We start from the raw sequence: 57,671 nt of genomic DNA, 5'->3' as shown, positions 1-57,671 counted from the left end.
AGCACCGAAACAAGACTTGGTGGATTACCTGATGGCGGAGCTGAACTGATGGATCAGATTTTGCGCATCGAGCAGGAGCTCGACGGTTTTAAAGACACGCTGAGTTTGTATCGCCAGCAACTTGCCGGCTTTTTGAGTCGGAATGCGGACAGGGTCAGCAGGGCTGCGGACATGCCGTCGCTGATGGACATGGAGCGGCTTGTAAAACTCGGCAACACCACGACGGCGGTGAGCAGTGCTGACGATGATTTTTTCTCCAGTGTTGCGCAGTGTCCGGCAAATGGAATTCTGGAGATCGAGAGCAAGTTTGAATCGGTCTATGACATTCCACTGGGGAATATTTCGGTTGATGTGATTGCCGTTGATGGCGGTGAAAGCAAGCCTGTCAGGCTCGATAAAAATGGTAAAGGACAGTTCGAAGGCACGCCGGGCAAGTTCTATCGCGTCCATGTTCAGAGCGAAGTGACCCCGGCACAAATCAAGGATCTCTTTGCCTCTTACGATGGCCTGACCTCAGAGCTGGAAGGTTGGCTGCGCACGGAGTGGGAGGGGTTCAAGCCGCAATGGTCGCAGTCGGCGTTTGCTGCCGCTGGTAACGGAATACTCGCGGGAAGTTGGGCTGCTGTCATTGGCGTGTGGGACAGCATCAGCCTGCTGTCGGACATTCTTCAGGATCCTGGCAAGTTCGTTGGTCGCTTGGGTAGCGGTGCTGCCCAACTGTCCGAGCTGGCAGAGAAATTCCCGGCAACGATGGAAAAGGTCCAACTGCTGGTCAGTGATGAAGCAGCCCTTTGCCTGTTGCTGCGTACGGCCAGCCTTTGGTTGGAAATGCTGCCCCCCAGCGAAATTGCCGGCAAAACGGCCGAAGCGGTTTCAACCGTCGTAGTGCAACTACTCATCGATATTCTGATCGGGGTAGTTCTGACTTTTGCGGGTGCAGGTGCAGGCATTGCCTATTTGGGTATGCGCCTTGCCAACTATGGCGCCCGAATCGTCGACGCTGTTGTGGGTTTCGTCAAAGCCATCTTCAACATCGTCAACAGCTTCATTACTTACGTGGATCGCTACAAAAAAGTGGCCGCACGCGGTGTGGCGGCGGGTCTGAAAAAAGGTCGCATGCAATTGCGTTGGGATGCCAAACGCAACACCACGCTCAAGCAAAACGAACACCACGACGACGCCTCAAAGCAGGCCACAAACCCCAACGGCGACAGCGCCGATTCCGTCGATAAAACCGCCACCAACAAATGTCCGGTATCGATGGTCACCGGCGAAGAACTGCTGACCCTCACCGACGGTTCGCTGGACGGCATCCTGCCGTTCGATTTCACCCGGCTCTATCGCACCAGCGCCGCCGAGATCGATGCCGGCCTCGGATTCGGCTGGAGCCATTCGTTATCTCATCGGCTGGAAATCGACGACGACACCGTCATCTGGATCGACCACGAAAACCGTCGCACCGCTTTCCCGTTACCGAGCAGCGAGCGTCCGGCGATCCACAACAGCCTCTCGCGCGCCGCGATTTACCTCGGCAATGAACCCGAAGAACTGATCCTCGCCCAGGCCGGCGACGAGGCACGGTTCTACCACTTTCATAACGGTTTTCTTACAACGATCAGCGACGCTTACGATAACCGACTGCGCATCGCCCGCGACCGCCAGGACCGCATCCAGCGCCTCGACAACGGCGCTGGCCGCGCCTTGCTGCTGCGCTATGAGCGCAGTCATCTGGTCGCCGTCGACTATCAGGTTTTCGTTCCGGCTCAAACCCTCGAAGAAGCCTGGCAGACCGAGCAAACACTGGTCTGTTACCGCTACGACGAACGCGCCCGACTCATCGAAGCCACCAACGCCGCTGGCGAAAGTGAGCGTTACGACTACGACGATCGGCACGTCATTCTCCAGCGACAACTGGCCGGTGGGGCGAGTTTCTTCTGGGCGTGGGAACGGTCCGGCATAGCGGCGCGCTGCGTCCGCCATTGGGCGTCGTTTGCGCAGATGGATGCGTGCTACGTCTGGGATGATGCCGGCAGTGTCACCGTGCACAACCTCGACGGCAGCAAAGAGGTTTACGTCCACGACGAGCGGGCGCGGCTGGTGCGCAAGGTCGAACTGGACGGCGGTGAACAGCTCAAGGCCTACGACGATGAAGGCCGGCTGATTGCCGAGCAGAACCCGCTCGGCGCCGTCACTGAATACCGTTACGACGAAGTCGGACGGCTTGTGGCGCTGATTCCGCCTGAAGGCGAACCAACGTCCTACGAGTACCGCAACGGTTTCCTGCACGCGCGCTATCGCGGCAAAGCCGTCTGGAAGTTTCAGCGCAATGCCCAGGGCGACATCACCGAAGCGAGCGACCCCGACGGCCAAATCACCCACTATCACTACGACGAAAAAGGTCAGCTGCTGTCGATCCGTTACCCGGACAGCAGTCGGCATGTGTTCGTCTGGAATGGTTTGGGGCAACTGGTCGAAGAGACGCTGCCTGACGGTGGAGTACGGCGGTTTTCCTACGATGCGCTGGGGCGGCAGATCACCCGCCAGGACGAACATGGTGCGGTCACCAAGTCGCAATGGGATGCCGTTGGCCGACTGATCCAGACGACGCTGCCGAACGGAGCCGTTCGCGGTTACAGCTACAACGCCTACGGAAAAATCACCGCCGAACGCGATGAGCTGGGCCGCGTTACGCGCTACGAATACCTCGACGATCTGCACCTGGTCAGTCGCCGCCTCAATGCCGACGGCACCCAGCTGAAGTATCGCTACGACAGCGCGCAGCTGCTTCTTACCGAGATCGAAAATGAATCCGGCGAAAAATATCGCCTGGACTACACGCCCGGCGGATTGATCCGACAGGAAACCGGCTTCGACGGCCAGCGCACCGCGTACGCCTACGACCTCAACGGTCATCTGCTGGAAAAAACCGAGTTCGGCGACGACGGTTCGCAGCTCGTCACGCAATACGAGCGCGATACCGCCGGCCGACTGCTGATCAAAACCCTGCCAGACGGCATCAAGGTCGAATACCGCTACGACACCCTCGGCCGACTGATCGGCGTCGATGACGGCTACGACCATCCATTGGAATTCGAGTACGACCAACAGGATCGCCTGATCACCGAGCACCAAGGCTGGGGTACGTTGCGCTACGGCTACGACGCCTGCGGCCAACTCAATCGTCTGCGCCTACCGGACGGCAGCAAACTCGATTACCACCACGTCAAGGGCGGGGCGCTGACCGCGATCGACCTCAATGGCGCGCGGCTCACCACCCACCAATTTGCCTTCGGTCGCGAACAACAACGCCAGCAAGGCCAGCTCACCAGCCACTACCACTACGACGAACAGGGCCGACTGCAAGCCCACGCGATCAACCAGCAAACCCGACCGCTGTACATGCGCCATTACGGCTACGCGGTCAACGGCAACCTCGCGACCATCGCCGACAGCCGCCAGGGCCAGCGCAGCTATTACTACGACCCGCTCAACCGCCTGACCCGCGTCCGCCACACCCGCGACGACCCACCGGAAACCTTCGCCCACGACCCGGCCGGCAACCTGCTGATGCAGGACCGGCCGGGATTGGCGACCGTTAAAGGCAATCGCCTGCTAATGCAAGGCGACCGGCATTACGACTACGACGCCTTCGGCAATCTGGTTCGTGAACGCCGCGGCACCGCGCAAAAACTGGTCACCGAATACCGCTACGACTGCCAGCACCGATTGGTCGGCGTCACGACCCCGGACGGAAGCAATGCGAGTTATCGCTACGACGCCTTCGGCCGCCGCATCGCCAAAACCGTCGACGGCAACACCACCGAGTTCTTCTGGCAAGGCGACAACCTCATCGCCGAAAGCAGCCGCGAGCACTACCGCAGCTACCTCTACGAACCCGGCAGCTTCCGCCCCCTGGCCATGCTCGACGGCAAAGGCCCGCGCAAGGCCTGCCCGTTCTACTACCAACTCGACCACCTCGGCACGCCGCAGGAACTGACCGATTTTGGTGGCGAGATTGTCTGGTCGGCGAAGTACAACGCCTATGGCAAAGTCACTCGCCAGACGTTCGGCGGGGGAGAGCAGCTTGAGCAACCGTTGCGGTTTCAGGGGCAGTACTTTGATGCCGAGAGCGGCCTGCACTACAACCGGCATCGGTACTATGATCCGGAGGTAGGCCGGTACCTGACGCCGGACCCGGTGAAGTTGGCGGGTGGGCTGAACCAGTACCAGTACACGCCGAATCCGACGGGGTGGGTTGATCCGTTGGGGTTGAGCGGGAATTGCCCGCAGTCGGGTAAGGCCGGGTGTGAGGCGCCGGATGATACGACTGGGGTTAAGGTTGATGAGGGTGAGCCGGCGCTGCCGAGGCTGACGGGTGATCAGCGGAGGGCGCGGATTGATGAGTTGGCTGAGGCGAATGCGAAGCGGCGTGTTGAAGAAATGGAAGCAAAATATGATATGCACACAGTCAAAAAACACAGCTCAGAAATATCTGACCAAGCGCTCAAACAACGAGCAGTTAATGGGGCCGATCCTCATACCGGTGAGGTTCCGAAAGGTGCCAGAGGGAACTTGAGCTCTCAATTCAGAAACTGGCGTATGCATTTGGGAGCATTGAATAAAGCTATGACAAGGGAAGCGTTAGGTTTGAGCCCGCATACAGGGAAGGACCAAAATAAAAATCCGATCGTAAGGATGGAGCTTCCTGGGGCCGGGCGTGGTTATAAACCGAACAAGAAAGACGCTCGTAACCCAACACTAAATGAAGATCTGAATTGGTTTGAAGTTAAGTTTGATAAGGATAATTTGCTGCGGCCTTTTACTGCTTTTCCTTCGGAGAGAAAATGATGTTGCGAGATCCATTTTCAAATGAAGAATTTCAACCTGATTTGATGTGGTTTATTGGCGTTTTTGATGTTTATGATCGCGAAGAAACTCGGGGGGCAGAACTGGAAATATTTAATCCTAATGATCGCTTTGACAGAGCGGAGCTGATCAAAAGATACAGCTTGAATTTAGGTTATCTGTCCTATCGACATAAGCTCGTGCTGCTGGATTTTCTAGCGGAAAAGCTAAGCGATGCGTCTTATGATTTTCAGAGTTTGTTTGATATAGATGAAGAAGAGGCAGGGAGTTGGCCGCGTGGCGAGTGGTATGCATTGGAAGATCCCCGTGGATTTCTTCAAGATGTCTATATTTTGGCTCAGGAGACTTGGAAGGAAGATCTTCTTTTAGCGAGCCTTGAAGATCGGGCCAACTGGTGATGGAAAAGGTGGTGCCTGTCATTCTGGAATTCCACGTGTCGGCATTCTCAATGCCAATTGCCAACACTACAGAATGTTTAAGTATTGTTTAAGGTTCACGTAACTATTACGAAATTTCCGGGCAAGTTAATCGGAAATTTCCTTCAAGTTGTGGCGGCTTCCATGAACTGGTGGGCGATGGGTTGCAGGGATAGTCTTTGGCTGTCACTGCGCAAGTGGTGGCAGGGTGTAGGAGCCCTCTCTCATGATGCAACAGATCTGTCGTTTGATTGCGGCACTTAACTCGTGTCCATATGATCGTTTGCGGCGGCTGTGCGCGGGACACGCTTCGGCGTGGCCGAGGTTCATGAGTGATCGGTACTCCTACTCCTGCGCATGGCTGCCACCCAAACCTGTAGGAGGGGGCGTTTGGCAGCTCATTTTCATACTCATGGAATTTACAAATGACGACGCTAACGCCAGATCCTCCTTACGAAAAACCAATCCCCCACCCCGATAACCGCTTCATGGCCCTCACCGGCAACTGCAACGACATGCCCACGCTGTTCGTCGACACTCACGCGCCGCTCGATGTTTTATATGACGCTGCCAGCTATCGAATCCGCGCCGTCACCCAGGTGCTTGAAAACCTGTCCATGCGCGGTTCGGTCGAGTGTGAGTCGTTCATTCTCAGTGATTTCTCTTTGCTCTGCGCCATCCCGTTGCGCGATGGCTGTGATGTGCTGGATGTGATTGGGCGGCGGTTGCGGGCTCGGCCTTCGGAGTAACGTCGCAGAATGATCGTTCCCACGCTCCTGCGTGGGAATGCAGCCCGTGACGCTCTACGTCACATCGGTGTCGGACTCGAAGTTGGCGGTGTGGCTGAAACACAGAACGGCGCGTTAAAAGTCGTTTCCTGAAACAAGAGGGTAGGTATGTCGGGTCAACAGCTAACACGGGCGTTAATCGAAGAATGGGCCTACAGCGATATCGTCATCGATGCCTATGAAAGTGGCGATGATGGCGATGCGGCACGCTTTGAAATCGCAGTCTTTGAATTTTTCGGCGTCAAAGGTCTGCTGGATTTTGCCGCTGATCCTGCCTGTCTGGCACGGCTATATTTTGTTGACTTGCTGGCAAAGACGTTTCTCTGGATGTTCAGAAATAACGCGGGTCTACCTTTTCATTCTTCTCGTTTTCTTGGAATTATGTCGAGAGAAGACTATCGGCGTATGAACGAGGAGCGGGAGGATAAGATTTATGAAATCTGTCTTGTCCTGGACAGTATGCGATCCATCAAGGATCCCGCGATTCAGTCACTTTATAAGCAGACACTTGATTTCAGACATGACCAAGTCAGCTGTAGCTCGGAGTTTTATTATCAGTGTTTGAAAAATCTGGATCTCAGTCTGTTCAGCACTAATCTGACGTGAACGGAGGGTTTTCAGAAGCTTATTCGGTAATGAATTGATCCTGGGTCTTGATGAAGGCGTCAAACGCCGGCGAGTTATAAACGTTCAAGCATCCATGCATTACCAGCTTTTTGTCCGCATATTTGCTGACAGATGAAGTGTGGTCATAAGCATTAATTACGTAGGCTTGGGTATCCATGTAAGGGTCATGTATGACCTTCAAGGTGTCTTCATCCTGAATCACGGTATGCATGCCGTTACCCATGAAGGAATAAGCACCCGCCGATCGCCCGATGTCTGCTTCTAACTCGGACTTCTCTTTAAAGTGCTTGAGGATGCAATGGCTAAACCCGTAATTTTTTAAGGATTGACGTGCCTCTGCAATGTGCGCGTCGTCAGCAAAAGCGTGGCTTGCCGACAGTAAATAAACAAACGCAGAACATAGAATTCGCATCGGTTTTTGACTCCCTGTCATTGGTTGGGGTGAGTGTGTCGCTCGGTGGGTCAGGAGTATGTGCCGGTCGCAAGCGCACTCGCCAGCGGATTTTCGTCTGGCCGCTCGGCTGCCACCCCTGACGTTCAGCCCCGTACAAGGTAAACTTCCCGGCCTTCGCAGGAGCAATCATGAATTATCGTCACGCCTTCCATGCCGGCAATCACGCCGATGTGTTCAAACACCTGACTTTGACCCGCCTCATCGCCCTGATGTCGCGCAAGGAGCAGCCGTTTGCCTATCTCGACACTCACGCCGGCATTGGTCTGTATGACTTGCAGGGCGACCAGGCGAGCCGAACCGGTGAGTACCTGGAAGGCATTGCGCGGTTGTGGGATCAGCCGGATCTGCCAGCGCTGACCGCCGATTACATGAAGGTGCTGCACGACATGAACCCGGATGGCCAGTTGCGCTATTACCCGGGGTCGCCGGAATTGGCGCGGCGTCTGACGCGGCCGCAGGATCGGGTGATGCTTAACGAGAAGCATCCGGAAGACGGTGTGTTGCTCAAGGACAATATGGCCGGCGACCGTCGGGTGAAGGTGCATCTGGGCGAAGGCTGGCATGTGCCGCGTGCGATGTTGCCGGTGCAGGAGAAGCGGGCGGTGATGTTGATTGATCCGCCGTTCGAGCAGCTCGATGAGATGCAGCGTTGTGCGGCGTCGCTGAAAGAGGCGATTGGCCGGATGCGCCAAACCGTGGCTGCGATCTGGTACCCGGTGAAGGACCAGCGCATGTTGCGGCGGTTTTATCAGGATTTGGCGGGCTCGGGCGCGCCGAAGTTGTTGCGCGTGGAGTTGTTGGTGCATCCGCTGGATACGCCGAATAGCTTGAACGGGTCGGGGTTAGCGATTGCAAATCCGCCGTGGGGGCTGGAAGAGGAATTGCGTGAGTTGCTGCCGTGGTTGTCCAAGAAGCTTGGGCAGACCCAGGGTGGGTGGCAGATGGATTGGTTGATTGCTGAGTAGCAGCGGCAAGTTTCAAGCGGCAAGCTGCAAGTAAAAGCGTGAGCGCAGGCTTTTCACTTGGAGCTTGCCGCTTATAGCTGTCGCTAGATCGGGCAGGTAACGCCCGTACCGCCAATCCCGCAATACCCTTCAGGGTTCTTCGCCAGGTACTGCTGGTGATACGCCTCGGCGAAGTAGAACGTCGGCGCTTCGTCGATTTCAGTGGTGATTTCGCCTTTCCCGGCCTTGGTCAATTCGGCCTGGAACACTTTCTCGCTGGCCTTGGCCGCGTCCAGTTGCGTCGGGTTGGTCGCATAGATCACCGAGCGATACTGCGTGCCGATGTCATTGCCCTGACGCATGCCTTGCGTCGGGTTGTGCAATTCCCAGAACATCTTCAGCAGTTCTTCGTAGCTGACTTTTGCCGGCTCGTAGACCACCAGCACCACTTCGCTGTGGCCGGTCAGGCCGGAGCAGACTTCTTCGTACGTCGGGTTTGGCGTAAAGCCGCCGGCGTAACCCACCGCCGTGCTGACCACGCCTTCACGTTGCCAGAACTTGCGTTCCGCACCCCAGAAGCAGCCCAGGCCGAAGATCGCGAAATCCACGTCCATCGCAAACGGGCCCAGCAGCGGGGCGTCGTGGACGAAGTGTTTTTCCGGCACGGTCATGGGGGATTCGCGGCCAGGCAGAGCTTGTTCTTTGGTAGGGAGCACGTTTTTGTTCACCAGGATTTCCGAGCGCAGAACCATGATCAGTCCTCTCAGTCAGTTTGAATGTAAATTGTCAGACACGCAGTTTGCACAATGCGGGACGGTTACGCACTACCCCTGTGTGGGAGCGAACTGTGGCGAGGGGGCTTGCCCCCGTTTGAGTGCGTAGCACTCACAAGATCTTTTGTACATCAGGGATTTTGGGGCTGCTTCGCAGCCCAACGGGGGCAAGCCCCCTCGCCACAGGGATTGGAGGGGCACAGGGGATTGCAGTGTCTTGTCAGACGAGCGGGCCGCGTGGGTACCGCTTGAGCTTTTCGATCAGCTCGGCGCCGGGGATTGGCCGGTCGAACAGGTAGCCCTGGCCGACATCGCAGCGGTGACGACGCAGGAAGGCCAACTGCTCAGCGGTTTCGATGCCTTCAGCCACGACCTTGAGTTTCAGGTTGTGGGCCATGGCGATCACTGCGGAGGTGATTTCCATGTCGTCCTGGTTGTCCGGGATTTCGTGGATGAAGCTTCGATCGATCTTGATGATGTCGATCGGGAATTTTTTCAGGTAACTGAGCGACGAGTAACCGGTGCCGAAGTCATCCATGGCCAGGGTCAGGCCCAGGCGCTTGAGTTGATCGAGTTGCAAGTGGGTGTCTTCGGTAGCTTCCAGCAGCAGGCCTTCGGTCAGCTCCAGCTCCAGCAGGTTCGCCGGCAGCGCTTCTTCCTTGAGGATGTTGGCGATGGACGCCACCAGGTCCGGGTCGGAGAACTGCTTGGGCGACAAGTTGATCGCCACCTGAAGATTGCCCAGGCCAGCGGCGCTCAGGTCCTTGCTCATGCGGCAGGCCTGGCGGGCGATCCATTTGCCGATCGGGATGATCAACCCGGTTTCTTCGGCGACGCTGATGAACTGGTCCGGGCGGATCATGCCTTTTTCCGGATGGTTCCAGCGCAGCAGCGCTTCCATGCCCAGCAGGCGACCGCTGCGCAGGCACAGTTTGGGCTGATAGAACACGTCCAGCTCGTTCTGGGTCAGGGCGCGGCGCAGGTTGTTCTCGACGAACAGTTTGTAGCTGGCTTCGGCGTTCAGCGCTTCGGTGAACACCTGGACCTGGTGTTTGCCGTTGGCCTTGGCCTTGTGCAGCGCCAGGCCGGCGTTACGCATCAGGGTCTGTGGATCGCGACCGTGCAGCGGCGCGCAGGCCAGGCCCACGGAGCCGGTGACGCTGATCAGCTGGTTGTCGACGAACATCGGCTTGTCGAGGGTCGCCAGCAATTGGTTGGCGACTTGCTGGCCCATCGCGAGGTCGGTGTTGTCCAGCAGCACGGCGAATTCATTACTGGCAAACCGCGCCAGGCTGCCGCTCGGGCTCAAGCTATTACGCAGACGGCGGGCCAGGCTGATTAGCAGTTTGTCGCCGGTCTGGTGGCCGAGGCTGTCGTTGATGCGCTTGAAGTTGTCGATGTCCACCAGCAACAGGCTGATCGGCGTGTCGCTGTCTCGGGCGAAGCGTTCGTCGAGGTTGCGGATGAACGCCGGGCGGTTGCCGAGGTTGGTCAGGTTGTCGGTGTAGGCCAGGCGCTCGATGCGCTGCTGGGCGAGTTTGGTCTGGGTAATGTCTTCGTAGATGCCGATGTAATGCGTCAGCTCACGGTTGTCGCCATACACCTTGGAAATCGACAACTGGCCCCAGTAGGGTTCGAGGTTTTTACGGCGGCTCTTGAACTCGCCCTGCCAGCTGTTGCTCTTGGCCAGCGCCGAGGGCGCGTCGAACAGCAGCTCGCTGAGGTTTTCCAGCGCCGGCAGTTCCGACAGCCGCTGGCCGTGGACTTCTTCGGTGCTGTACTGGGTGATCGCCGTGAAGCTCGGGTTGACGTATTCCACCACGCCATCGCAATTGACCAGCAAAAAGGCGTTGGCGCTTTGCTCGACCGCACGCTGGAACAAGTGCAGGGCGCTGGTGGCGGTGCGGCGGTTGTGGTTGTTGATGACTTGGGCGAACTGGTCGGCCAGCTCGCCGGCGAAGGCGATTTCGTCGGACTGCCAGGCGCGGGTCGCGCCGGTCTGTTCCAGGCACAGCACGCCGACCACCTGGCCGTCGACGCGGATACTGGCGTCGAGCATCGCGTTCACATCGCGCGGGCGCAGGCTCTCGGCCATTTCCCGGGTGCGCGGGTCGCGCATGGCGTTGTGGGCGTCGATGGCGCGGCTGCTGTGCAAGGCGTCGAGGTAATCCGGAAAGCCGCTGACGTCGATCGGATCCGGTAGTTGGTATTCCCCGGAGGCGCGGTGATAGGCCGAGATCGGCACCAGCATCGAATTTTCGAGGTTCCACAGGCTGGCGCAGTCGATTTCGTAGATATCGCAGGCGCTGCGGGTGATCAGTTCGGCGGCTTCTTGCAGGGAATTATTGGTGCTGTAGCGCTGGCGGGTCAGCAGCAGGATCAAGTCTTGCTGGGCGCGCACCCGGTCCAGGTGCTGAAGTTGTTCTAGCTGGGCGCGCTGATTGAGCTCCAGGGCGATTTGCAGGCGCGAATTCTGGGTTTCCAGGTCCAGCGACGGCAGCAGCGGTTCACCGTCGAACAAGCCGTCCACGACCATCAGGTAACCGCGCAGCAGGTGGCGATTGTGTTGGCGGTAGGCTTCGCCCAATTCGAGCAGACTCAGGGAGCCTTTGGCGGTGTGCAGGTTGTAGCGGATCAAGTAATGCGGGCTGTCGCTGAGTTGTTGCTGAATCGCGTCGTGCAGTTGATAGCGCGCTTCGGGCTCCATCAGGCTGGCGTAAGGTGAATCGACCAGGGCACAAAGCTCCACGGCTGGCAGACCAAACTGTCGTTCGCAATTGGGATCGAGAAACAGGAGCGCCCAGCTAGCTTCATTCAGCCGTTCGAAACGCAGCATGCCGAGCCGCGAGGGCACAGGCAATTGCGTCACTACCTCGGCCACCATACGGCTGGCGGCATCGGGTTGGCTTTTCATTGAGGGAAACTCGCTTCGAATGTGCTGATCGCGCCGGGCTCTCGCCCTCTTTACTGTTGCCTGCGGCAAGGTTGCATCATTGCGACACTGACTGACAAGAGACATGAAGGCCAAGTGCTATAAGAATATGTCGGCAGGGGCGAAGATTTCTCCAGCAAGGGCCGAAAACTAATGCATTTGGCCTTCATTACCTTAGCGCAGCGGGATGTTGATCGATTGCAATCCCTTGCCGTTCCGGTCGTGGTAGTTGACCTGAATCTGCTCCCGATCAACCACCAGATGGGCAAAGTTGTCTTCGCTGACCACCTTGCTGGTCAATTCATGGCGGTAATCACCCGCTGCGGTTCGCGCCAGTGCCTGATCGAGAATGAAGGTGGACGCGGAGGCGTACGGCAGCAGTTTGCTGTTGCACAGGGGTGACGACACGATGGTGTGGACTTCGAAGTCCGGATCTTCGCTGTGGGTCAGGCGACTGGTCAGGGAGCCGTGGACATCGCCGGAAACGAAGATGACGTTCTTGATGCGATGTGTGCGAATCGTCTCCAGCAACCGTAGGCGTTGTTCCGGAAAGGCTTTCCAGGCGTCATCCCCGTTGAGCTTGCGGTCGGGGTAGAACATCACGCTGGTAACCACGAACTTGACCCGGGCCGGGCTGTGGATCAGCCATTTACACAACGCCTGTTCCTGCTCATGGTCGAGGATGCGTCGATCATCGGCCGACAAGTTGCGGCGGGTGCGGCTGTCGGTGACAAACCATTCAATATCGCCTTCAGAGAACTGATACCAATACTGTTCAAGTTTTCGGCTTACTTGATCGTTGGCCAATAAATCATGCGCCGGGCTGTGGCTGGCCTGGTATATCTCATAGGCTGCCATGGCGTTCTTATATAAATAAGCATCGGCCTTGCTCTCGTTGGCGGGCCAGTTATCTTCTATTTCGTGGTCGTCGAGGATCATGTAAGTGGACACGTTTGACATTAACCTGGCGATATTCGGTTGGGAAAAAGCCGCGCGATACTTGCTGAGTATTTCCTTGTATTCCCGGTCGGGAGCAATAACGTTCAGGTCATCAACATAGATTTGATCGCCGGTCATCAGCATCGCGCTAATACGCGGTTCGGCCTGCTGTGCAAGATCGGTGATCGAGGCAAAAATCCGGTCGCCCGCCTGTGGTGCGATGGCCACGCCTGCAGTAAGGCGCAGGTAGCGGCATGAGCCGACGACGTATGCCCGTGGCGTGGTGGCTTTGCTGGATTGTGTGCGAAAGCGGTAAATCTCCCGCGGCCATTGCAGCGGCAGCTCCTGAACGGTCTCCACGGTATGCACCGGACTCATGGGGCTGAACCATCCGGCCTGGTATTCGTACTCGGTGTCAGTGGTGAGGTCGTTGAGCGCAATCACATCGGCCATGTCGCGCGAGAGGGACAGTTTGGCAAATACGCCTTGGGACCAACGCTCTTCTCCAGAACACCGATAGCGAATGCCGGCAAATACCAATGAGTTGTCTTGAAGTTCGCCGCGCAGAAAAATGCGCACGTGGTTAGTTGTAGTGTGGCCAATAATAGGGCCGACAGTCGGTTTGAACATGTTCGAATCCATTCGAAATAACGCTAACTAAGCAAAATAAGTACGCAGTCTTCATAAGAGAATGCTGTCGAACTAAGCCTAGTTATTGAGCGGCAAAAAATATCGAGCGGAAGTGGACTTGAGTTGTGGGCGATGTAAGCCAGGGCTGTAGGAAGATGCTTTATTCAAGGCAAAAAAAAGCCCCGCCAAATTGGCGGGGTTGAGGTACGAGCGTGGCGCTCGGAAAACGTGGAACGCGACGGGCCCTCCGGTGAAGGAGGGCCGGCCGGTGTTACAGCAAGATGGTGCGGATGTCCGCCAGCAGGTCGCTCAGACGCTTGGTGAAGCGTGCAGCAGCGGCGCCGTTGATCACACGGTGATCGTAGGACAACGACAGCGGCAGCATCAGTTTCGGCTGGAAGGCTTTGCCGTCCCAGACTGGCTGGATGGTTGCCTTTGAAACACCGAGGATCGCCACTTCCGGCGCGTTGACGATCGGCGTGAAGCCGGTGCCGCCAATGTGGCCGAGGCTGGAAATGGTGAAGCAGGCGCCTTGCATGTCGTCAGCGGTGAGCTTCTTGTCGCGGGCTTTCGCTGCCAGCACGGCGGCTTCGGCGGCCAGTTGCAACAGGCTCTTCTGGTCGACGTTCTTGATGACCGGTACCAGCAGGCCTTCAGGGGTGTCGACCGCGAAGCCGATGTTCACGTACTTCTTGCGGATGATCGCCTTGCCGCTTGGTGCCAGCGAACTGTTGAAGTCCGGCAGTTCCTTGAGCAGGTGCGCGCAGGATTTGAGCAGCAGCGGCAGGATGGTCAGCTTGACGCCGGCCTTCTCTGCAACGGCTTTCTGAGCGATACGGAATGCTTCCAGGTCGGTGATATCAGCCGAATCGAACTGAGTCACGTGCGGAATGTTCAGCCAGCTGCGATGCAGGCTCGACGCGCCGATTTGCATCAGGCGGGTCATCGGCACTTCTTCGGTTTCACCGAAGCGGCTGAAGTCCACGACCGGAATCGGCGGGATGCCCGCGCCGCCGGTTGCGCCACCAGCGGCCGGTGCTTCCTTGGCCTTCTGCATCATGGCTTTGACGTAAACCTGCACGTCTTCTTTCAGCACACGACCGTGCGGGCCGCTTGCGCCGACCGCGTTCAGCTCGACGCCGAACTCACGGGCCAGTTGGCGTACAGCCGGGCCAGCGTGAACCTTGGCGCCCGGCTTGGCCGGTGCAGCCGCCGGTGCGGCAGGCGCAGCGGCAGCTGGAGCGGCTTCAGCCTTGGCAGCCGCTGGAGCAGCAGCTGGAGCGGCGGCCGGAGCCGGTGCCGCAGCAGGCGCAGCGCCTTTGACTTTCAGCTTCAGGATCAGGTCGCCAGTACCGACTTCGTCGTCCAGCTTGACGGAAACGCTTTCCACCACGCCAGCGGCAGGCGATGGGATTTCCATGCTCGCCTTGTCGGATTCCAGGGTGATCAGCGACTGGTCGGCGGTGACGGTGTCGCCTGCCTTGACCAGGACTTCGATGATCTTGGCCTTGCCCGACGAACCGATGTCCGGGACATGAATGTCCTGAACGCTGTCGGCAACCGGTGCAGCAGGTGCCGCAGCGGCTGGCGCCGGAGCAGCGGCAGCAGGTGCGGCGGCCTGGGCTGGCGCGGCAGCAGCAGGGGCCGCAGCACCCGCCACTTTCAGGACCAGAATCAGGTCGCCAGTGCCGACTTCGTCATTGAGCTTGACGCTGATACTTTCGACCACACCAGCGGCGGGCGAAGGGATTTCCATGCTGGCCTTGTCGGATTCCAGGGTGATCAGCGACTGATCAGCCTCGACGGTGTCGCCGACCTTGACCTGGATCTCGATGATCTGGGCTTTGCCCGCCGAACCGATGTCCGGCACGTTCACTTGCTGGGAAGCGGCAGCAGCAGCAGGCGCGGCAGCTGGCGCTGGAGCGGCGGCGGCAGGAGCAGCAGCCGGTTTGGCTTCAGCTTTTGCAGCCGGCGCAGCGGCAGCGGCAGCCGCAGGGGCCGCAGCAGCGGCACCTTCGACTTCCAGCTCCAGCAATTCGTCGCCTTCTTTCAGGCGATCGCCCAGCTTCACTTTCAGACTCTTGATGATGCCGGCCTTCGGCGCAGGCACTTCCATGCTCGCCTTGTCCGACTCAAGTGTCAGGATGCTCTGGTCGGCTTCGATACGGTCGCCGACCTTCACAAACAGTTCAATTACTTCACCTTCACCGCTGCCGATGTCAGGTACGCGAATGAGTTCGCTCACAGAGTGTCTCCTCAGCAGTCCAGTGGGTTGCGTTTTTCCGGGTTGATCCCGAACTTGGCGATGGCTTCAGACACCACCTTAGGTTCGATATCACCACGGTCAGCCAGTGCTTCCAGGGCTGCCAACACCACGAATTGACGATCGACTTCGAAGAAGTGACGCAGCTTCTTGCGGCTGTCACTGCGGCCGAAACCGTCGGTGCCCAGGACTTTGAATTCCTTGGACGGGACCCACTGACGAATTTGCTCAGCGAACAGCTTCATGTAGTCGGTAGAGGCGATGACCGGACCTTTACGGCCGTTCAGGCACTCTTCGACATAGCTCAGTTTAGGCTTCTGGCCCGGGTGCAGACGGTTGGTGCGCTCGACGGCCAGGCCATCGCGACGCAGTTCGTTGAAGCTGGTAACGCTCCAGACGTCGGCGGCAACGTTGAACTCTTCACGCAGGATCTTCGCCGCTTCACGGACTTCACGCAGGATGGTGCCGGAGCCCATCAGCTGAACGTGGTGTGCCGCTTCGCGGGTATCTTCTTCGAGCAGGTACATGCCCTTGATGATGCCTTCCTCGACACCGGCCGGCATGGCTGGCTGCTGGTAGGACTCGTTCATCACGGTGATGTAGTAGAAAACGTCCTGCTGCTCTTCGGTCATCTTCTTCATGCCGTCCTGGATGATCACCGCCAGCTCGTAGCCGTAGGTTGGATCAAAGGTGCGGCAGTTCGGGATGGTGCCAGCCAGGATGTGGCTGTGACCGTCTTCATGTTGCAGGCCTTCGCCGTTCAGCGTGGTCCGGCCGGCGGTGCCGCCGATCAGGAAGCCACGGGTGCGGCTGTCGCCAGCGGCCCAGGCCAGGTCGCCGATACGCTGGAAGCCGAACATCGAGTAGAAGATGTAGAACGGCAGCATTGGCTGGTTGTGGCTGGAGTACGAAGTACCGGCAGCGATGAAGGAGCTCATGGCGCCCGCTTCGTTGATGCCTTCTTCGAGGATCTGGCCCTTCTTGTCTTCCTTGTAGAACATCACCTGGTCTTTATCGACTGGCTCGTAGAGCTGGCCGACGGACGAGTAGATGCCCAACTGACGGAACATGCCTTCCATACCGAAGGTACGGGCTTCGTCCGGGATGATCGGGACGATGCGCGAGCCGATTTCCTTGTCCTTGACCAGCTGCGCGAGGATCCGCACGAAGGCCATGGTGGTGGAGATTTCACGGTCGCCCGAACCGTCCAGGATAGCTTTGAGGGTATCGAGTGGTGGCGTCGGGATGTCGAAGCTCTTGGCGCGACGTTGTGGTACAAAACCGCCCAGTGCAGTGCGACGCTCGCTCAGATAACGGGCTTCGGCGCTGCCTGCTTCGGGTTTGAAGAACGGCAGGTTTTCCAGCTCGGAGTCTTTAACCGGAATGTCGAAACGATCGCGGAACAGCTTCAGGCTTTCAACATCCACTTTCTTGGTGTTGTGCGCGGTGTTCTTCGCTTCGCCGGCACCGGTGCCATAACCCTTGATGGTCTTGGCCAGGATAACGGTCGGTTGTTCTTTGTGGTTGACCGCTTCGTGGTACGCCGCGTAGACCTTGTACGGGTCGTGGCCGCCACGGTTGAGTTTCCAGATCTCGTCGTCGGACAGATCAGCAACCATCGCCTTGAGTTCTGGCGTGTTGAAGAAGTGTTCACGCACGAACGCGCCGTCTTTGGCTTTGTAGTTCTGGTACTCGCCGTCGATGACTTCGTCCATGCGACGTTGCAGGATGCCGTCGACGTCTTTGGCCAGCAGAGGGTCCCAGAAACGGCCCCAGATAACTTTGGTCACGTTCCACTGAGCACCGCGGAACACGCCTTCGAGTTCCTGGATGATCTTGCCGTTACCGCGAACCGGGCCGTCGAGGCGCTGCAGGTTGCAGTTGATGACGAAGATCAGGTTGTCGAGCTTCTCGCGGCCAGCCAGCGAGATCGCGCCCAGGGATTCCGGCTCGTCGCACTCGCCGTCGCCCAGGAAGCACCAGACTTTTTGCTTGCCTTCAGGGATGAAGCCACGGGCTTCCAGGTACTTCATGAAACGTGCCTGGTAGATCGCCTGGATCGGGCCCAGCCCCATGGATACGGTCGGGAACTGCCAGAAGTCAGGCATCAGCCAAGGGTGCGGATAGGACGACAGGCCCTGGCCGTCCACTTCCTGGCGGAAGTTGTTCATCTGGTCTTCGGTGATGCGGCCTTCCATGAACGCACGGGCGTAAACGCCTGGCGAGGTGTGACCCTGGAAGTAGATCAGGTCGCCGCCGTGTTCGTCGGTCGGGGCCTGGAAGAAATAGTTGAAGCCGATGTCATACAGGGTTGCGCTGGAGGCGAAGCTGGAGATGTGACCGCCCAGGTCCGAATCTTTCAGGTTCGTACGCATCACCATGGCCATCGCGTTCCAGCGTACCAACGAGCGAATGCGGCGTTCCATGAACAGGTCGCCAGGCATGCGTGCTTCGTGGGTAACGGGAATGGTGTTGCGGTATGGCGTAGTGATGGCGTAAGGCAACTGCGAACCGCTGCGGGTTGCGAGTTCGCCCATACGGGTCATCAGATAATGAGCGCGGTCTTCGCCTTCTTTGTCGAGAACCGATTCCAGGGCGTCCAGCCATTCCTGGGTTTCGACGGGATCGAGGTCTTGCATGGCTTGCTCCAGGGCGGAAAGGCTTCCAGAATCGGTTGCCTGAGTTTGCGACTGGCCTTGTGGGCAGACGATATAAATTCTTGGATTGCCGAGAGGTTGTTCCGGCGGCGTGTAGTTTTACTACAAATCATCGGGCATTTCAGCCTTTCGAATGTATATACGAGTAGTAAAACTACAGATGAGCGGCTTGTGGCCTCCGGCTGCGTTGTGAGAATAATCGTTAAGGTTGGTCTTTTGCCAACCGAAAAAGGTGAAAGCTTGATGCTGTCTGCCAAAAAGAAAGAGATTTCAGCTATTTCTAACCTTTGTTCGACAGTCGATCACGTAGTGCGATTTGAAAATTCACTACATGCAGCCCTCAACACGCCGATCAAGGATAGACCATGAGCCTTCCTCCGCTTGCCGAACTGCCCGGCATTCTCCTGCCGTTTGTCACCCGTGCCGAGCAGTCGTTCCGCACCGCCGTTGCGGAGTTGGAAGACGACCATGGCCTGTCTGCCTGGACGCCTGAGCGCTGGGCACAATTCGCCCGCGTCACCGCCGCCAGCGACTTCGTGACTGAACAAAGTGTGCGTGACCCCTTGATGTTGCTCGCGCTGGTGCAGTCCGGCGAACTGGACCGCAGCTTCGCGCCTGGCGAGTTGTGCGGGCAGATCGCGGCGGCAGTGAATGCGGCCGAAACCGACGACGAGCTCGGACGTGTCTTGCGCTGTCAGCGCACACGCCAGCAAGTGCGAATTATCTGGCGTGACCTGACCCGTCAGGCCGACTTGATCCAGACCTGCCGCGACCTCTCGGACATGGCCGATGCGAGCATCGATCAGGCCTATCAGTGGTTATACGCGCGGCATTGCCAGCAGTTCGGCGTGCCGACCGGCCGGCGCAGCGGCGAGCCGCAGCAGATGGTCATTCTCGGCATGGGCAAGCTCGGTGCTGTGGAGTTGAATCTGTCGTCGGACATCGACCTGATCTTCGCCTACCCCGAAGGCGGCGAAACCGTCGGCGTGAAACGCTCGCTGGATAACCAGGAATTCTTCATTCGACTCGGCCAGCGCCTGATCAAGGCGCTGGACCCGATGACCGTCGACGGTTTTGTGTTCCGCGTCGACATGCGCCTGCGACCTTACGGCTCGGCCGGTGCCCTGGTGCTTAGCTTCAACGCGCTGGAGCAGTATTACCAGGACCAGGGGCGCGACTGGGAGCGCTACGCGATGATCAAGTCGCGGGTGGTGGCCGGCGATCAAGTGGCCGGCGGGCAATTGCAAGAGATGCTGCGCCCGTTCGTTTACCGGCGTTACCTCGACTTCTCGGCGATCGAAGCGCTGCGCACCATGAAGCAGCTGATCCAGCAGGAAGTGCGGCGCAAGGGCATGGCCGACAACATCAAGCTTGGATCGGGCGGCATCCGCGAAGTGGAATTTATCGCCCAGGCGTTTCAGCTGATCCACGGCGGTCGCGACCTGAGCCTGCAGCAACGTCCTCTATTAAAAGTACTGAGCACCCTGGAAGGACAGGGTTACCTGCCGCCGGCGGTGATCAGCGAACTGCGCGAAGGCTACGAATTCCTGCGTTACACCGAACACGCGATCCAGGCGATTGCCGACCGCCAGACCCAAATGCTGCCGGACGGCGCACAGGATCAGGCGCGCATTGCCTTTATGTTGGGCTTCGCTGACTGGGAGGCTTTCCATGAGCAGCTGATGTATTGGCGTGGCCGCGTGGCATGGCACTTCGGTCAGGTGATTGCCGATCCCGATGAAGAGGAAGGCACTGAAAGCGAAGTGGTGGTCGGCGGTGAATGGCTGCCACTGTGGGAAGAAGCTCAGGATGAAGAGGCCGCTTGCCGCCAGTTGGAAGAGGGCGGTTTTGCCGATGCCACCAAGGCTTTGAAGGCGTTGGCCGGTTTGCGCAGCAGCCCGCAGTTGCGTGCTATGCAACGCCTGGGGCGCGAACGCCTCGATGCGTTTATTCCGCGGTTGCTGGCTCAGGCTGTCGAGCATGCCAATCCGGATCTGGTGCTGGAACGTGTGCTGCCGTTGGTTGAAGCAGTGGCCCGTCGCTCCGCGTATCTGGTGTTGCTGACCGAGAACCCCGGCGCGCTGCGACGGTTGCTGACCTTGTGTGCGGCAAGCCCGTGGATCGCTGAGCAAATCACCCGTTTCCCGCTGCTGCTCGACGAGTTGCTCAACGAAGGCCGGCTGTTCAAGCCGCCCCTGGCGCCGGAACTGGCCGCCGAATTGCGCGAGCGTCTGACACGAATTCCCGAAGACGACCTCGAGCAACAAATGGAAGCCCTGCGCCATTTCAAACTGGCGCACCGCTTGCGGGTCGCCGCTTCGGAAATCGCCGGCAGCCTGCCGTTGATGAAAGTCAGCGATTACCTGACCTGGCTCGCTGAAGCGATCCTCGCGCAAGTGCTGGCGCTGGCCTGGCGCCAGACCGTGGCCAAATACGGCACGCCACTGCGCACCGACGGCACCTTGTGCGACCCCGGCTTCATCATTGTCGGTTACGGGAAAGTCGGCGGGCTGGAACTGGGGCATGGTTCAGACCTGGACCTGGTGTTCATCCATGACGGCGATCCGCAGGCGGAAACCGACGGGCCGAAACCTATCGACGGCGCGCAATTTTTCACCCGATTAGGGCAGCGGATCATTCATTTGATTACGACCCAGACCAACTCCGGTCAGCTGTATGAAGTCGATATGCGCCTGCGACCGTCCGGTGCCTCGGGGTTGCTGGTGAGTTCGGTGGGAGCGTTTGCCCGTTATCAGGAAAACGAAGCCTGGACCTGGGAACACCAGGCGCTGGTGCGGGCGCGGGTGCTGGTCGGCAGCCAGGATGTCGGCCAGGCCTTTGAGAAGGTTCGCGCAGCGATATTGGGCAAGGCGCGGGACCTTGCGACCTTGCGCCAGGAGGTGAGCGAGATGCGCGCCAAGATGCGCGATAACCTCGGCAGCAAGAGCACCGCAGCCGGCACCGCGGCAAACGCCTTCGAGGCCACGGCGCTGTTCGATCTCAAGCAGGACGCCGGAGGTATCGTCGATATTGAATTTATGGTGCAATACGCGGCCCTGGCGTGGTCCGAAACACACCCGCCATTGCTGCGCTGGACGGACAACATCCGCATTCTGGAAGAGCTGGAACACGAAGGGCTGATGCCTGCCGAAGATGCCAGTTTGCTGCGAGAGGCCTATAAAGCCTACCGCTCCGCCGCGCACCGGCAGGCCTTGCAGAAGGACGCCGGGGTGATACCGGGCGACCAGTTCGCGGACGAACGGCGGCAGGTATTGCGGATCTGGCGCGAGCTGGGGCTAAGCTGAAACCGGATAGTTGAAACACCAAATAACCCTGTGGGAGCGGGCTTGCCCGCGATGAGGCCGTCACATTCAACATTGCTGGCGACTGATGCTCCGCTATCGCGGGCAAGCCCGCTCCCACAGGGTGCGCAGTGTTTTATAGATTGAGGCAGCTAAGCTGCACCGCACTGGATGTGCACCAATACCCAATGTGGGAGCGAGCTTGCTCGCGATAGCGGAGTGACAGTCGACAGCAATGTTGAAGGTGATGACCCATCGCAAGCCCGCACGCTCCCGCAGTGATTCTCGAGGCGGGGAGGCGTATGCCTCCCCGGTTCGTTTTTGGAAACCACATGAAAATTCTGATCGTTGGGCCCAGTTGGGTCGGTGACATGGTGATGGCGCAGACACTGTTTCAGTGTCTCAAGCAACGCCACCCGCAATGCGAAATCGACGTCCTGGCCCCCGAGTGGAGCCGGCCGATCCTGGAGCGCATGCCCGAAGTCCGTCAGGCCTTGAGCTTTCCGCTCGGCCACGGCGCCTTGGAGCTGGCGACACGTCGGCGCATCGGCAAATCCCTGGCCGGCCAGTACGACCAGGCGATCCTGCTGCCAAATTCCTTGAAATCGGCGCTGGTGCCGTTCTTCGCCGGCACCCCGAAACGCACCGGCTGGCGTGGCGAGTTCCGCTACGGCCTGCTCAATGACGTGCGCACCCTGGATAAAGAACGTTATCCGCTGATGATCGAGCGCTTCATGGCGCTGGCTTATGAGCGCGATGCCGAGCTGCCGACACCGTATCCACGGCCGAGCCTGCAGATCGACCCGGTCACCCGCGAGGCGGCACTGGCCAAGTTTGGCCTGGCCCTCGACCGCCCGGTGTTGGTCCTGTGCCCCGGTGCCGAGTTCGGCGAATCCAAGCGCTGGCCGTCCGAGCACTACGCCAAGGTCGCCGAAGCGAAGATCCGCGAAGGCTGGCAAGTCTGGTTGTTCGGTTCGAAAAACGATCACGCGGTCGGCGAAGACATCCGCGCGCGGCTGATACCCGGCCTGCGTGAAGAGTCGGTGAACCTCAGCGGCGGCACTTCCCTGGCCGAAGCCATCGACCTGATGTCCTGCGCCGACGCAGTGGTCTCCAACGACTCCGGCCTGATGCACGTCGCCGCGGCGCTGAACCGCCCGTTGGTGGCGGTCTACGGCTCGACGTCGCCTGGCTTCACGCCACCTTTGGCCGAGCACGTCGAGATCGTACGGCTGGGCCTCGAATGCAGCCCTTGCTTCGATCGCACCTGCCGCTTCGGTCATTACAACTGCCTGCGCCAGCTCATGCCGCAAGCGGTGAACGAAGCCTTGCAGCGGTTGCAGGGCACTGTGGTCGAGGTCAAATAGTTTGCGCGTACTGTTGATCAAGACTTCTTCGCTGGGCGACGTGATTCACGCGTTGCCAGCGTTGACCGACGCGGCGCGGGCGATTCCCGGCATCACGTTCGACTGGGTAGTGGAAGAAGGCTTCGCCGAAATCCCGACCTGGCACCCGGCCGTGGGCAAGGTGATTCCGGTGGCGATCCGTCGCTGGCGCAAGAACCTCTGGCAAACCTTTAAAAGTGGCGAGTGGAAGCGCTTCAAGCAAAGCGTTCGCGCCACGAAATATGACTTGGTGATTGATGCCCAGGGCCTGCTGAAAAGCGCTTGGTTGACGCGCTATGTCAAAGCGCCGGTCGCCGGGCTCGACAAGGATTCGGCGCGCGAACCCCTCGCCGCACGTTTCTATTCCCGTCGCCTGGCAGTGAGCCGTGGGCAGCACGCGGTAGAGCGGGTCCGTCAATTGTTCGCCCTGGCGTTGGGCTACGACTTGCCAAAAGGTCTGGGCGATTACGGCCTGAACGTCGAACGACTGGTGGAACTGCCGCGCAAGAATCCGTACGTGCTGTTCCTGCACGGCACCACGTGGGACACCAAACACTGGCCGGAAGCCTATTGGCGCGAACTGGCCGAGCGCGTTGGCTACCTCGGCGTCGCCGTGAAGTTGCCGTGGGGCAATCCAGTCGAAAAAGCCCGGGCCGAGCGCATTGCGGCAGGGTTCAGGCATGTCGAAGTGCTGCCCAAACTGAACCTGGCCGGTGTCGGCAAGGTGCTGGCCGGCGCTCAAGCCTGCGTGGCAGTGGACACCGGTCTCGGTCATCTGGCCGCCGCGCTCGATGTGCCGACCCTGTCGCTGTTCGGCCCGACCAACCCGGGCCTGACCGGCGCCTACGGCAAGGCGCAGATTCACATCGCCAGTGATTTCCCTTGCGCGCCGTGCCTGCAAAAGAAATGCACCTATCAACCGACGGCCGAAGATGCCCGTCAGTTCGACCTGAAACGCGAGTGGCCCCTGTGCTTCACGCGTCTGAATCCCGAGCGTGTCGCGACCCGACTGAGCACGTTGTTACTGGCTGAGGAGCTGCGCTGATGCAATTGGCATTCGTCTTGTACAAGTACTTTCCGTTCGGGGGCTTGCAGCGCGACTTCATGCGCATTGCCCTGGAATGTCAGCAGCGCGGCCATCAGATTCGCGTCTACACGCTGATCTGGGAAGGCGATGTCCCGCCGGGTTTCGAAGTGCTGGTGGCGCCGGTCAAGGCGTTCTTCAATCATCGGCGCAACGAGAAGCTCAGCGAATGGATGGAAGCGGACCTGGCCAAGCGTCCCGTGGACCGTCTGATCGGCTTCAACAAGATGCCGGGCCTGGACGTTTACTACGCCGCCGACGGCTGCTTCGAAGACAAGGCGCAGAACCTGCGTAACTCGCTGTACCGTCGTTGGGGTCGCTACCGGCACTTTGCCGAGTACGAGCGCGCAGTGTTCGCCAAGGACGCCAAGACCGAAGTGCTGATGATTTCCGAGGTCCAGCAGCCGCTGTTCATCAAGCATTACGACACGCCGCTGGAGCGCTTCCATTTGCTGCCGCCGGGCATCTCTCAGGACCGTCGCGCCCCGGCCAATGCCGCCGAAATCCGTGCCGATTTCCGTCGCGAATTCAATCTCAGGGACGATGACTTGCTGCTGGTGCAGATCGGCTCCGGGTTCAAGACCAAGGGCGTGGATCGCAGCCTCAAGGCACTGGCCGCATTGCCCGCCGATCTGAAGAAACGCACCCGGCTGTTTGTAATTGGCCAGGATGACCCCAAATTATTCCAGATGCAGAGCGCCACGTTGGGGCTCGGTGACAACGTGACGTTCCTCAAGGGACGCAGCGATATCCCACGTTTCCTGCTGGGTGCCGACCTGTTGATTCATCCGGCGTATAACGAAAACACCGGGACGGTGCTGCTCGAAGCGCTGGTAGCCGGATTGCCGGTATTGGTGAGCGCGGTCTGTGGTTACGCCCATTACATCGCCGAGGCCGACGCTGGCCTGGTGTTGGACGAGCCGTTCGATCAGGCTCAACTGACTCAGTACCTGACCGGCATGTTGAACGACGCTCAAGCACGGGCGGCCTGGAGCCGCAACGGTCTGGCCTTCGCTGAGACGGCCGACCTCTACAGCATGCCGCAGCACGCGGCCGATGTGATTCTGGCGGAGCACGCTTAATGAAGTTGATGCTGGCTGAACCGTTCAAGAGCCTTTGGGCCGGGCGCGATGCGTTCACCGAAGTCGAAGGCTTGCAGGGCGAGGTTTACCGTGAACTGGAAGCGCGCCGCACCTTGCGCACTGAAGTGAACGGCAATGGTTTTTTCGTGAAGATCCACCGTGGCATCGGCTGGGGCGAGATCTTCAAGAACCTGCTGACGGCCAAGCTGCCGGTGCTCGGCGCGGGTCAGGAGTGGAAGGCCATTCAGCGCCTGAAAGAAGTCGGCGTGCCGACCATGACGGCGGTGGCTTACGGCGAAAAGGGCAGCAACCCGGCGGATCAGCATTCGTTCATCGTCACCGAAGAGCTGGCGCCCACCGTCAGCCTCGAAGACTTCAGTATCGACTGGATCAAGAGCCCGCCTGAGCCTGCGCTCAAACGCGCGCTGATCGCCGAAGTCGCACGCATGACCGGCATGATGCACCGCGCCGGGGTCAACCATCGCGACTGCTACATCTGCCACTTCCTGCTGCACACCGACAAACCGGTGACCGCCGACGACTTCAAGCTCTCGGTAATCGACCTGCACCGCGCCCAGACCCGTCCGACGATCACTCAGCGCTGGCGCAACAAGGATCTGGCGGCGCTGTACTTTTCGGCACTGGACATCGGCCTGACCAAACGCGACAAACTGCGATTCCTCAAAGGCTACTTCCAGCGGCCCTTGCGTCAGATTCTGGGCGAGGAGGCCGGATTGCTCGCCTGGCTCGAAGGCAAGGCCAACAAACTCTACGACCGCAAACAGCGATACGGGGATGCGCTCTGATGCCGGGTTGGAAACTGGAGCCTGCTTACAGCAATCTGGCGGAAGATTTTGGCTGCCTGGAAGCGGTGTTCGCGCTGCAGGGCGAACGCCTGACCCGCGACCCGTTGTCCGAGGTCATCCGCGTCAATCGCAACGGCGTCAATTACTACGTCAAGCGCTACAGCGGCGCCGGCAAAGGCCTGCGTCGTTATCTGGGCAAGCCTCGGGTCAAGGCCGAATGGCAGAACCTCAAGCGCTTCGCCAAGTGGGGTATTCCCACCGCTGAAGTGGTGGCCTGGGGCCTGGAGCGGCGCGGCGCGGCGTATGCCCGTGGCGCGATGATCACCCGCGAACTGCCGAACACAGAAGACTTGTCGGCCCTCGCGGACCGCCATGATCCGAAGTTGGCGGACCGCGCCTGGGTCGATACCGTCAGTCGTCAGTTGGCGGGTTACACCCGGACCATGCACGACAACCGTTTCACCCATAACGATTTGAAGTGGCGCAACCTGCTGGTCGACGACGAGGCCAAGCTGTTCCTGATCGATTGCCCCAATGGCGATTTCTGGCGCGGCTTCTGGCTCAAGTACCGGATCACCAAGGACCTGGCGTGTCTCGACAAGGTGGCCAAATATCACCTGTCGGCGACCCAGCGCCTGCGCTTTTACCTGCAATACCGCCAGCGTGACCGGCTGAATGCCGACGACAAAAAGCGCATCCGGCACGTGGTGAGATTTTTCGAGGGGCGCGAATGACTGATTTTCTGGCCGCTGAAGACCGTGCGCTGCTTGAGCGTCATGGCCTCGGCACGTTCGACGCACTGTGGGCCAAGCAGCTCGACGCGGTGGATGAACCCAACACCGTCGGTGGCGGCTGGAGCAGCGTGTTTCGGCTGGATCTGGAAGGTCATGGCTACTACCTCAAGCGCCAGTGCAACTACCTGACGCGCACCTTCCATGCGCCGTTTGGCGAACCGAGTTTTGCCCGCGAGTTTCGCAACATCAGTCGTTATCAGAAGCTGGGCATTCCGGCGCTGCAGGCGGCATTTTTTGGTGAACGCAAAGTCGACGGGGAAGTGCGGGCGGTTCTGCTGACTCGCGCGCTGGACGGTTGGGATGACCTGGATTCGCTGTTGCAGCGCTGGTCGGACCTCAGCGAGGCGCAGCACTCGGCCATTATGAAAGCCTGCGGCGAACTGGCGCGGCGCCTGCACGGCGTGCGCCAGGTCCACGGCTGCTTCTACCCTAAACACATTTTTCTGCAGGCCACGGGCGACGGTTATCAGGCGCAGTTGATCGACCTGGAAAAGACCCGGCCGTTGCTGTTCGGTCAGCGTGACCGGGTCAAGGACCTGGAACCGTTGCTGCGCCGCGCGCCGGAGTGGACTGAAGCGCAGTTGCGCGAGTTGCTGGCGGTTTATGTGGATCAGCCGCGGGACAGTTCGCTGGTGGACAGTTGGGTTTCGCGCCTGACCGAACGGCGCAGTCACAAGGAGACGCGCTGATGCGATTGTCCGAACTGAAAGACGCCGGCCGCAGCCCGAGCCTGCCGATGAGCATTTCGCTGGCTGATGCCGCCGGTCCCGCCGAGTTGCAGCTGCTGAGCTTGCTGCGAGTATTGCCGGGGCAGCGTTACGTGGGGGCCGGCGTGTGGCGCGGCCGGCCGGTGCTGGCCAAGTTATTGGTCGGCAGCAAAGCGGCGCGGCATTTTCAGCGCGAATTGGACGGCGTGCGTTTGCTCGCCGATCAGGGGCTGACCACACCGCAGCTGCTGGTGGATGGCCTGAAAGAGGGCGAGGGTGGCTGGCTGTTGTTCGACTTCCTCGAAGGTGCCGAAAGCCTGGGGGAGACCTGGAAACAGGTCGAACACTTGCCGGTGCTGGCGGATATGCAAGGGGCCGTGCTGGCCGAGGCGTTGGGCGCTATTGGCCAAATGCATCGCAAGGGGCTCTGGCAGGAAGACCTGCATCTGGACAACCTCTTGCGTCAGCGAGGTCGGTTGTACCTGATCGATGGCGGCGGCGTCTGTGCTGAGACGCCGGGCCAGCCGTTGTCACGGCAGAAGGTCCTGGAAAACCTCGGCGTGTTTTTCGCCCAATTGCCCAAGACGCTGGAACCGTTCACCGAAGAATTGCTGGTGTATTACCTGTTGAGCAACGGCGAACACGCGTTGCCGATGGAAGCGCTGCAGAAGCAGATCGACAAGGTTCGCGGCTGGCGCTTGAAGGACTACCTGATCAAGGTCGGCCGCGAATGCACGTTGTTCAGCGTCCAGCGTGGGGCTTTTGGCCTGCGGGCTATTCGTCGCGAGGAAGAAGCAGCAATGCTGCCAGTGCTGGAGCAGGCCGATGCCTTGCTCGACCAGGGTCATCTCTACAAGACCGGCGGCGCGGCGAGCGTAGGAAAAGTCGAGGTTGATGGTCGGACGCTGGTGATCAAGCGCTACAACATCAAAGGCTTTGCACACTGGCTCAAACGCTTCTGGCGCCCGAGCCGTGCCTGGCACTCGTGGCGCGAAGGCAATCGCCTCGCCTTCCTCGGCATCGCCACGCCCAAACCGTTGGCGTTGCTGGAGAAGCGTTTTCTCTGGCTGCGCAGTCGGGCGTATCTGGTGACCGAGTTTCTGCCGGGACCGGACATCATCGAGCGCTTTGCCCCATACGTTGAACGTGGTGATGCGCCCGAAGCTGAATTGGTGGCGCTGGATCATTTGTTCGCCGAGCTGATCCGCGAGCGCATCAGTCATGGGGACTTCAAAGGCCACAACCTGTTCTGGCAGCAGGATCGCTGGGCGCTGATCGATCTGGACTCGATGTGTCAGCATGGCTCGACGAGCAGCTTTGCCCCGGCGTATGCGCGGGATCGGGCGCGGTTCATGCGTAACTGGCCCGAGAGCAGTGCGCTTTATCAGGTCATTGACCGGCGTCTGCCCAAAGACATCTCTGGCGCTGCCTGAATCCAATCGTCGGAACGCCGCCCGGAGTCGGCTCGCTCCCACATTGATCTACTGTGCGGCGCAGATCCCGTGTGGGAGCCAGCCTGCTGGCGATGTGGCCAGTCCTACTCATGGAGATCTGGAGGACAAGTTCTTGTGAATCGTCCTACATGATCCACAGACCCCATGAACTGTGCCCTGAATAGCCATGATGCTAGTTTGCCTGACGTTCACGGAGGGCAAATCTTGACCATAAAAACAGCTGTTGCGATCGGCACTTTCTCACTGATTTTATCGGGCTGCGGCACCGCACTGACGGTGCTGCAAGATGACGAAGACGCCGCTCGCGGCCTGCGAAAGCAAAAAACCTACTGCCAGTCCATCCCCCGCATTTACAGCGGCCTGGCCTACGACTTCTGCATCTTGAATGCCCCGCCTGATCCCACCGGCTTCCTCGTGCCCTTCGTACTGCTGGACTTGACCCTGTCGGGGGTCATGGACACGGTTTCCTTGCCCTACACGATTTACCGCCAGGCCTCCGACGGCAATCTCGGTATTTACTGGCGGGCAGGCCGCGGATAAGCGGGACGCCACGCTTTCGTCCAAGAGGGGTAATAAGCGCTGGGTCATTCCCGCCATGTTTACGCTATAATCCCGCCCTTTAGCTGTCTCTCGCCCCTTGCGAGGGCACATTAATTTTTGAGGCGCTTGTCGCCTGCATGCAGACTAAAGAGGCTAGACCCCTGTGGCATTGACGATTCTTGGCCTGTCCGGCGCCCTTAGCCATGATCCTTCCGCAGCCTTGTACATCGACGGCAAGCTGGTCGCGGCGGCTGAAGAAGAGCGCTTTGTGCGCGATAAACATGCAAAGAACCGCATGCCTTACGAATCGGCGAAGTTCTGCCTCGAGCAGGCGGGCATCAAGCCGTCCGATGTTGACGTGGTCGCGATTCCCTTCGCCCCGATCAGCCTGTTCGGCAAGGCTCGGTGGCAGTACGCCAAGCGCTACTGGTACGCCCCGGACCGCGCCCTCGATGCGATCCTGATGGGCAACCGTCGCTACAAGCGCTATCGCAACAAGATCGTCTGGTGCCTCGAGCAACTGGGTTTCGATCCGAAGAAAATCAAGATCGAACCCGTTGAGCACCACTTGGCCCACGCCTCCAGTGCTTACCACTGCTCCGGTTTCAAAGAGAAAACCGCGATCCTGGGGATCGACGGCAAGGGTGAGTACGCCACGACCTTCTTCGGTTACGGCGAAAACGGCAAGATCCACAAGATCAAGGAATTCTTCGACCCTGACTCCCTCGGCGGCCTGTACGGCGCAATCACCGAGTTCCTCGGTTTCGATATGCTCGACGGTGAGTTCAAGGTCATGGGCATGGCGCCGTACGGCGACGCCAGCAAATACGATTTCTCGCGCCTGGCTTCGTTCGAAAACGGCGAGCTGGTGATCAACACTGACTACGCCAACGTCATCGGCCTGCGTCGTTATAAAGAGAAGGGCAAAGGTTACTACTTCTCGCCGAAGCTGATCGAGTGGCTGGGTCCCAAGCGCGAAGGCGATATCGCCGACGAGCCGTACATCCACTACGCCGCGAGCATTCAAGCGCTGTTCGAAAAAATTTCGTTGCAGATGATCGACCACTACCTGGGCGACGTGCTCAAGGAAACCGGCAAGCTGGCCTACGCCGGTGGCTGTGCGTTGAACGTCAAGCTCAACCAGAAAATCATCGCTCGCGATGACGTAAAAGAATTGTTCGTTCAGCCTGCTTCCGGTGATGCCGGTACGGCGGTCGGCGCGGCGGCCTATGTGTCCCACGCCCGTGGCGTACCGGTCGAGAAGATGGAACACGTCTACCTCGGCCCGTCCTACAGCAACGAAGACGTTGTCGCCGCGTGCGCTCGTCACCCGAGCAAGCCGGTATGGCGCAAGCTCGAAAACATGCCGGAAAACATCGCCAAAATCATGGTCGATGGCAACCCGGTAGCTTGGTTCCAGGGGCGTATGGAGTTCGGCCCGCGTGCCTTGGGCGGTCGTTCGATCATCGGTTGCCCGAGCGCTGTCGGCGTGGCTGACCGCATCAACCACCAGATCAAGTTCCGCGAGCGCTGGAGGCCTTTCTGCCCGTCGATGCTCGACACCGTGGCCCCGCAGATGATCAAGATCGATCACCCGGCGCCGTTCATGACCTTCACCTTCGAAGTGGCTGAAGAGTGGAAAACCCGCGTGCCGGAAGTCGTCCACGAAGACGGCACCTCCCGGGCCCAGGTGCTCAAGCGCGAATACAACCCGCGCTACTACGACATGATGAAGGCGCTGGAAGTGCTGACCGGCAACGGCGTGTCGCTGAACACCTCGCTCAACCGTCGTGGCGAGCCGATGATCTGCTCGCCGACCGACGCGCTGAACATGTTCTTCGGTTCCGATCTACAGTATCTGATCATGGAAGACATCCTGGTGGTCAAAGAGGGCGCCAACGCTTATGACACGCTCGGCTGAACGCCATGTGTTGCAGTTCTGCCACGGCTATGACGGGCCGTTCCTGGACTGCGCCCGGCAGTACGCCAGCCTGTTCGCGGGCACTGGCTATCGCGTGACCACGGTCTTTTTGACCGGGGCCGCCGATAGCGAAGTGGCCGCGAACTGCGCTTCCGATGAAGTGCTGTTCATGGAGTACAGCTCCAAGGCCATTCGTGGCCTGAAGCTGGGCGCCATCGGCGATCTGCGCAAGATCGCCGCCTCGCGCAACTTCAGTTTCTGCATTGCTCACCGTTTCAAGCCGATCTACATCGCCTTGCTCGGCACCTCGCTGCCGGTGATCGGTGTGCATCACGCATTCGGTGATTACAAACGCGGCACACGTAAACTCTTCGCCCATATTTTCCGCAAGCGCCTGAGCCTGCTCGGGGTCTCCGATGCGGTGCGTGACGACATGCGCCGTTGCCTGCCGAAATGGCCGGCCGGGCGGATTCAGACGCTCTACAACCGTGTCGATGTGCCCGAGTTGCAGACCAGCCAGGTGTCGGTGCGCGAAGCCCGGGAAACCCTCGGTCTGTCGGCGGATGCCTGGATTGTCGGCAACGTCGGGCGGCTGCATCCGGACAAAGACCAGACCACGCTGCTGCACGGTTTTGCCGAAGCATTGCCGGGTTTGCCGGTCAATAGCCAACTGGTGATTCTCGGTAGCGGTCGTCTGGAAGAGGACCTCAAAGCCCTGGCCCGCGAACTGGGTATCGGCGATCGCGTGCTGTTTCTCGGTCAAGTGCCGGATGCCCGTCGCTACTTCCGTGCCTTCGATGTGTTTGCCCTGAGTTCTGATCACGAACCCTTCGGCATGGTGCTGCTGGAAGCCATGGCCGCCGGCGTACCGTTGCTCGCCACCGCGTGCGGTGGGGCGAAGGAAGTCGTTGAGGGCGTGGGCATTCTGTTCCCGCTGGGCGATGCCGAACACCTGGCGCAAGGGCTGAAACATCTGGCCGCGATGGACGACCTGCAACGCCGCCAGTGTGCCGAGATGATGCTCGACCGCCTGCGTGAGCGTTTCTCCGACCGCGCGGTACGCGATGCATTCTGGCATTTGCCACACGTTACAGAACTGGCACCGAGGGGCTGATGCTCAACCGATTTCAAGGCTGGCGCGAACGGGGCTGGGCGGTGGTCGACGCCTCGACTTATGCACAGGCCTGGCAACGTTTTGGCGGCAGCGTCGCGACACATCCTCTGGTGGTTGAGCGTCTGGCACAGTTGGCCGGGATCCCGGTGCGTTACCTGGCCTGGGAACAAAACGGTGAAGTGAAAGCCGCCATCCCGACCTGGGGACGCGACCTGGCACTGTCCAAAGACGTGCTCAAGCGCCGCGGTAAAAAGGGCTTGTTCGACCTCGGCAATGCCGAATTGATCCTGCCGGCCGCCGCTGATGCGCAAGCACCACTGCGCCATCGCGGACGTTATTTGTCGGCGCTGAGCGAAGGCCGTTTCACCGACATCAAGTTGCAGACCGAACAACTGGCCATGGCCCGCACACCCGAAGAGTTGTCGAAGAAGTTTCGCTACAACCAGCGCCGTGAATTGCGTCTGCTGGAAGAGGCCGGCGGGGTGGTGCGGCCGGTCGCCGATTTTTCCAGCACTGAGCTGGCAGCGATCTATTGCGACCTGTTCCAGCGCCGCTGGGGCTTCCCGGCCACCGGTGCCGAGCGTATGGCGGAGGTGATCGAACTGCTGCGGGACTTGCTGATCGGCTCGGTGATTTTCCTCAACGATGCACCGATTGCGATTCAACTGGTGTACCGCGTCGAGGCGCCGGAGTGGATCAGCGTCGAGTACATCAACGGCGGCGTCGATCCTGAAACACGTGAGTTCAGCCCCGGTAGCGTGCTGAGTTTCCTCAACACCCAAAGTGCCTGGGAACACGCTCGCGCCCTGGATAAACCCTTGCGGTTTTCCTTCGGCCGCGCCGATAGAGAATACAAGGACCGCTGGTGCAATCCTGTGCCGGTCTTCACCGTGTGAGTGAACCCATGAGCCGCAAACAGCAACTGCTCAAGCGCCATCGGCGCAACAAACGCATTGGCCTGTTGATCGCGCTGGTGCTGTTGATTGCCACCGGCGTGCTGGTGGCCTGGTGGTTACCGCTGGTGCTCGCGGTGCTGGGCTGGATTGCCCACGAGGCGTGGTTCGCCGACCACTTGTTCTATTCGCCGAAAGATGATTACCAATACAGTTTTCCGCCGTACACCCAAAAGCCCAAGGTTCACCTGGACGGGGAGCGTTTGCGGCTGGACGAGGGTGTCATGCTGGTCGACGACGCCACGCTGGTATTGGCGCTGCGGATAAAAAGCACGTGGCTGGGACGCTTTATCGATCCGGTGGTCGAGTTGGCGGGTGGCGAGAATCCCGACCGGCAAACGTTCGAGCGTGGCGTGAACGGCCTGCGTTATCTGAACCTCAGTGGTCAGTCGCAAGTGCTGTCGCGGGGTGAGTTACGGCTGCGCGGGCGTTTCTGCCGGCTGCTCGGCGAGCCCGTACTGTGGGCGTTCGAACAACCGGATTATCGCCGCCAGCGAGTGATGGTGATCGCGCCCCACGCCGACGACGCCGAACTGGCCGCCTATGGTTTGTACAGCCAGGCCGATGAAGCCTGGATCGTCACCCTCACCGCCGGTGAAATCGAAGCCGAACATTATCAGCAGATCGGCCTGGACAAGGTCGAGGCCGCCCGACTCAAGGGCCGTTTGCGCGCCTGGGACAGCATCGCTGTGCCGCGTTGGGCGGGTGTGCCTGAAGCGCATTGCGTGCAGTTGGGTTATTTCTGTCTGCAACTGGCGGCGATGCAGGCCGCACCGGCCAAGCCGATGGGCTCGCGTGAAGCGGAGTCGAGTGACACCCGCGTCTATCGCCAGTTGAATCCCTTTACCTTGCCGGGCGACGTTGACGGCGCACCGACCTGGAACAACCTGCTGGCCGATCTGCGTGAACTGTTGTTGCGCGCACGCCCTGAAGTGATCGTGCTGCCGCACCCGACGCTCGATCCGCATCCCGATCATCTTTGCGCCCAGCAAGCGGTCCTCGAAGCCTTGAAAGGCCTTGAATGGCAGCCGACCACTTTGCTCGGATACGCCAATCATCTGCACGATAACGACCGCTGGCCGATGGGCGATGCGGGACATGGTATCGCGTTGCCACCGGCCTTCGACCCGGCGACGCCGATGCAGCCTTGCTGCCTGCCGCTGCCGCTGGACCTTCAGCGTGATAAGGCCATGGCGCTGGGCATGATGCACGACCTTCAACCGCGCATGCCGTTCAAGCGACGTTTGCGTCGGTCGATACAGCGGCTGTTGGCCCGTAGATTGCCGCCCCTTTATGGCGAGAATGAATTCTTTCGCAAAGCGGTCAGGCGTCATGAATTGTTATGGCTGTTGAAGCATGGTGAAACATCTCAACAGCAGAAATGAAGCACTTCGCGGCCTAGCATGGCCGCGTCCTAAACAACTGCAGTGATTTTTCTGTGATCAACCCACGCCCGCGCATTATTTTTCTGATCCCGTACTTCGGCCAATGGCCGTTCTGGATGCCGTTTTTCCTGGAGAGTTGTCGTCGCAACGCCGATATCGACTGGTTGCTGTTCAGCGACTGCGGCACGCCCGAGAACCTGCCACCCAACGTCACCGTCGAGTGCATGACGTTCAGTCACTACTGCGGGCTGGTGTCTCAGCGGCTGGATATCGACTTTGCACCGGAGGCGGCTTACAAGCTCTGCGACATCAAGCCGGCGCTGGGGCATATTCATGCCGACCGGCTGCAAGGCTATGATTTCTGGGGATTCGGCGATATTGATCTGGTGTATGGTGACCTGCGAAGTTACTTCACTCCTGATCGGCTGGCCGGTTATGACCTGTTCTCGACTCACGAGCGACGGGTAGCAGGGCATCTTTGCCTGATGCGCAACAACGCCCGCAAGCGTGAGTTGTTCATGCAGATGAAGGACTGGCGAACGCGCTTTACCGATCAGGCGCATCACGCTCTGGACGAGGGCGCATTCAGTCGGATCTTCCTCTGGCGCAAGAATTTCCCCGAGCCTTTGTTCACCTTGGTGGGCAAATTCAATCCGTGGCGTCGTCGCAGTGAATTCACCGAGGCGTTCAGCACCCCGGGTGGCTGCATCAAGTGGCACGACGGCACGGATGATTTTCCGCATCACTGGTATTGGCGCAATGGCTGTTTGAGTAATGATCGCGATGGCGATCGCCGGTTTCCGTATTTCCACTTCGTTTGCTGGAAACGCAACGAGTGGTCACGGTTGCCTCCACCCGATCCAGCCGAGGTCAGGCGTATTGCCGCCGAACCGGACTGGATCATCGATGCGACAGGTTTTCACCGAGGAGAGTTATGAGTCAACGGTCAAAGGTTCTGCAGCTGCAGCCTGACTACAACGTCAAAGCCCATGATTTTGCCGACCTCGCGGAGCAGATCGTCAAGGCGCTGCCGAGTGATCGCTATGAGGTCACGGCGGCATTCCTGCGTGGCAAGCCTGGGCCGGGCGAGGCTGTGAGCCGGGCCGACCGTTCGGTGTATTTCGAGTTTTCCGACAAGTCCCTCAAGGGCATGCGCTTGCGCGCGATGTGGCAGCTGTACAAGTTCTGCCGCGCGGAAAAGTTCGACGTGGTGATTTGTAACCGCTTCAAACCGGTGAACATGATGCTGACGCTCAACCGCTGGTTGAAGGTCCCGCTGTGCATCGGCATTTCCCACGGTTTTGGCGAGTACGACCGGTTTTACCGGCGTCGCCAGACCCAGCGCCTGATCGATCGTCACTGGCGCTTCGTCGGTGTGTCGCCCGCGGTCAAACAGTATTTGCTGAACTGTGACTGCGGTTTTACCGACCAGAATACCTACGCCATTACCAACGCAATCGACATCGAGCAGGCCGAAGGCTTGCAGCACAGCCGCGAGCGTGCCCGCGAATTGTTGGGCATCGATCCTTCGGTGCGCTTGATCGGTGCGCTGGGTCGCCTGGTGCCGGTCAAGGGCCACACCTATCTGTTGCAGGCGTTTGCCGCCCTCAAGGATAAATACCCGAACACCCAATTGGCGATCATCGGTGCCGGCCGCGAAGAGTCGCGCCTGAAAGCCGAAATCGAAAGCCTGGGCCTGACCGGTCGTGCGCACCTGCTGGGTTTCAAGGAAATCGCCTTGCAGTACATTCGCGCGTTCGACGTCTGGACCATGCCGTCCCTGGCTGAGGGCCTGGGTCTGGCGCTGCTCGAAGGCATGAGCGGGCATCTGCCGGTGATCGCCTCCAACGTGCCGGCCATGCTGCCGCTGATTGAAGGCGCGGGTGGGCTGGCCATTACGCCAAAAGACGTGCCGAGCCTGGTCGCGGCGCTGGATAACTACCTCGGTTTGTCGGATGACGAGCTCAAGGCCAAGGGCGAGCAGTCCTACCGTTATCTGCAGAAAGAACATGACATCGAGGTGTTCCGTCAGGAATACCTGAACCTGATCGAATCCGGCCTGGATCAGGCCCGCAAGGAACAACCATGAGCGACGCGCAACCTCTCGTAACCGTCATCATCGCGTCGTACAACCACGCACCCTACATTGAGGAAAGCATTCTCAGCGTCCTCAACCAGACCTACAAGAACATCGAGCTGTTGGTGATCGACGACGGCTCCAAGGATGACAGCGTCGAGCGCATCAAGGTCTTGCAGGCGCAGCACGGTTTCGATTTTCGGGTCCAGCAGAATCAGGGGCTGACCAACACGCTCAATGGCGCTATCGCGCGCTCCAGCGGTAGCCTGATCGTGCCGTTCGGTTCCGACGACATCATGTTGCCGGAGCGTATCGCGACTCAGGTGGCCTACATGGACGGCAAGCCCGAGGTCGGTATCTGCGCCGGCAACATCGAGCTGATCGACGCAGACGGTAATCTGTATCCCGAAAAGCGTCAGCGCCGTGATGTGCCGTTCCGTCGTCTTGATTTCGATGACATGTTTCTGGAACGCAAACCTTATCCTCCCGCGCCGACCCTGATGATTCGCCGGGAAGCGCTGGACAAGGTGGGCGGGTTCGATCCGAACATTCGACTGGAAGACTTGCTGATCGAGCTGAAGGTGACCCGTGCCGGTTACTTTATCGATGGCTTGAATGTGTTGATGGCGCGCTATCGTAAGCACGCTACCAACTCCTACAAGAACCACCGCTTCATGGTCGACAACATCCTGCGCTCGTACGCGTTGTTCAGCGATCATCCGCTGTACGACGAGGTGCGTTACAAGTTCCTCAGTTCGATGTTTCTCAAGACCGCCAACCGAGATCGCAAGCTCGCCCGCGAGCTGCTGGCGCAGATCCCGTTCAAGGCCTGGAACAAGAAGACCTGGCGTGGTCTGGGGCGACTGTACTTCTCGCCGCTGGAAAAAGACTAAAGCCGTAACGCGACCTTTGTAGCAGCTGGCGCAGCCTGCGTCCGGCTGCGAAGCAGTCGTAAACCCTGCGTGCACGGCGTACCTGAAAAACCGCATGCTCTGGTTTTACGACTGCTACGCAGCCGGACGCAGGCTTCGCCAGCTGCTACATAGGGCGCGTTATCCGCTTCAGCGAGCGATCTTCTCCGCCAGGCTCTTGTCGGTCTTTTTACCCTGGCGCAGCCACTGCAAGACCTTCTTGCCGGCCGTCATGCCCGGCTTCTCTACGTACAGGAACGTCAAGCTGCTGATGACGATCAGCAGGCAGCTGCACACGGCCAGCAGCGACAGAAAGGTCCAGGTGTCACGAGCGTCCAGGTGCAGCACCAGCGGCAGGCGTTGCACCATCACCCAAAGCACGAAGCCGTGCAGCAAATAAGTGCTGTAGCTGATTTCCCCGAGCCAGCGGATGCTGCGCGGTTTGAGCGTGCCGAACAGGGTGTTTCCAGATGCCACGATCACGAAAAACAAGGAAAGCAGCAGCAGCGGCAGCAGGTTGAACGCGCGGTTAAAAGCCGTAAAGGCAATCGCAAGCGCCAGCAACGCGGTAATTCCCGCCAGTCGTGTCCGGCCCCAGGCCACCAGATGCGGCTTGCGCACCCAGTACGCGGCACCAATACCGCCGAGGAAGCTCGCCAGGTAGTGTTTTTTCAGCGAATGCTCCCAGCCGACCAGTTGGTAGAGGGTGTAAATGCCGATCAGGCACAGCACCACTTGCACCCAGCTGCCACGGTAGATGAACACCATGGCGGCGAGGGGAAGCGCCATATAGAAAAACACCTCGTAGCCCAGGGTCCAGGTGACGTTGGAGATCAGCATGCCGGTTTGGTGGTACTGGTTGACGTCCGGTCGGTCGAAGGTCAGCCAGGCCAGGATCTGGCCGAGAAGGCGATTGCCTGGCTCCTTGAGTTCCCAGTTCTGCAGATAGAACACCGTGACAAACACAATCAGCATCAACGGCAGGTACAACGGGTAGAGGCGAAATACCCGAGAGACTGCGAAGGCCAGCCAGTCGTGTTGACGTCCCTGAGTGAGCAATCGGTTCCAGAACAGAAAACCGGTGATCATGAAGAACAGCGCGACGCTGCCTTGGCCAAGCTGCGAGTAGAAGTTGCTCGGCGGAAATTCGATAACGCCCGTACGCAGGAAGATCCAGGTAATGATCGAATGGTGCACGAACACACCAAACGCCAGATAGCCGCGAAGCCCATCAATGCTGGCATAGCGGCTTTCGCCGGAGTGCTCCAGGTGGCGGGTGATTTTCGGAACGGCGCGCAACAACAGGGCGGCGGTCACGATGGCCAGCAGATAGGCTGCCAGCGCAATGAGTGGGTTGGTTTCAGTCATCAATGAACTCGGGCCGGGGAACTCCCGGCCAGCACTTGCCTGTGCAAATTATCGACAGCAGCTTTCGACGCCGTGGTGGCGTATCCCTGGAGCAGTGCCTCGAAGTGATCTTCGAACAACCAGCGCCGATCTACCGTGTAGCGCTGCATGTGGCGAAGATTACGCTGACGTAGCGAAAGGCTCAACGAAGAGGGGTAGATGCGCATGTCAGCGACATCGATCAAGCCGAACTCGCCGTCCGCCAGCACCAGCACATTGCCCAGGTGCAGAGAGCGGAAATACACGCCTTTCTCATGCAGCTGCGCCATGAACTTGCCGAAACGCTCTATCAGCGCCTGACGCACTGCCGGAGCGGTAATGCCTTGCAAGACCTGGCGCAGGGTGTTGCCCGGCAGTGGTGAATAGTGCACAGCGCTGCTGCCGTCATCGAGCCGATACAAATGAAGGGTCTGTGGAGTTGGAATCCCAATGTTGCGCAATTGCTCGCTGTTGACGACAAAACGCTCGGAATAGGGGCTGAAACTGCCCGAGGTGTACCAGCGGCGGCGACGGAACAGCTTGAGGAAGCTGCCATCGACCAGGCGCAGGACTTTGGGGCCCAAACCATCCTCTTCGATCACCTGCGCGTTGGCGGTCAACGGGTGCAGGGCGGTCGATGTCAGTGACTTGACCGGCATCGCCAGTAGACGTTTTGCGCGCTGATTGATGCTCAGCGCGGCGATCAGCGCCAGCGGAATCCACAGCAGGAACCAGTGTTCCTTCGGTCGGGAAATGATCCCGCCACCTTCAGTCAAACCTGCACCGATGCCGAATATCAGCCAGGTGGAAGCGATGATGAACAGCGGCTGCACGCGATTGCGCCAGCTGCTCAATAACCCCCACGCCTGGAAAAACAACCACGGCAACAAACCGAAAATACCGACGTAATAAAGCACACCCAAGGCAAAACTGTGAGGCTCCTGCAAGGTGTAGCCAATGCCAGGGTCGAGTGTCAGGTCGGCGTTGTAGCCATGACCGATCCATGGGTGATCGGCAATTTTTTGCAAGGCCAACTGCCAGATTTCGATGCGATAGGAATCGCCTCGTTCGATGATCATTTGTGAAAACATTACCGCCACGGTCGCACTGCTGACGATCAGGGCGACCAGTAATACAGCGGAGCGGCGGTTCCAACAGATATAGCCCAGCCATAGCGCGGCCAGTGTCAGGGCAACCAGGGGGGTTCTGGAACCGGTGGCGATCACGGCAGCGAACATGATGGCCATTGCAGGGATGCTCAGCCAGAGCATCTGCTGGCGCTTGCAGATCATGCTCATACTCAGCCAGTAAGCACAGAAAAAGCCGTACATGTGTGAGGCAAGCAGCGGGTTATCGAACGCACCGCCACCGATAAGGCGCATGCCTGGCTCGTATAAGCGGGCGTACATGAACAGGTTGTAGAGCGTTCCGATCAATCCGACCATCGCGGCGGTGAACAACAAAGGCTGGACGATTTCGCTGCGATAACGCACCAGTAAGTAGCAGCCGGCGAACAGCAAAAGGGTATGTAGCGGTGGTTTGAACTGGGCGGCGATACGTTCGCTGCCGGGTCCCCAGCACAAACTTATCAGCGCCCAGGCCGCGAACAGCAGCGCTGCGATGAAAATCGGTTCGCGCAGCAACTCCTTGAAATCACGAGGCCGCAAACAAAGGGCAATCAGTGCTGGAATGCTGAACAGTCCATAAAAAAGCTTGTGGTGCAAACTTCGGCCCGGCAGGAAAAACAGCGCGCAAAGGAGCAGGAAATAGCCGACTGGAAGAATCCAGAGGCAAATGAAATCGAAGACTCGATTGGACACGCTATTGAAACCGCTGAGTTGCATACTGAGAGATTCAATCCTGAAGTTGATCGGCCATTTCGGGGTGATGGCTATTTGGTGCTGAATTTGATGCCTAACAATAACAGCCTTTATGCGATTGCCAGAACCCTGAGGAAGCTGTGCTAAAGTCAGCGTCCTTTTTATCGACATTCGCGTGATATGACCGACTCCAGTCTCTCCGCAAGCCCTTCGAGCTTGAAAATCTACTTCCGCCTGCTCGGCTATGTCCGGCCGTACATCAGTCTGTTTCTGATCAGCATCGTCGGTTTTCTGATTTTCGCTTCGACGCAGCCAATGCTCGGCTACATCCTCAAGTACTTCGTCGACGGCTTGTCTAACCCGGAGGCGGTGCTGTTTCCAACCGTGCCGTACCTGCGCGACCTGCAACTGCTGCAGGCGGTGCCGTTGCTGATCATCCTGATCGCCGCCTGGCAGGGGCTGGGATCTTATCTGGGCAACTACTTCCTGGCCAAGGTTTCCCTCGGGCTGGTCCATGATTTGCGTGTGCAGTTGTTTAACAACCTGCTGGTTTTGCCCAATCGGTATTTCGACAAGCATAACTCGGGTCATCTGATTTCGCGTATCACCTTCAACGTGACGATGGTCACCGGGGCGGCCACGGATGCGATCAAGGTCGTAATCCGTGAAGGCATGACGGTGATCTTCCTGTTCGCCTCGCTGCTGTTCATGAACTGGAAGCTGACCCTGGTGATGGTTGCGATCCTGCCGTTGATCGCCGTGATGGTGCGCACCGCGAGCAAGAAATTCCGCAAGCAGAGCAAGAAGATCCAGGCGGCCATGGGCGACGTGACTCACGTGTCCTCGGAAACCATCCAGGGCTATCGCGTGGTGCGCAGCTTCGGCGGCGAAGTCTTCGAGCAGAAGCGATTCCTCGCGGCCAGCCAGGGCAACACCGACAAGCAACTGCGCATGACCCGTACCGGCGCCATCTATACGCCGTTACTGCAACTGGTGATCTACAGCGCCATGGCGGTGCTGATGTTCCTGGTGCTGTACCTGCGCGGCGATGCGTCGGCCGGTGACATGGTTGCCTACATCACTCTGGCCGGCTTGCTGCCCAAGCCGATCCGCCAATTGTCCGAAGTCAGCTCGACCATCCAGAAAGGCGTGGCCGGTGCCGAGAGCATCTTCGAGCAACTGGATGTCGCGCCTGAAATCGATACCGGCACCGTCGAGCGCGATGCCGTCAGCGGTCGTCTGGACGTGCGCCACCTGAGCTTCACCTACCCCGATACCGATCGCCAGGTCCTCGACGACATCAGTTTCTCGGTCGAACCGGGGCAAATGGTGGCGCTGGTCGGGCGTTCGGGCAGTGGCAAGTCGACGCTGGCCAACCTGATTCCACGCTTCTATCACCACGACAAGGGCGAGATCCTGATCGATGGCGTTGAAGTGGAACAGTACAAACTGCTGAACCTGCGCAAGCACATCGCCCAGGTGACCCAGCACGTGACCCTGTTCAGCGACACCGTGGCCAACAACATTGCTTATGGTGATTTGGCTGGCGCGCCCCGTGAAGACATCGAAAAAGCGGCGAGAGACGCCTATGCGATGGACTTCATCGCGCAGCTGCCCGAAGGCCTGGACACCCAGGTCGGCGAGAACGGCGTGTTGCTGTCCGGCGGTCAGCGCCAGCGCCTGGCGATTGCCCGTGCGCTATTGAAGAACGCTCCGTTGCTGATTCTCGACGAAGCCACTTCGGCCCTCGATACCGAGTCCGAGCGGCATATTCAGGCGGCACTGGACCAGGTCATGAAAGGCCGGACCACCCTGGTGATCGCTCACCGGTTGTCGACCATCGAGAAGGCTGACCTGATTCTGGTCATGGATCAGGGCCGGATCGTCGAGCGCGGCACCCACACCGAACTCCTGGCGCACAACGGTTACTACGCCCGACTGAATGCCATGGGCCTTGACGCACCGGCGGAAGATATCGCCTGACCCTTGTTCACCGGGCGTGCAATGCGCCCGGTGATTTGTATCGCTTATCGGCATTTCTGCTCAAAAAACGACCAGTTTTCATTGCCGAATCATCCCTTTGCAGCCGTCGCGCAAGCCAGCGCCAACCCTGTGGTAATATCGCGCCCCTGTTCATTTTGTATGTGGGTTGCTCCATGAAGTTGTCCATGCCGCGATTCGATCAAGCCCCTGTCTTGGTGGTCGGCGATGTCATGCTCGACCGTTACTGGCATGGTGGTACCTCACGGATTTCCCCTGAGGCGCCGGTACCGGTAGTCAAGGTCGAGCAAATCGAGGACCGCCCGGGCGGTGCCGCCAACGTTGCGTTGAACATTGCCGCCCTCGGCGCCCCGGCTTCGCTGGTCGGCGTGACCGGCGATGACGAAGCGGCCGACAGCCTGGCCAATAGCCTCAAGGGCGCTGGCGTGCGCGCGCTGTTCCAGCGCATTGCGCACCAGCCGACCATCGTCAAGCTGAGGGTCATGAGCCGTCACCAGCAATTGCTGCGTATCGACTTCGAAGAACCTTTCGCCACCGACGCACTGGCGCTTGGCGAGCAAGTCGACGAGCTGCTCGAAGGCATCAAGGTGCTGGTGCTGTCTGACTACGGCAAAGGCGCACTGAAAAACCATCAGGTGCTGATCCAGGCCGCCCGTGCCCGTGGCATTCCGGTGCTGGCCGATCCCAAGGGCAAGGATTTCTCGATCTACCGGGGTGCGAGCCTGATCACGCCGAACCTCAGCGAATTCGAAACCATCGTTGGTGGTTGCGCCGATGAGCACGAGCTGGTGAGCAAGGGAGCGCAGTTGATGCACGACCTGGACCTCGGCGCGCTGCTGGTGACCCGTGGCGAACACGGCATGACCTTGCTGCGCCCGGATCACCCGGCGCTGCACTTGCCTGCCCGTGCCCGTGAAGTGTTCGACGTGACCGGTGCCGGTGACACGGTGATTTCCACGCTGGCGGCCGCGATTGCCGCGGGCGAAGAACTGCCACACGCGGTGGCCCTGGCCAACCTGGCGGCGGGCATCGTGGTTGGCAAACTCGGTACGGCGGCGATCAGCGCGCCGGAACTGCGTCGCGCCATCCAGCGTGAAGAAGGTTCCGAGCGCGGTGTGCTGGGCCTTGAGCAGTTGTTGCTGGCGGTCGACGATGCGCGTGCGCATAAAGAGAAGATCGTTTTCACCAACGGCTGCTTCGACATCCTGCATGCCGGCCACGTGACTTACCTCGAGCAGGCTCGTGCCCAAGGCGATCGTCTGATCGTTGCGGTCAACGACGATGCCTCGGTCAGCCGCCTGAAAGGGCCGGGTCGTCCGATCAACAGCGTCGACCGTCGCATGGCTGTATTGGCCGGTCTGGGTGCAGTGGATTGGGTCATCAGCTTCCCTGAAGGCACCCCGGAAAACCTGCTGCGCGAGGTCAAACCGGATGTGTTGGTCAAGGGCGGGGATTACGGGATCGACCAAGTGGTTGGCGCAGACATCGTGACCGCTTACGGCGGCACCGTGAAAGTGCTGGGGCTGGTGGCAAACAGCTCGACTACCGCAATTGTCGAGAAAATCCGTAATAACTGAGACCGAAACGGTCACTTGTGGCGAGGGAGCTTGCTCCCGCTGGGCTGCGAAGCAGCCCCATTTTTGTGAGCGCTGCGCACTCAAGCGGGAGCAAGCTCCCTCGCCACAAAAGCTCACTGGTCCTTTCTATTGCGCTGCCTTACGCGGCACGATTTTCTTCAGCAATTGCTTCGCCTTCCCACGCAACCGCGCCAAACCTGAGTCCTTCCCCGGCGGGCTCAACCCCTGCTGGCGCACCCAATCCTTCCAGCGAATCCGCTCTTCGCGCACCAGCCAACCTTCCTGCCGGGCAAAACTCTCTGCCAGGTACAAGCCGCGCGTACTCGCCGGGTACAGCTGATCCTTTTTCAAGGTATACAGCTCTGCCATCGGCTGGCCGTCCTGCAGTGGCATCAAATACAAATCGGGGCGCTTGCGATCGAGCCGGGCCACCAGTTGATCACCTTCCAGTCGTTCGTCGACATGAAACAAACTCAGGGATTTGGCTTCCTTGGGCACGTCCAGGCGCAAGTCATAGATCAATTGCAGCGACGCAGTCGGCAAATGCACGTAAGCCCACGGACGTTCGATCAACTGCATTTTGGCGCAACGCACCGGCCGCGCCGAGCCGGACAGCGGTGTCAGGCGAAAGGGCAAAGCCTCGCGATAATGCAGCGCGGAGGAATAGGGCGCCGGCAGCCAGGTGTCATTGAAGCGTCCACCGAGCCAGCCTTCCGGGGTTTCCAGCAGGCACTCTTCGGCAATCTCCTGGATCGCCGTGTGCAGCGGCAGGTTCAGCTCATGGGCCGGCACGTAGCCGGAGATCAACTTGAGCACCACATCGCCACGGTCTTGCCGACGCTGACGCACCAACACCCAGTAATCGCGATTCTGCCAATGCAGGGTCAGGCGCACCGAGACCCCAAGATTGGCCAGTTCCAGAGCGAACCGCTCGGTATCAGGCACCGTCACCGGACGGCGACGTTGCAGGGTCTGGGAGAAGTTGAGCGGCATCCCGACGCTCTGATAGCTCAATCCTTCGGGAGTCGCTTCGACGTATAACGGCAGGGTCTTGAAGTTGCTCGGGTTCTTTCTTATGAGCGTACGCGGCATGTCGGCTCCTGCTTAAGGCCGCGTGGGCGGCATCAGTTTCTACGTAGGACCTGGGCAACGGTCGCGACGTTGTGGGCGAGGTGCAGCGGATTGATGGTCCCGACAATAGCACTGGCAACACCCGGGTGCCCAAACAACAACTCAAAGCTGGCGCGCACCGGGTCGACGCCCGGACTCAGGCACACATGACCGCTGGCGAGGGCTTTTTTGACCAGAATGGCTTTACCGTGAGCAGCAGCATAGTCAATGACTGGCTTCTCGCTCTGTTCGTTCAGATTGTAGGTGACCATGGCGCAATCACCCTGTTCCAGAGCCTTCAAACCACCTTCGACGGTTTTGCCGGAAAAACCGAAGCCGCGAATCTTGCCTTCGGCCTTGAGCGCGGCGAGGGTCGCGTAGACCTCAGTGTCATTGAGGATCGCCAAGTCGTTGCCATCGGAGTGCACCAGCACCAGGTCGATAAAATCCGTTTCCAGGCGTTGCAGGCTGCGTTCCACTGACAGTCGTGTATGAGCGGCGCTGAAATCGTGGCTCGACTGGCCGTCGGCAAACTCTTCGCCGACCTTGCTGACGATCACCCACTCCTGACGCTGACCCCGCAGCAACGGCCCGAGGCGTTCCTCGCTACGGCCATAGGCCGGGGCGGTGTCGATCAGGTTGATGCCCATGTTGCGCGCGAGTTTGAGCAACATGCGCGCTTCGTCATCGCCCGGGATCTGGAAACCGTTGGGGTATTTCACGCCTTGATCGCGGCCAAGCTTGACCGTGCCCAGGCCCAGCGGCGAAACCAGCAGGCCGGTACTGCCCAGTGGGCGATGCAGATCGTGCAGGGTCGGTTGGCTCACGGCAGCAGTTGCTCCCAGGCTGGAATGCAAATCGGTGGTTTTGGCAGATCGGGCAGCGGCGCCGGATGGCTTGGCTGGATGCCGTCGCGCTGCAACGATGTGATGACCCGGTCGGCGAAGTCCGGTGCCAGCGCCAGTTTTGTCGGCCAGCCGACCAGCAGCCGGCCTTCTTCGGCCAGGAATGCATTGTCCGGACGAGTCAGCCCCGATTGCAGCGGTTCGGCGCGGTCCACGCGCAAGGTGGCCCATTGCGCGGTGCTCAGGTCGATCCACGGCAGCAACTGGCCGAGCTCTTTCTGCGCGGTGGCGATTTGTTCGGCAGGTTCGCGGGCAACCCCTTCGGCTTCGGCGATGTCGCCGCCCATGTACCAGACCCATTGGCCATCGGCGGCCGGATGGGTAGTCACGGTGATACGCGGTTTGGTGCCGCCGCCCAGGCAGTGGGCATACAGCGGTTTGAGGCTTGGGCCTTTGGCGATGATCATGTGCAATGGCCGGCGTTGCATGGCCGGCTGGCTCAATCCCAGTGCTTCGAGCAGCGACGCCGTGCCGGCACCGGCGCTGAGCACGATGCGCTGGGCGCGGATCTCGCGCTCGTCGACCTTCAGGCCCACCAGGACGCCACCTTCCAGCAACGGTTCGATCTTCTGGCCGGCCAGCAGGCCGTCACCGGCCAGATCGGCGAGGCGCTGGATCAGGCTAGGCACGTCGATCACCAGTTCCGCCAATCGGTAAACCTTGCCCTTGAAGCGTTTGTCTTGCAGGGCCGGCGGCAGTTGGTCGCCCTTGACCTGATCGACACGGCCGCGCACCGCTTTGCTGGCGAAGAAGCTGGTGAGGTTGCCGGCGAGGGTACCGGGGGACCAAAGGTAATGGGCTTCGGACAGCAGGCGCACGCCGGACAGATCCAGCTCGCCGTCGCCGGCCAACGCTTCACGCCAGCGGCGCGGCATGTCGGCGATGGCTTCCGAGGCACCGGTCAGGGCGCCATGCAGCGCGTATTTGGCGCCGCCGTGGATGATGCCCTGAGACTTCACACTCTGCCCGCCGCCGAGGCTGGCGCTTTCCACCAGCACGGTCGAAAAACCCTGGCGGCGCAGGCGCGCATTCAGCCAGAGGCCGGCGACACCAGCGCCGACAATCAGAACGTCGGTGGAAATAACGGATGGCATGCAGCGACCTCAGTGTTCAAGACGAGGGCGCAGTATACAGACTCGTAGAAGAGGGGATTTGTTGGTGATCAAACTGTGGGAGCGAGCCTGCTCGCGATAGCGGTGGGTCAGGCAACCTTTCAGTCGACTGGTACACCGCCATCGCGAGCAGGCTCGCTCCTACAGGGGATTGGGGTGTCAGTTAGTGACCGGCAGTTTTGGAGAACAGCTGGATGACGACGACGCCCAGCACAATCAAAGCCATCCCCAGCATCGCCGGCACATCCAGTTTCTGCCCGTAGATAAACAGTGCCGCGACGCTGACCATCACGATCCCCATGCCGGCCCACACCGCGTAAGCCACACCCACCGGAACGCTGCGCACCACCAGGGTCAGCATCCAGAAGGCAATGCCGTAGCCGACAATCACCAGAATCAGCGGCAGTGGGGTGCTGAAGCCTTTGACGGCTTTCATCGAAACGGTCGCGATCACTTCGGCGCAGATGGCAATGGCCAGGTAGTAGTAAGCGGTCATAGATGCATCCTCGTGTGAAGTGTTGCTGTCTGAGTTCGGCATTTTAGAGATTCTCCAGATGCGGTAAAGTCATTACCTATCTGTTCTGAAGATGGGTTGGCCAACATGCAATGGAATCTGGAGCAGCTGCGCTCGTTTGTCAGCGTAGCGGAGCAACGTTCGTTTTCCGCCGTAGCGCGGGATCAGCGCAAAGCGCAGTCGGCGGTCAGCAGTTCGATTGCGCTGCTGGAAGAGGACCTTGGCGTCAGCCTGTTCGATCGCAGCAGCGGTCGTCAGCCGAAACTCACCGAGGCCGGCAATGCCTTGCTGGAAGAGGCGCGGGAAGTCTTGCGTCAGTGCGAACGCCTGAACGGTCGGGCACTGGCGATGATGCGTGGCCAGGAGGCGCGTTTGCGCGTGGCTCAGGATGAGGCGATGCCCTATCAACCGATCATTGAAAGCTTTGCAGCCCTGGCCGAAAAATTTCCCAGTGTTGAAGTGCAGTTGACCAGCGCCGCTCAAGGTGATGTGGCGCGCAAACTGGTGGAGCGTCGGGCCGATCTGGGGCTGCTGTTCTATCACGACCAGATTCCCGAAGCGCTGGAGCGTCGGGTGCTTGGGAGCGTAGAAATGGTCACCGTGTGCGGCATCAATCATCCACTGGCAAAACAGAAGCCGGTCGATTGTCAGGAACTGGCGCAGCATCGTCAGTTGCTAATGTCGACGCAGTCCAGCGTCTACCCCGGCAGTGAGCCGGCCAGCCCGCAGGTCTGGCGTGCCGACAGTTTCTACGTAATGGCTGAATGGCTGGTACGCGGCCTCGGCTGGGCCTGGTTGCCGCGACACGTGGTGCAGTACCCGGCGTATCAGGATCTGATGGTCGAACTGGACAGCGAATGGACCCCGCCAGCGCTGGTCGTCGAACTGGTCTGGCGCCGCGATGAGCCCCTTGGTCCGGCGGCTCGCTGGCTGGCAGAACGTTTTGCCGTGCACTTGCAGGCGATCGGTGAAAAAACCGATAAACTCCGCCGCCATGAATAGAACTCTCTACACCGCGCTGTTTTACCTGGGGCTGCCATTGGTAGCGATTCGACTGTGGCTGCGTTCGCGCAAGGCGCCGGCGTATGCCAAGCGCATCGGTGAGCGCTTCTCCGTCGGTCTGCCGGCGATGAAGCCGGGCGGCATTTGGGTACACGCAGTGTCCGTGGGCGAAAGCATTGCCGCAGCGCCGATGATTCGCGCCTTGCTGCAACGTTATCCACAGCTGCCGATCACCGTGACCTGCATGACCCCGACCGGTTCGGAGCGCATCCACGCACTGTTTGCCAACGAGCCGCGCATCCAGCACTGCTACTTGCCTTATGACTTGCCGTGCGCTGCGGCGAGATTCCTTGATCGGGTCCAGCCGAAACTGGCGGTGATCATGGAGACCGAGCTCTGGCCGAACCACATCCATCAATGCGCCAAGCGCGGGATTCCGGTGGCGCTGGCCAATGCGCGATTGTCCGAGCGTTCGGCCAAGGGCTACGGCCGCTTCAGCAAACTCACCGGACCGATGCTCACCGAGATGAGCTTGTTCGCCGTGCAGACCGAAGCCGAGGCGCAGCGCTTCCGTGACTTGGGTGCGCGTGCGGACACCGTCGAAGTCACCGGGTCGATCAAGTTTGATCTGACGATCGACCCTGCATTGCTTCAGCGTGCCAACGAATTGCGTGCGCAATGGCAGGCGCAGGAACGTCCGGTGTGGATCGCCGCGAGTACTCACGAAGGTGAAGACGAAGTGGTGCTGGCGGCCCATCGTCAGTTGCTCGCCAATCATCCCGATGCGTTGCTGATTCTGGTGCCGCGGCATCCGGAGCGTTTCAACTCGGTGTACGAGTTGTGCCAGCAGCAGGGGTTTGCCACGGTGCGTCGTTCCTCCGGCGAGCCAGTCACGGCAAATACCGCGGTGTTGCTGGGCGACACCATGGGTGAGTTGCTGTTTCTCTACGCCCTGGCAGACAGCGCGTTTGTCGGCGGCAGCCTGGTGCCGAACGGCGGGCACAACCTGCTGGAACCGGCGGCGCTGGCCAAGCCGGTGCTGAGCGGGCCGCACCTGTTCAACTTCCTCGAAATCGCCGCGCAATTGCGCAGCGCCGGGGCGTTGCAGGAAGTGGAAGATGCCGAGGGCCTGGCGCTGGCGATACAGCGACTGTTCGAATTGCCGCGCGATGCGCAACGAATGGCGGAAGCGGGATTGAAAGTGATGCGCACCAATCAGGGCGCGTTGCAGCGACTGCTGGATGGGTTGGGGCGGTTGATCGATCGTTAAATCGCGTCGCTTCAAATAAAAAGATCGCAGCCTCGTTTCACTCGACAGCTCCTACAGGATGAATACAAATCCCATGTAGGAGCTGTCGAGTGAAACGAGGCTGCGATCTTTTTTCTATTTACTGCGTAGGTTTAGCCTTCAGTTGTTCCGCCGCGGCCTTGGCCAGGTCTGGTGGCAGGAAGTCCTTGTCCGGGTTGTAGTCGGCCTTGAGATAACGCGCCAGGTCCTGCAAATCCCCCGGGTTCAAGGTGCCGGCGGCCTGCTTCAAGCGCAGGTTGTCGAGGATGTAGTCGTAGCGCGTGTTGTTGTAGTCGCGCACCGAGGTGTACAGCTGACGCTGGGCATCCAGCACATCGACGATGTTTCGCGTGCCGACCTGATAACCGATTTCGGTCGCTTCCACCGCGCTCTGGTTGGAGATGATCGACTGCTTGCGCGCCTGCACCTGCTCAACGTCGGTGTTCACCGCGCGGTGCAGGTTGCGGGTGTTCTCCACCACTTGCCGGCGCAGGGATTCGCGTTGTTGCTCGGACTGATCCAGTTCTGCGTACGACTGGCGCACCTGTGAGTTGATCAGGCCACCGCTGTAGATCGGGATGTTCAGTTGCAGGCCCACACTCGACTGGTCGACGTTGCCCTTGTACGCCGGACCGAAAGCGTTCGGGTTGCTGAACCCCAGCGCATCGTTGTCACCTTTCTCGTACTTCGCCACGGCATCCAGGGTCGGCGCATGGCCGGCCTTGCGCTGCTTGAGGGTTTCTTCGGCGGCACTGACGGCGTAGTTGCTGGCCAGCAAATTCAGGTTCTGTTTGGCGGCGGTGTCGACCCAGGCCTTGGCATCATTCGGTGCTGGCGGCAGGATCGGCAGCGTGTGGACGATGCCCTGGATCGAGTTGTACTGACGGTTGGTCAGGGTGATCAGCGCTTCGAACGCATCATCCACCTGGCGTTGCGCAACAATCCGGTTGGCCCGTGCGGTGTCGTAACTGGCTTGCGATTGCAGCACGTCGGTCTTGTCTGACAGGCCGACATCGAAGCGCTCGTTGGACTGGTCGAGCTGACGCTTGAACGCCGCTTCTTCAGCCTTGGTCGAGGCCAGGGTGTCCTGGGAGCGCAACACGTTGAAATAGCTTTCAGCGGTTTGCAAAATCAGGTTCTGTTCGGTGGCCGAGAGTTGCAGCGCAGCCTGCTCGTTGACGTCTTTGGCGGCCTGGAACTGGAACCAGCGATCGGCGCGGAACAGCGGTTGTGCCAGGGTTGCCTGGTAGGAATGCGCATTGCGGTTAATCGTTGCCGCAGGCTGATCGATCGAGGTGCGCACATTGTTCAGTTCGGCGCCGCCCGACAGGTTCGGCAGCAGCCCGGCGCGGGCCTGAGGCACCACTTCTTTCTGGGCGCCATATTGAGCGCGGGCAGCCGCCAGGTCGGCGTTGTTATCCACCGCTTCCTGATAAACGCTGACCAGATCGGTTTTGGTCGATAAGGGCGCTTCTGCTGCCCATGCCATTCCATTGGACGCACAAGACACGGCAAGGGCCAGTGAGAGTTTGCGCAGCATGTGGCCATCCCTAAAAAATTACGCTGATAATTTGAGCGCCAAGGCTACGGCGCGGCCCACACAGCGTCAAGGCGCGGTACGGCGTAGCGAGTGTAGTTGTGTGCAACGACGGCAACAATCCTGTAATTGCGCCATTCATCATGGTGTTTACCGCGGTGTTGGCGTTCTTTGCCAGTTGTGTCTAGACTGGCCGGGTTCTTGTCGGGGTGCCTTGCTATGAGGCTGAGATCGAATAATTTCGGATCCCGTTGAACCTGATCAGGTTAGCGCCTGCGTAGGGAACAAGATTTCTCGTCACCCGGCGAGTCCTCTTGTGCTTCGTCCGGGATGTTGTTCGACAATCGAACACCCCTCGAGCACTGAGCACAGCACCAACGGCTTCGTTATGGCTGATTGGTCGCGTCCATTCGTTACAGGTTCACTCCGACAAAATTCCACTGCCTGGATGCTGTCTGGAGAGCCCGTGATGACGATAAAACTAAAAAACACTACGAACTTGAGTGACTCGGCCCAAGTCGATCAACAATCGGTTCAGCCGTTTACCCGCTCGCAAAAAATCTATGTTCAGGGCTCCCGTCCGGACATCCTCGTGCCGATGCGCGAAATCAGCCTCGACGTGACCCCGACCGACTTCGGCGGTGAGATCAACGCGCCTGTCGTTGTGTACGACACCTCGGGCCCGTACACCGACCCCAACGTTATCATCGACGTGCGCAAAGGCCTGGCCGATGTGCGTTCACCGTGGATCGAATCCCGTGGCGACACCGAACGCCTGCCCGGCCTGAGCTCGAACTTCGGCCAGGAGCGCCTCGCCGACGCCGAACTCACCAAGCTGCGTTTCGCCCACGTGAACAACCCGCGACGCGCCAAGGCCGGGGCCAACGTCAGCCAGATGCACTACGCCCGCAAAGGCATCATCACCGCCGAGATGGAATACGTCGCCATCCGCGAAAACATGAAGCTCGAAGTGGCCCGCGCCGCCGGGCTGCTGGACCAGCAACACGCCGGTCACAGCTTCGGCGCCAGCGTGCCGAAAATCATCACCCCCGAATTCGTCCGTGACGAGATCGCCCGCGGTCGCGCGATCATTCCGGCCAACATCAACCACACCGAACTGGAACCGATGATCATCGGCCGTAACTTCCTGGTGAAGATCAACGGCAACATCGGTAACAGCGCACTGGGTTCGTCCATCGAAGAAGAAGTGGCGAAACTGACCTGGGGCATTCGCTGGGGTTCGGACACGGTCATGGACTTGTCCACCGGCAAACACATTCACGAAACCCGCGAGTGGATCATCCGCAACTCGCCGGTGCCGATCGGTACCGTGCCGATCTACCAGGCCCTGGAAAAAGTCGGCGGCGCGGCCGAAGACCTGACCTGGGAGCTGTTCCGCGACACGCTGATCGAACAGGCCGAGCAGGGCGTCGACTACTTCACCATCCACGCCGGCGTGTTGCTGCGTTACGTGCCGCTGACCGCCAAGCGTGTGACCGGCATCGTCTCCCGTGGCGGTTCGATCATGGCCAAGTGGTGCCTGGCGCACCACAAGGAAAACTTCCTCTACACCCATTTCGAAGACATCTGCGAAATCATGAAGGCCTACGACGTCAGCTTCTCGCTGGGCGATGGCCTGCGTCCTGGCTCGATTGCCGACGCCAATGACGCGGCACAATTCGGTGAGCTGGAAACCCTCGGCGAGCTGACCAAGATCGCCTGGAAGCACGACGTGCAATGCATGATCGAAGGCCCGGGCCACGTGCCGATGCAGTTGATCAAAGAGAACATGGACAAGCAGCTTGAGTGCTGCGACGAGGCGCCGTTCTACACCCTCGGCCCGCTGACCACGGACATCGCGCCGGGTTACGACCACATCACCTCCGGTATCGGTGCGGCGATGATTGGCTGGTTCGGTTGCGCCATGCTCTGCTACGTCACGCCGAAGGAGCACTTGGGCCTGCCGAACAAGGATGACGTGAAAACCGGGATCATCACCTACAAGATCGCCGCACACGCCGCCGATCTGGCCAAAGGGCATCCGGGCGCGCAGATTCGCGACAATGCCTTGAGCAAGGCGCGCTTCGAATTCCGTTGGGAGGACCAGTTCAACCTGGGCCTTGATCCGGACACCGCGCGTTCGTATCACGATGAAACCCTGCCGAAGGATTCGGCCAAGGTCGCGCACTTCTGCTCCATGTGCGGGCCGAAATTCTGCTCGATGAAAATCACCCAGGAAGTCCGCGAATACGCGGCCAACCAGCGGATCGAAACCGTCGACGCCGAAGTCGCCCAGGGATTGGCGGAACAGGCAGAGCGGTTCAAGCAGGAAGGCAGTCAGCTGTACAAGAAGGTTTGATCTGACCTGAAAGGGTGGGGCCTGCACAGGCCCCATCGCCAGCAGGCTGGCTCCCACATTGGATCTGTGGCGTTCACATGTCCCCTGTGGGAGCCAGCCTGCTGGCGATAGCGGTCTACACAACAACAAATGTCCCTCTGAGATAACACCCTTGAGCATTCAACCGAGTACTTACTCCCCTGACATCGCGGTGCCCACAGACAAACGTGTCTTCGGCGGTCGCGATCTGTTTTCCCTCTGGTTCTCCCTCGGCATCGGCCTGATGGTGCTGCAGACCGGCGCCTTGCTCGCGCCAGGTCTGGGCCTGTCCGGCTCGCTGCTGGCAATTTTCCTTGGCACGCTGGTCGGCGTTCTGTTGCTGGCCGCCGTTGGCGTGATCGGCAGCGACACCGGCCTGTCGTCGATGGCCGCGCTCAAACTCAGCCTCGGCAAACGCGGCGCGAGCCTGCCGGCCGTGCTGAACCTGCTGCAACTGATTGGCTGGGGCTCGTTCGAAATCATCGTCATGCGCGACGCGGCCAGCCTGCTCGGCGCCCGTGCGTTCAGCGAAGGCAGTCTGCTGTCGAATCCGCTGCTCTGGACCGTGTTCTTCGGTGGCTTGGCGACTTTGCTGGCGGTCAGCGGCCCGTTGACCTTCGTGCGGCAGATCCTGCGCAAATGGGGCATCTGGCTGCTGCTGGCCGCGTGTATCTGGCTGACCTGGAACCTGTTCACCAAAGCCGATCTGGCTGCATTGTGGGCGCAGGCCGGTGACGGCTCCATGCCGTTCGCCGTGGGCTTCGACATTGCCATTGCGATGCCGCTGTCGTGGCTGCCGCTGATTGCCGACTACTCACGCTTCGGCAAGCGTGCGAAAAACGTGTTCGGCGGCACGGCGATTGGTTTCTTTATCGGTAACTTCTGGCTGATGAGCCTCGGCGTGGCCTACACCCTGGCGTTTGCGCCGAGTGGTGAAGTGAATGCCTTGCTGTTGGCATTGGCGGGTGCCGGTCTGGGGATTCCGCTGTTGCTGATTCTGTTGGACGAGTCGGAAAACGCCTTCGCCGACATTCACTCGGCGGCGGTTTCCAGCGGGATTCTGTTGCGCTTGAAAGTCGAGCACCTGGCGCTGGCCATCGGCGTGATCTGCACGCTGATCGCGTGCCTGGCGCCATTGGCCCAGTATCAAAACTTTCTGCTGTTGATCGGTTCGGTGTTTGCGCCGCTGTTCGGCGTGGTGCTGGTGGATCACTTCATCCTGCGCAAACGCAGTAGCCAGGTGGCGTCAGCCGCGTTGCGCTGGCCGGCGTTGCTCGCTTGGTTGGGCGGGGTGAGCACTTATCACTTGCTGGCCAATCTGTATCCGGACATCGGCGCAACCCTGCCGTCACTGATTCTGGCAGGGCTGCTGCAACTCGTGCTGGGTCGGGCCTTCAGTTACGGCCAGGAAACAGCTCGGGCTTGAGAATGCCGTTCAGGCGCGGGTAAGGGATCTTCAGTTCGACGTGGCCCAGCGCGTAAGGCGCGATGGTGCTGGTTTCGTACTTGAGGATCACCCCGCCGTAGGTCAGCGCCACGTTCTGGGTTTTCTGGAATTGCCACTCCTTCAGGAACTCCGGTTCCTGATCGAGCTTGGTGCTGATCAGCCAGCTGTTGTGCGCCACTTGCGCGGCTTTCCAGAACGCCTCTTCCTGCCCTGGCACCAACATGTCGGACAAGGTCAGCACTTTATGCTGCTGGCGCGAATAGTTGATAAAGCTGCGGCCCGGTGTGCCATGCGCGCCGCCGGTGTCCAGGTAGCTGGAAAATTCGACGATCACCAAGCCGTCATGCTGCTCGCGTACTTTGGCTTGCAGGTAGCTGCTGTTGCGCGGGCCGGCGGTGCGCAAAAACTCATCGCGATAGGCCGCCAGCGTCGGTGCCGCAGGGGCGTCGGGCGAGGTGCGGGTCATTTGCAGCAGGCGTTTTTCGATAATGCCGTCCAGCTGAGGCTCGTCCGGGAAGCGTAGCGTATCGATATTCACCAGCGGGCATTCAGGTGTCGTGCAACCCGGTTTCAGTGTTTCGGTGGCGTCGCGGGTGGTTTCCAGCGGTGCCCGGTAGTTGGGTTGAAATAAACTTTGGCAGGCGCCCAGGGTCAGGGCGATTGCGGCCACGGAGGCGATTTTAAAAAGTGACATGGGTGTCCTTCATAAAACTGGGAAAGGCAAAAAGTTATCCGCTTCGACTCTCAACGAAGCAGTCAGTTCGCCACTAAGCTAATTAGAGTTGGTTTCGCCCCCACCGTCTATCTCGCTGACGGAAAGGGGCTGCATCAAACGGCGCGAGCGCGTTAGGATGGCGCGAAGTCGAGGTTGCACGTAACAAAAAGGAGCCTCGGATCGGATTTGCAGTAAACGAGGATTGTCATGACTGATTTTGCCAACGCCATTCCGACCGCCGTTGATATCGTTCGGCGCGAAAAGTGCTACGAGGGCTTTTACAAGCTCGATCGTGTGCACTTGCGTCATGAATTGTTTGCCGGTGGCATGAGTCGCGAAATCAATCGTGAAGTGTTTGTTCGCCACGATGCGGTGTGCGTGCTGCCGTACGATCCGCAGCGCGATGAAGTGGTGCTGATCGAGCAGTTTCGCGTCGGCGCCATGGGCAAGACCGACAATCCGTGGCTGATCGAGCTGGTCGCCGGTCTGATCGACAAGGATGAAGTACCGGAAGAAGTTGCTCACCGCGAAGCGCAGGAGGAAGCTGGGCTTGTGTTCGGGGCGCTCTGGCCGATGACCAAATACTTTCCATCGCCGGGCGGCAGCAACGAATTTGTACATTTGTACCTGGGGCGTTGCGACAGCACCGGAGTCGGCGGCCTGCATGGGCTGGAGGAAGAAGCAGAAGATATCCGCGTCACGGTCTGGGCGTTTGAAGATGCCCTGCAGGCCGTACGCGACGGACGAATTGCCAACGCGGCCAGCATCATTGCCTTGCAATGGTTAGCTTTGAACCGCGCTGAAGTGAGGGGGCTATGGTCGTAAACAAGTTGCGCGATCGCTATCGGGTGGACCTCGTCGGGTTGCAAGCCTCCTGCGAGGCCAACTACGCGCGCCTGATGCGACTGCTGCCGGACATGCGCAACGAACCGGAGGCACGGCGCATTGCCGTAACCCACGGTGACCAGATGCTCGGCGTGCTGGCCCTCGAAGTGCTGCAGGTCTGCCCGTACACTACGACCCTGCAAGTGCGTCAGGAACACAGCCTGCCGTGGCTGCCGGTGCCGCAACTGGAA

The 57,671-nt window shown here is 59.7% G+C and carries 46 protein-coding genes and 1 riboswitch (2 of these 47 only partly in view); of the genes, 32 read left to right on the top strand and 14 right to left on the bottom strand.

The features are described from left to right. The 5 genes from ACYZT6_RS23830 to ACYZT6_RS23810 form a co-directional block, all read left to right on the top strand. Positions 1-49: the 3' portion of a DUF4123 domain-containing protein gene (locus ACYZT6_RS23830; protein WP_462028878.1), read on the top strand. 689 nt of this gene lie to the left of the window's left edge; the window shows 49 of its 738 coding nt (coding positions 690-738); its start codon lies off the left edge, out of view; its stop codon occupies positions 47-49. After that, positions 49-4,848 (top strand): RHS repeat-associated core domain-containing protein, encoded by a 4,800-nt coding sequence (locus ACYZT6_RS23825; protein ID WP_462028877.1) that lies wholly within the window; start codon positions 49-51, stop codon positions 4,846-4,848. The genes ACYZT6_RS23830 and ACYZT6_RS23825 overlap by 1 nt, the downstream gene beginning before the upstream one ends. Next, positions 4,845-5,264 (top strand): hypothetical protein, encoded by a 420-nt coding sequence (locus ACYZT6_RS23820; protein WP_462028876.1) that lies wholly within the window; start codon positions 4,845-4,847, stop codon positions 5,262-5,264. Before ACYZT6_RS23825 ends, ACYZT6_RS23820 begins: the two co-directional genes overlap by 4 nt. A gap of 443 nt (positions 5,265-5,707) precedes the next feature. Next, positions 5,708-6,031, top strand: a complete 324-nt coding sequence (locus ACYZT6_RS23815; RefSeq protein WP_462028875.1) for a hypothetical protein — start codon at positions 5,708-5,710, stop codon at positions 6,029-6,031. Between the two features lie 147 nt (positions 6,032-6,178). After that, a complete protein-coding gene (locus ACYZT6_RS23810; protein WP_462028874.1) occupies positions 6,179-6,676 on the top strand; it encodes a hypothetical protein in 498 nt (165 codons plus the stop codon). A gap of 19 nt (positions 6,677-6,695) precedes the next feature. On the opposite strand, the gene ACYZT6_RS23805 is transcribed toward ACYZT6_RS23810, so the two are convergent. Further along, positions 6,696-7,109: a hypothetical protein gene (locus ACYZT6_RS23805; protein ID WP_462028873.1), complete on the bottom strand. Its 414-nt coding sequence runs from the start codon at positions 7,107-7,109 to the stop codon at positions 6,696-6,698. A gap of 170 nt (positions 7,110-7,279) precedes the next feature. Between ACYZT6_RS23805 and ACYZT6_RS23800 the strand changes: the two genes are divergently transcribed. Further along, positions 7,280-8,116: a 23S rRNA (adenine(2030)-N(6))-methyltransferase RlmJ gene (locus ACYZT6_RS23800; protein WP_462028872.1), complete on the top strand. Its 837-nt coding sequence runs from the start codon at positions 7,280-7,282 to the stop codon at positions 8,114-8,116. Positions 8,117-8,199: 83 nt separating this feature from the next. On the opposite strand, the gene msrA is transcribed toward ACYZT6_RS23800, so the two are convergent. From msrA to aceE, 5 genes are all read right to left on the bottom strand, one after another. After that, complete coding sequence (gene msrA / locus ACYZT6_RS23795) at positions 8,200-8,847, bottom strand: peptide-methionine (S)-S-oxide reductase MsrA (RefSeq protein WP_461983788.1); 648 nt, start codon at positions 8,845-8,847, stop codon at positions 8,200-8,202. Positions 8,848-9,088: 241 nt separating this feature from the next. After that, positions 9,089-11,782: a sensor domain-containing phosphodiesterase gene (locus ACYZT6_RS23790; RefSeq protein ID WP_462028871.1), complete on the bottom strand. Its 2,694-nt coding sequence runs from the start codon at positions 11,780-11,782 to the stop codon at positions 9,089-9,091. A gap of 192 nt (positions 11,783-11,974) precedes the next feature. Further along, complete coding sequence (locus ACYZT6_RS23785) at positions 11,975-13,369, bottom strand: alkaline phosphatase D family protein (RefSeq protein ID WP_462028870.1); 1,395 nt, start codon at positions 13,367-13,369, stop codon at positions 11,975-11,977. A 271-nt stretch (positions 13,370-13,640) separates the two neighbouring features. Then, positions 13,641-15,614, bottom strand: coding sequence for a dihydrolipoyllysine-residue acetyltransferase (gene aceF / locus ACYZT6_RS23780; RefSeq protein WP_462028869.1), 1,974 nt, complete (start codon positions 15,612-15,614; stop codon positions 13,641-13,643). Positions 15,615-15,625: 11 nt separating this feature from the next. Then, the gene (gene aceE, locus ACYZT6_RS23775) at positions 15,626-18,271 is read right to left on the bottom strand and encodes a pyruvate dehydrogenase (acetyl-transferring), homodimeric type (protein WP_462028868.1); all 2,646 of its coding nucleotides are present in this window, start codon (positions 18,269-18,271) and stop codon (positions 15,626-15,628) included. On the opposite strand from aceE, the gene ACYZT6_RS23770 reads away from it, so the two are divergent. The 17 genes from ACYZT6_RS23770 to ACYZT6_RS23690 all read left to right on the top strand — a co-directional run bounded on the left by ACYZT6_RS23770 (position 18,266) and on the right by ACYZT6_RS23690 (position 37,786). Next, positions 18,266-18,658, top strand: a complete 393-nt coding sequence (locus tag ACYZT6_RS23770) for a hypothetical protein (protein WP_461978819.1) — start codon at positions 18,266-18,268, stop codon at positions 18,656-18,658. The genes aceE and ACYZT6_RS23770 overlap by 6 nt on opposite strands. Next, positions 18,655-21,594, top strand: a complete 2,940-nt coding sequence (gene glnE, locus ACYZT6_RS23765; protein WP_462028867.1) for a bifunctional [glutamate--ammonia ligase]-adenylyl-L-tyrosine phosphorylase/[glutamate--ammonia-ligase] adenylyltransferase — start codon at positions 18,655-18,657, stop codon at positions 21,592-21,594. Before ACYZT6_RS23770 ends, glnE begins: the two co-directional genes overlap by 4 nt. Positions 21,595-21,923: 329 nt before the next feature. Continuing rightward, complete coding sequence (gene waaF / locus ACYZT6_RS23760; protein WP_462028866.1) at positions 21,924-22,958, top strand: lipopolysaccharide heptosyltransferase II; 1,035 nt, start codon at positions 21,924-21,926, stop codon at positions 22,956-22,958. Position 22,959: 1 nt separating this feature from the next. After that, on the top strand, positions 22,960-24,021 hold the full coding sequence (waaC, locus tag ACYZT6_RS23755) for a lipopolysaccharide heptosyltransferase I (protein ID WP_462028865.1): 1,062 nt from the start codon (positions 22,960-22,962) through the stop codon (positions 24,019-24,021). Next, positions 24,021-25,142, top strand: coding sequence for a glycosyltransferase family 4 protein (locus ACYZT6_RS23750; protein ID WP_462028864.1), 1,122 nt, complete (start codon positions 24,021-24,023; stop codon positions 25,140-25,142). Before waaC ends, ACYZT6_RS23750 begins: the two co-directional genes overlap by 1 nt. Then, complete coding sequence (gene rfaP, locus ACYZT6_RS23745) at positions 25,142-25,948, top strand: lipopolysaccharide core heptose(I) kinase RfaP (protein ID WP_462028863.1); 807 nt, start codon at positions 25,142-25,144, stop codon at positions 25,946-25,948. Before ACYZT6_RS23750 ends, rfaP begins: the two co-directional genes overlap by 1 nt. Continuing rightward, positions 25,948-26,682 carry a lipopolysaccharide kinase InaA family protein gene (locus ACYZT6_RS23740; RefSeq protein ID WP_462028862.1) on the top strand — a complete coding sequence of 245 codons (735 nt, stop codon included), beginning with the start codon at positions 25,948-25,950 and terminating at the stop codon, positions 26,680-26,682. The genes rfaP and ACYZT6_RS23740 overlap by 1 nt, the downstream gene beginning before the upstream one ends. Next, positions 26,679-27,431, top strand: a complete 753-nt coding sequence (locus ACYZT6_RS23735) for a lipopolysaccharide kinase InaA family protein (protein ID WP_462028861.1) — start codon at positions 26,679-26,681, stop codon at positions 27,429-27,431. Before ACYZT6_RS23740 ends, ACYZT6_RS23735 begins: the two co-directional genes overlap by 4 nt. Next, complete coding sequence (locus ACYZT6_RS23730) at positions 27,431-28,882, top strand: lipopolysaccharide kinase InaA family protein (RefSeq protein ID WP_462028860.1); 1,452 nt, start codon at positions 27,431-27,433, stop codon at positions 28,880-28,882. Before ACYZT6_RS23735 ends, ACYZT6_RS23730 begins: the two co-directional genes overlap by 1 nt. 225 nt (positions 28,883-29,107) lie before the next feature. Beyond that, positions 29,108-29,443 carry a YceK/YidQ family lipoprotein gene (locus ACYZT6_RS23725; RefSeq protein WP_462028859.1) on the top strand — a complete coding sequence of 112 codons (336 nt, stop codon included), beginning with the start codon at positions 29,108-29,110 and terminating at the stop codon, positions 29,441-29,443. A 163-nt stretch (positions 29,444-29,606) separates the two neighbouring features. After that, on the top strand, positions 29,607-31,364 hold the full coding sequence (locus tag ACYZT6_RS23720) for a carbamoyltransferase family protein (RefSeq protein ID WP_462028858.1): 1,758 nt from the start codon (positions 29,607-29,609) through the stop codon (positions 31,362-31,364). Next, a complete protein-coding gene (locus ACYZT6_RS23715; RefSeq protein WP_462028857.1) occupies positions 31,348-32,478 on the top strand; it encodes a glycosyltransferase in 1,131 nt (376 codons plus the stop codon). The genes ACYZT6_RS23720 and ACYZT6_RS23715 overlap by 17 nt, the downstream gene beginning before the upstream one ends. Next, on the top strand, positions 32,478-33,374 hold the full coding sequence (locus ACYZT6_RS23710) for an antimicrobial resistance protein Mig-14 (RefSeq protein WP_462028856.1): 897 nt from the start codon (positions 32,478-32,480) through the stop codon (positions 33,372-33,374). The genes ACYZT6_RS23715 and ACYZT6_RS23710 overlap by 1 nt, the downstream gene beginning before the upstream one ends. Before the next feature lie 8 nt (positions 33,375-33,382). Beyond that, positions 33,383-34,816 (top strand): PIG-L deacetylase family protein, encoded by a 1,434-nt coding sequence (locus ACYZT6_RS23705; protein ID WP_462028855.1) that lies wholly within the window; start codon positions 33,383-33,385, stop codon positions 34,814-34,816. Positions 34,817-34,869: 53 nt separating this feature from the next. Continuing rightward, positions 34,870-35,754, top strand: coding sequence for a DUF6625 family protein (locus ACYZT6_RS23700; RefSeq protein WP_462028854.1), 885 nt, complete (start codon positions 34,870-34,872; stop codon positions 35,752-35,754). Next, complete coding sequence (locus tag ACYZT6_RS23695) at positions 35,751-36,905, top strand: glycosyltransferase family 4 protein (RefSeq protein WP_462028853.1); 1,155 nt, start codon at positions 35,751-35,753, stop codon at positions 36,903-36,905. The genes ACYZT6_RS23700 and ACYZT6_RS23695 overlap by 4 nt, the downstream gene beginning before the upstream one ends. Then, entirely contained in the window at positions 36,902-37,786 is an 885-nt protein-coding gene (locus ACYZT6_RS23690; protein ID WP_462028852.1) for a glycosyltransferase, read from the top strand. The genes ACYZT6_RS23695 and ACYZT6_RS23690 overlap by 4 nt, the downstream gene beginning before the upstream one ends. A 168-nt stretch (positions 37,787-37,954) precedes the next feature. Here the strand turns inward: ACYZT6_RS23690 and ACYZT6_RS23685 are convergent, their stop codons facing one another. Together ACYZT6_RS23685 and ACYZT6_RS23680 are read right to left on the bottom strand one after the other, a co-directional pair. Further along, the gene (locus ACYZT6_RS23685) at positions 37,955-39,172 is read right to left on the bottom strand and encodes an acyltransferase family protein (protein WP_462028851.1); all 1,218 of its coding nucleotides are present in this window, start codon (positions 39,170-39,172) and stop codon (positions 37,955-37,957) included. Then, positions 39,172-40,857 (bottom strand): O-antigen ligase family protein, encoded by a 1,686-nt coding sequence (locus ACYZT6_RS23680; RefSeq protein ID WP_462028850.1) that lies wholly within the window; start codon positions 40,855-40,857, stop codon positions 39,172-39,174. The genes ACYZT6_RS23685 and ACYZT6_RS23680 overlap by 1 nt, the downstream gene beginning before the upstream one ends. Before the next feature lie 51 nt (positions 40,858-40,908). Here ACYZT6_RS23680 and ACYZT6_RS23675 point away from each other — a divergent pair, with 51 nt between their 5' ends. The 3 genes from ACYZT6_RS23675 (at position 40,909) to hldE (ending at position 44,588) form a co-directional block, all read left to right on the top strand. Beyond that, positions 40,909-41,157 (top strand): hypothetical protein, encoded by a 249-nt coding sequence (locus tag ACYZT6_RS23675; protein ID WP_462028849.1) that lies wholly within the window; start codon positions 40,909-40,911, stop codon positions 41,155-41,157. Between the two features lie 33 nt (positions 41,158-41,190). Beyond that, positions 41,191-42,993, top strand: a complete 1,803-nt coding sequence (gene msbA, locus ACYZT6_RS23670) for a lipid A export permease/ATP-binding protein MsbA (protein ID WP_462028848.1) — start codon at positions 41,191-41,193, stop codon at positions 42,991-42,993. Positions 42,994-43,166: 173 nt separating this feature from the next. Continuing rightward, on the top strand, positions 43,167-44,588 hold the full coding sequence (gene hldE, locus ACYZT6_RS23665; RefSeq protein ID WP_010464267.1) for a bifunctional D-glycero-beta-D-manno-heptose-7-phosphate kinase/D-glycero-beta-D-manno-heptose 1-phosphate adenylyltransferase HldE: 1,422 nt from the start codon (positions 43,167-43,169) through the stop codon (positions 44,586-44,588). Between the two features lie 126 nt (positions 44,589-44,714). Here hldE and ACYZT6_RS23660 read toward each other — a convergent pair whose 3' ends face one another. The 4 genes from ACYZT6_RS23660 to ACYZT6_RS23645 form a co-directional block, all read right to left on the bottom strand. Further along, positions 44,715-45,680, bottom strand: coding sequence for a metal ABC transporter ATPase (locus tag ACYZT6_RS23660; RefSeq protein WP_462028847.1), 966 nt, complete (start codon positions 45,678-45,680; stop codon positions 44,715-44,717). 32 nt (positions 45,681-45,712) lie between these two features. After that, positions 45,713-46,525 carry an aldo/keto reductase gene (locus ACYZT6_RS23655; RefSeq protein WP_462028846.1) on the bottom strand — a complete coding sequence of 271 codons (813 nt, stop codon included), beginning with the start codon at positions 46,523-46,525 and terminating at the stop codon, positions 45,713-45,715. Then, on the bottom strand, positions 46,522-47,697 hold the full coding sequence (locus ACYZT6_RS23650; protein ID WP_462028845.1) for an NAD(P)/FAD-dependent oxidoreductase: 1,176 nt from the start codon (positions 47,695-47,697) through the stop codon (positions 46,522-46,524). Before ACYZT6_RS23650 ends, ACYZT6_RS23655 begins: the two co-directional genes overlap by 4 nt. Before the next feature lie 181 nt (positions 47,698-47,878). Beyond that, positions 47,879-48,211, bottom strand: a complete 333-nt coding sequence (locus ACYZT6_RS23645) for a DMT family transporter (protein WP_008027887.1) — start codon at positions 48,209-48,211, stop codon at positions 47,879-47,881. 105 nt (positions 48,212-48,316) lie between these two features. Between ACYZT6_RS23645 and ACYZT6_RS23640 the strand changes: the two genes are divergently transcribed. Both ACYZT6_RS23640 and waaA read left to right on the top strand, forming a co-directional pair. Further along, complete coding sequence (locus tag ACYZT6_RS23640; protein ID WP_462028844.1) at positions 48,317-49,231, top strand: LysR family transcriptional regulator; 915 nt, start codon at positions 48,317-48,319, stop codon at positions 49,229-49,231. Further along, entirely contained in the window at positions 49,224-50,501 is a 1,278-nt protein-coding gene (waaA, locus tag ACYZT6_RS23635; protein WP_462028843.1) for a lipid IV(A) 3-deoxy-D-manno-octulosonic acid transferase, read from the top strand. The genes ACYZT6_RS23640 and waaA overlap by 8 nt, the downstream gene beginning before the upstream one ends. Before the next feature lie 118 nt (positions 50,502-50,619). Here waaA and ACYZT6_RS23630 read toward each other — a convergent pair whose 3' ends face one another. After that, the gene (locus ACYZT6_RS23630) at positions 50,620-52,059 is read right to left on the bottom strand and encodes a TolC family outer membrane protein (RefSeq protein ID WP_462028842.1); all 1,440 of its coding nucleotides are present in this window, start codon (positions 52,057-52,059) and stop codon (positions 50,620-50,622) included. 192 nt (positions 52,060-52,251) lie between these two features. Then, positions 52,252-52,357: riboswitch (TPP riboswitch) on the top strand. 168 nt (positions 52,358-52,525) lie between these two features. On the opposite strand from ACYZT6_RS23630, the gene thiC reads away from it, so the two are divergent. Both thiC and cytX read left to right on the top strand, forming a co-directional pair. Next, positions 52,526-54,415 carry a phosphomethylpyrimidine synthase ThiC gene (gene thiC / locus ACYZT6_RS23625; RefSeq protein WP_416740561.1) on the top strand — a complete coding sequence of 630 codons (1,890 nt, stop codon included), beginning with the start codon at positions 52,526-52,528 and terminating at the stop codon, positions 54,413-54,415. A 151-nt stretch (positions 54,416-54,566) separates the two neighbouring features. Next, entirely contained in the window at positions 54,567-55,859 is a 1,293-nt protein-coding gene (cytX, locus tag ACYZT6_RS23620; protein ID WP_462028841.1) for a putative hydroxymethylpyrimidine transporter CytX, read from the top strand. Here cytX and ACYZT6_RS23615 read toward each other — a convergent pair. After that, positions 55,828-56,574, bottom strand: coding sequence for an RsiV family protein (locus ACYZT6_RS23615; RefSeq protein ID WP_462028840.1), 747 nt, complete (start codon positions 56,572-56,574; stop codon positions 55,828-55,830). The genes cytX and ACYZT6_RS23615 overlap by 32 nt on opposite strands. Before the next feature lie 228 nt (positions 56,575-56,802). Here ACYZT6_RS23615 and ACYZT6_RS23610 point away from each other — a divergent pair, with 228 nt between their 5' ends. After that, positions 56,803-57,420 carry an NUDIX domain-containing protein gene (locus ACYZT6_RS23610; RefSeq protein ID WP_131058782.1) on the top strand — a complete coding sequence of 206 codons (618 nt, stop codon included), beginning with the start codon at positions 56,803-56,805 and terminating at the stop codon, positions 57,418-57,420. Next, on the top strand, positions 57,411-57,671 hold the 5' portion of the coding sequence (locus ACYZT6_RS23605) for a DUF1249 domain-containing protein (RefSeq protein ID WP_462028839.1). 192 nt of this gene lie beyond the right edge of the window; only the first 261 of its 453 coding nucleotides appear in the window; its start codon is at positions 57,411-57,413; its stop codon lies beyond the right edge, outside the window. Before ACYZT6_RS23610 ends, ACYZT6_RS23605 begins: the two co-directional genes overlap by 10 nt.

It is taken from the genome of Pseudomonas sp. RT6P73, from assembly GCF_054897715.1.
This window is presented reverse-complemented; position numbering and strand designations above follow the sequence as displayed.

What these genes read in the sequence shown, in the direction of transcription:
- ACYZT6_RS23660 (WP_462028847.1), bottom strand. Translation starts at nt 45,680, where the DNA reads ATGCCGCGTACGCTCATAAGAAAGAACCCGAGCAACTTCAAGACCCTG.
- ACYZT6_RS23785 (WP_462028870.1), bottom strand. Translation starts at nt 13,369, where the DNA reads ATGTTCAAACCGACTGTCGGCCCTATTATTGGCCACACTACAACTAAC.
- ACYZT6_RS23645 (WP_008027887.1), bottom strand. Translation starts at nt 48,211, where the DNA reads ATGACCGCTTACTACTACCTGGCCATTGCCATCTGCGCCGAAGTGATC.
- ACYZT6_RS23690 (WP_462028852.1), top strand. Translation starts at nt 36,902, where the DNA reads ATGAGCGACGCGCAACCTCTCGTAACCGTCATCATCGCGTCGTACAAC.
- ACYZT6_RS23740 (WP_462028862.1), top strand. Translation starts at nt 25,948, where the DNA reads ATGCCGGGTTGGAAACTGGAGCCTGCTTACAGCAATCTGGCGGAAGAT.
- ACYZT6_RS23730 (WP_462028860.1), top strand. Translation starts at nt 27,431, where the DNA reads ATGCGATTGTCCGAACTGAAAGACGCCGGCCGCAGCCCGAGCCTGCCG.
- ACYZT6_RS23790 (WP_462028871.1), bottom strand. Translation starts at nt 11,782, where the DNA reads ATGAAAAGCCAACCCGATGCCGCCAGCCGTATGGTGGCCGAGGTAGTG.
- ACYZT6_RS23640 (WP_462028844.1), top strand. Translation starts at nt 48,317, where the DNA reads ATGCAATGGAATCTGGAGCAGCTGCGCTCGTTTGTCAGCGTAGCGGAG.
- waaA (WP_462028843.1), top strand. Translation starts at nt 49,224, where the DNA reads ATGAATAGAACTCTCTACACCGCGCTGTTTTACCTGGGGCTGCCATTG.
- msbA (WP_462028848.1), top strand. Translation starts at nt 41,191, where the DNA reads ATGACCGACTCCAGTCTCTCCGCAAGCCCTTCGAGCTTGAAAATCTAC.
- ACYZT6_RS23750 (WP_462028864.1), top strand. Translation starts at nt 24,021, where the DNA reads ATGCAATTGGCATTCGTCTTGTACAAGTACTTTCCGTTCGGGGGCTTG.
- ACYZT6_RS23735 (WP_462028861.1), top strand. Translation starts at nt 26,679, where the DNA reads ATGACTGATTTTCTGGCCGCTGAAGACCGTGCGCTGCTTGAGCGTCAT.
- ACYZT6_RS23705 (WP_462028855.1), top strand. Translation starts at nt 33,383, where the DNA reads ATGAGCCGCAAACAGCAACTGCTCAAGCGCCATCGGCGCAACAAACGC.
- rfaP (WP_462028863.1), top strand. Translation starts at nt 25,142, where the DNA reads ATGAAGTTGATGCTGGCTGAACCGTTCAAGAGCCTTTGGGCCGGGCGC.
- ACYZT6_RS23815 (WP_462028875.1), top strand. Translation starts at nt 5,708, where the DNA reads ATGACGACGCTAACGCCAGATCCTCCTTACGAAAAACCAATCCCCCAC.
- ACYZT6_RS23610 (WP_131058782.1), top strand. Translation starts at nt 56,803, where the DNA reads ATGACTGATTTTGCCAACGCCATTCCGACCGCCGTTGATATCGTTCGG.
- ACYZT6_RS23805 (WP_462028873.1), bottom strand. Translation starts at nt 7,109, where the DNA reads ATGCGAATTCTATGTTCTGCGTTTGTTTATTTACTGTCGGCAAGCCAC.
- ACYZT6_RS23650 (WP_462028845.1), bottom strand. Translation starts at nt 47,697, where the DNA reads ATGCCATCCGTTATTTCCACCGACGTTCTGATTGTCGGCGCTGGTGTC.
- glnE (WP_462028867.1), top strand. Translation starts at nt 18,655, where the DNA reads ATGAGCCTTCCTCCGCTTGCCGAACTGCCCGGCATTCTCCTGCCGTTT.
- ACYZT6_RS23615 (WP_462028840.1), bottom strand. Translation starts at nt 56,574, where the DNA reads ATGTCACTTTTTAAAATCGCCTCCGTGGCCGCAATCGCCCTGACCCTG.
- ACYZT6_RS23710 (WP_462028856.1), top strand. Translation starts at nt 32,478, where the DNA reads ATGCTCAACCGATTTCAAGGCTGGCGCGAACGGGGCTGGGCGGTGGTC.
- ACYZT6_RS23685 (WP_462028851.1), bottom strand. Translation starts at nt 39,172, where the DNA reads ATGACTGAAACCAACCCACTCATTGCGCTGGCAGCCTATCTGCTGGCC.
- ACYZT6_RS23810 (WP_462028874.1), top strand. Translation starts at nt 6,179, where the DNA reads ATGTCGGGTCAACAGCTAACACGGGCGTTAATCGAAGAATGGGCCTAC.
- ACYZT6_RS23695 (WP_462028853.1), top strand. Translation starts at nt 35,751, where the DNA reads ATGAGTCAACGGTCAAAGGTTCTGCAGCTGCAGCCTGACTACAACGTC.
- waaF (WP_462028866.1), top strand. Translation starts at nt 21,924, where the DNA reads ATGAAAATTCTGATCGTTGGGCCCAGTTGGGTCGGTGACATGGTGATG.
- aceE (WP_462028868.1), bottom strand. Translation starts at nt 18,271, where the DNA reads ATGCAAGACCTCGATCCCGTCGAAACCCAGGAATGGCTGGACGCCCTG.
- ACYZT6_RS23715 (WP_462028857.1), top strand. Translation starts at nt 31,348, where the DNA reads ATGACACGCTCGGCTGAACGCCATGTGTTGCAGTTCTGCCACGGCTAT.
- msrA (WP_461983788.1), bottom strand. Translation starts at nt 8,847, where the DNA reads ATGGTTCTGCGCTCGGAAATCCTGGTGAACAAAAACGTGCTCCCTACC.
- thiC (WP_416740561.1), top strand. Translation starts at nt 52,526, where the DNA reads ATGACGATAAAACTAAAAAACACTACGAACTTGAGTGACTCGGCCCAA.
- ACYZT6_RS23630 (WP_462028842.1), bottom strand. Translation starts at nt 52,059, where the DNA reads ATGCTGCGCAAACTCTCACTGGCCCTTGCCGTGTCTTGTGCGTCCAAT.
- ACYZT6_RS23825 (WP_462028877.1), top strand. Translation starts at nt 49, where the DNA reads ATGGATCAGATTTTGCGCATCGAGCAGGAGCTCGACGGTTTTAAAGAC.
- hldE (WP_010464267.1), top strand. Translation starts at nt 43,167, where the DNA reads ATGAAGTTGTCCATGCCGCGATTCGATCAAGCCCCTGTCTTGGTGGTC.
- ACYZT6_RS23820 (WP_462028876.1), top strand. Translation starts at nt 4,845, where the DNA reads ATGATGTTGCGAGATCCATTTTCAAATGAAGAATTTCAACCTGATTTG.
- ACYZT6_RS23800 (WP_462028872.1), top strand. Translation starts at nt 7,280, where the DNA reads ATGAATTATCGTCACGCCTTCCATGCCGGCAATCACGCCGATGTGTTC.